Here is a 41,729-nt window from a genome sequence, read left to right as displayed (position 1 = left end):
TTCAGTTCAAACCTGTTACTGTTTTCGGGTTCTCTCGAACCCGGTCGCTCACTCAAAATCACTGACTGATGGTTCGATTTCTCAAACCTTCCTCAATTTCTTTCTGTGTGAGTCTCGATTACTTTTGCCTTCGGCAGCTCCTGAGAACCACCGCGCGCCGTCATCGAGCACCCACATCTGTCGGCTGTTAGTTTTTAAAGAACATCGCACGAGGCGCCTTGCCTTCGTTGCGTTGCTGCATCAGCAGCAGAGAAATGAGATTATGAAGAACCTTCCGGCATCCGTCAACAGGTTTTTTGCATCATCGCCTGAAACTGAAACCCCTGCCGATTCCGCCACCGCGCCGTTTCTGCCGCGGCCCCCGCTGCGTCGCGCCGCAAACGGCGCACCCGAACGAAGGACGCGAATCTTAGGCCATCCACGGCTCAATGACAAGGGTGTGACGGAAGTTTTTTAACAAATCACTTTTGGGGCGCGCCCAGCACCGCCGGCAGCGGGATCGCGGCGGCCATCGCCGCATAACCCGCATCGCTGGGATGGATATGATCGCCGCTGTCGAACGAACGCTGGAGGCGCGTCGGCTCGACTGGATCACGCAGCGCAGCATCGAAATCCACGACCCCGTCGAACGCCCGGCTCGTCCGGATCCATTGATTGACCGCCGAACGGATCGCCTCACGCTGCGGCGGCAAATCCGCCGGCGTCAATGTGGCCCCGAAAATGTGCATACCTCGCGCGTGCGCCGCCGCAATGACCTGCTTGTAGCCCGCAATCAGACTCTCCGATGTAACAGCCGTATGCGGAAAGTCGCAATCGAGTCCAGCGTGCGCCGGCATCGCAGCAAAGTTGATGTCGTTGATGCCGATCAGCAAGATCACGGTCTTCACGCCGGGCTGGGCCAACACGTCGCGTCCGAACCGCGACGCGAGCGCGTCCCCGTAGCAAGGCGAGTCGCTCAGCAGCCGGTTTCCGCTGATCCCAAGATTGACGACCGCCGTCGTCTTGTCGCCGCTCTGAACCACCCGACGCGCAAACGCGTCAGGCCAGCGACGATTCTGATTCAGGCTCGAGCGCATCCCATCCGTGATCGAATCGCCGATTGCCGCGACCGTCGCCGACGAAGGCGCCTCCACCTGGAACCCCGTCACCCATGCGAATTGGGTAAATCGCCGGCGATAAGCATCAGCTGACGCGTCGCCCGCGTGGTTGCCGGGCATCGATACATAGTTGACCTGATTCGAAACCCGATGCCACGAGACTATCCGTTGCTCACGCCCCATATAACTGCTGACGGCATACGGCACGCCGGCCCAGATGCCGATCCGCACGGGATCGCTGTCGATCTCCCCGCCGGCAGGCAAGCTCACCGCCTCTTTTCCGCCGAACGTCACCCGTGCGTCCGTACCGCTTTGAACGGCCGCGCCTGCTCCCACACCCGAGCGCGCGATCCGCAGATCCTCGATGACGAGCGGCGTCTTTCCATATGCGTTGCTGATGTGGATGCGAACAACGTCGCCCGACAGCGTCGGATACACGATCTGCCGAACCGTGCGTCCTGCGACGTCGGGCGTCCGGTACAGCGCGGGCGGATTGGGCATTTGCGGGATCGGCTGGAGCGCCGTGGCCCAAACCGTGACCCATGGCGTCTGCGCGCCGGCGGCGAAGACGGGCGCCGATGCAAACACAAGCGAAGAAACAACGGCGCCGCAGAGAACGGCGAGAGGACGAGTGATCATTTCGACTGATTGCTGGAAAACAGGTTAAGGACGCAAGCCGCCCATTGTGCACGATCACATAGTGCAAACCCCTATCAAACCATCTCAAAAAATTGATTAACCGACCGGACGGTTGGTTTATACTGCCGAACACACACCACTAGGACGAGAGCGTTCGACATGTACACGCAATCCCTCGACATTCCTGGCAACGTCGCGCCGCTCGACGCGGCCAACGGCTCTTCCGAACAGGCCCGCTTCGATGAAGTGATGGCCGCCGACGGCAAGATCGAGCCGCAAGACTGGATGCCCGACGCGTACCGCAAGACGCTGATTCGCCAGATATCGCAGCACGCGCATTCGGAAATCGTCGGCATGCTGCCGGAAGGAAACTGGATCACGCGCGCGCCGAGCCTCAAGCGCAAGGCCATTCTGCTGGCCAAGGTGCAGGACGAGGGCGGCCACGGCCTCTATCTGTATAGCGCGGCCGAGACGCTCGGCGTGTCGCGCGACGAAATGATCGACGCTCTGCATTCGGGCAAGGCGAAATACTCGAGCATCTTCAATTACCCGACGCCGACCTGGGCGGACGTCGGCGTGATCGGCTGGCTGGTCGACGGCGCGGCGATCATGAACCAGATTCCGCTGTGCCGCTGCACGTACGGTCCGTACGCGCGCGCCATGATCCGCATCTGCAAGGAAGAGTCGTTCCATCAGCGCCAGGGCTTCGACGCGCTGCTCGCGATGATGAAGGGCACCGACGCCCAGCGCGAACTCGTTCAGCAGGCCGTCAACCGCTGGTGGTGGCCCGTGCTGATGATGTTCGGCCCGAGCGACAAGGATTCCGTCCACAGCAATCAGTCGGCGCAGTGGGGCATCAAGCGCATCACGAACGACGACCTGCGCCAGAAATTCGTCGACGCGACCGTCGAGCAGGCGAAGGTGCTGGGCGTCACGCTGCCCGATCCGCAACTGAAGTGGAACGAGGAGCGCGGCCACTACGACTACGGCGACATCGACTGGGAAGAATTCTGGCGCGTCGTCAACGGCGACGGCCCATGCAACCGGGAACGCCTCGCCACGCGCGTGAAAGCGCATGACGACGGCGCCTGGGTCCGCGAAGCCGCCCTCGCCCACGCCGAAAAACAGCGCCAGCGCGCGCAGCAACACGCCGCCTGAGCGGCGCCCCCGAATCTCGAAGGACAGGAAGGAGATAGCGATGAACAAGGAATGGCCGATCTGGGAAGTCTTCGTGCGCAGCAAGCAGGGACTCGACCACAAACATTGCGGCAGCCTGCATGCCGCCGACGCCGCGATGGCGCTGCGCATGGCGCGCGACGTCTACACGCGCCGCCAGGAAGGCGTGAGCATCTGGGTGGTGCCGTCGTCGGCGATCACGGCATCGGCGCCTGACGAAAAAGCCGAACTGTTCGAACCGGCTGGCGACAAGATCTATCGCCATCCGACGTTCTATCAGCTGCCCGACGAAGTCAACCACATGTAAGCGCGCGTCATGGATATCACGCCCCAACACCTCGCCTACGTGCTGCGCCTCGCCGATACGGCGCTGATCCTCGGTCAGCGCAATGCGGAATGGTGCGGCCACGGCCCGATTCTCGAAGAAGACATCGCGCTGTCGAACATGAGCCTCGACCTGATCGGCCAGGCGCGTCTGCTGTACACGCACGCCGCCGAGCTGGAAAAGACGCTTACAGGCAAAAGCCGTACGGAAGACGACTTCGCATTTTTCCGCGCCGAGCGCGAGTTCGCGAACTACACGCTCGCCGAGCTGCCGCACGTCGGGCCGCTCGCGGTCACGGCGCACGCGGACAAGGACTACGCGGTCACGACCGTGCGCAACTTCCTGTACTCGACGCTGATGCGGCACGTCTGGTCGGCGCTGACAGGTTCGTCGGACGCGCAGCTCGCCGCGATCGCCGCGAAGTCGATCAAGGAAACGCAGTACCACGTGCATCACGCGCGCGAATGGCTCGTGCGTTTCGGCGACGGCACGGACGAATCGCATCGCCGCGCGCAGGACGCGCTCGACTATCTGATGCCGTACACGCGCGAATTCTTCAGCGCCGACGCGACGGAAGACACGATCGCCGCCGCCGGCATCGGCCCGAAAACGGCCGAACTGGAAGCGCTGTGGCTCGAAGACGTGCGGAGCACGCTCGACGAAGCGACGCTCACGCTGCCGGAGCCCGTCAAGCACATCACGACGGGCAAGCACGGCGAGCATTCAGAGCACATGGGCTTCCTGCTCGCGGAAATGCAAAGCCTCGCGCGCCAGCATCCGGGCGCAAGCTGGTAATCCAAAGGTGAGTGAGACGATGACTTCGACCGCCCAAACAGCAGCCGTTGCAACGGATCGCGCGCTCGACAAGGCGTGGGCCGTGCTCGAAGCGGTGCCCGATCCGGAAATTCCCGTCGTGTCGATCCGCGAACTGGGCATTCTGCGCGACGTGCGCCGCGCCGCCGATGGCGCGCTCGAAGTCGTCATCACGCCGACTTACTCGGGCTGCCCGGCGATGTCGCAGATCGCGGAAGACATCGGCCATGCGCTCGACGCCGCCGGCCTCGCGCCGTACCGCGTGCAAACCGTGCTCGCGCCCGCCTGGACGACCGACTGGATCACCGACGACGCCCGCGAAAAACTGCGCGCCTACGGCATCGCACCGCCGACAGGCAACTGCGGCAGCGCCGAGCCCAACGCCAATACAGGCGCGAACGCGAAACAGAAAGTGATCCGCTTCGTCCCGCGTTCGCTGCCCGCGCCCGCTTGCCCGCGCTGCGGCTCGAAGCACACCGAACGCCTCGCGCAATTCGGCTCGACGGCATGCAAGGCGCTGTATCGCTGTGTCGACTGCCGCGAACCCTTCGACTATTTCAAACCCTACTGATATGGCCACTCCGCAATTTCATCCGCTGCGCATCCGGGAAGTGCGGCCTGAAACCGCCGACGCGGTCTCCGTCGCCTTCGAAGTCCCCGTCGAACTGCGCGAGCAGTATCGCTTCACGCAGGGCCAGTTCGTCACGCTGAAAACGCACATTGACGGCGAAGAGACGCGCCGCTCGTACTCGATCTGCGTCGGCGTCACCGATTACGATCGCGACGGCGAGTTGCGCATCGGCATCAAGCGCGTGCGCGGCGGCCGCTTCTCGAACTTCGCGTTCGATACGCTGCAACCCGGCCACACCATCGACGTGATGACGCCCGACGGCCGCTTCTTCACGCACCTGAACGCCGACCACGGCAAGCAGTACGTCGCGTTCTCGGGCGGCTCGGGCATCACGCCCGTGCTCGCGATCATCAAGACGACACTGGAGATCGAGCCGCGCAGCACGTTCACGCTGATCTACGGCAACCGCAGCATCGACCAGATCATGTTCGCCGAAGAACTCGAAGATCTGAAGAACCGGTTCATGAACCGCTTCGTGCTGTACCACGTGCTGTCCGATGACATCCAGGACGTCGAGCTGTTCAACGGCGTGCTCGATCAGCAGAAGTGCGCGTCGTTTCTCGAAACGCTGGTGCCGCCGGGCACGATCGACGAAGCATTCATCTGCGGTCCCGCGCCAATGATGGACGCCGCCGAAGCCGCGCTGAAGGCGGCGGATGTGCCACAGGAAAAGGTGCACGTCGAGCGTTTCGGGACGCCGCTGCCGCAGGCAGGCGTGCCCGCCACCGAAATCAGCGACGACACACCGACAGCCGACCTCGAAATCGTCCTCGACGGCAAGAAGCGCAAGCTGCGTCTGCCGTATCAGGGCTTGAGCGTGCTCGACGTGGGCTTGCGAGCCGGGCTGGCGCTGCCGTACGCGTGCAAGGGCGGCGTCTGCTGCACCTGCCGCGCGAAAGTGCTGGAAGGCGAAGTGAAGATGGAAAAGAACTACACGCTGGAAGAAGAGGAGATCCGCGACGGCTTCGTGCTCACCTGCCAGTGCCATCCCGTCAGCGACAAGGTCGTGGTCAGCTACGACGAACGCTGACGGTTGCGCGAGCCGCGGCGCGCCTGCCATGCAAGCGCCGCGCATGGTTTGTGCGCGCCAGTCGCTTTCAGCACGTCCGCGATCCGCTTACACTAGGGGCCGCTCGTCATGGGAAAGTCCTTTCCTCGACGAGCGGCCTTTTCCGTTGTCCGGGCGAAGCACGCCTGAACTGCAATCGAGCGGTGAACGAACCGCCCCGTCAATCACGATGAGCACGATCCACATTACCAACGGCGATGTTGCCGCCGACTCCCTGCGTCAAGCGCTCAGCCACGCGGGCCGCGCCGACGCCGTGCTCGCGTTGCGCGACGACCTGGCCGTCGGTCCGTTGCGCGGTATCGATGAAGCGCCGCATCCGCGCGCCGACTTCTGGCGACGCGTCACCGGCGACATCACACGCAATTTCGCGGTCGAATTCGACGCCCAGGCGAGCGAACTGGAAGCGGTGGTCGGCGCGACGACACACGTCGTCGTATGGCATGGCCAAAGCTGCGCCGATCAGCTGACGCTGCGCCGCGTATGTTTCCATCTTCGCGAGATGCCGCAACGGCTGAACGAAGCGCGTGTCTGCGTCGACGATCTGACGGGCGACAGCGCCGCGCACCGCCGCGCCGATCGGGCGACGTCCGTCGGCATGTTCGCTCCGGCTGTGCTGCGACAGCGGCTCGCCACGGCCGCGCCGATTTCGGTGCTGCGCATCGGGCGTCTCGCGCTCGAATGGCAGGAGGTGAAGCAGGCCAACGCGGAACTGCGCCGCTGGCACGACAACACTTTTTCAAGTGGCACATTCGCCGAACTGGACGCGTCGATCCTCGAACACGCCGCCGAAGGGTGGCAATCCGTCGGGCGCGTCGCCGCTGCCGTGATGACGGCAAACAACGGCTTGCTGGTCAGCGATGGCATCGTGCTCTGGCGTCTGCGCGAGCTCGCCGCTGACGGCCAGCTGCAGCTACGCGGCGATCCGAACGCCTGGCGATCACTCGAAATGAATGTCGCGCGCGACACCTTTTCTCCTGCTTGAGACAAACCAGAACAATCATGGCCCGTACACGAGCCCCAGATCACGAGAGCCAGCGGGACCAGATCCTCGAACTGGCCGCTGCGAAATTCGCTCAAACGAGCTATCCGAGCACGTCGATGGCCGACCTCGCCGCGGCGAGCGGTACATCGAAAGCGCGTCTGTACCACTACTACGAGAGCAAGGAAGCGATTCTCTTCGATCTGCTCGATCGCTACACGAAGCGGCTGATGCTGATCATTGCCGAGGTCGAGGGCGCGAGCCAGCGGCGCGGACTCACCGAACGCGATGCGTTCGCCGAACTGATCCGCGCCTTTCTCTCCGAGTACGAGACGTCGCATAGCCGGCACGTCGCGCTGCTGAACGACGTCAAATATCTGGTCGAAGCGCAGCGCGAAATCGTCCTGAACCGCCAGCGAGACGTGGTCGCCGCGTTCGCGCGACAACTGGCGCGCGCCTATCCCGAGCGCGTCAACCGCGAAAACCAGACCGCGCTCACGATGATGGTCTTCGGGATGATCAACTGGACCTTCACCTGGTTGAAGCCAGGCGGCCGGATGGGCTATCGGGAGTTCGCCGAGCAGGTCGTCGAGATGGTGGATCACGGGCTGCTCGCATCGAAGGCCGCCGGCGCGGATCGCAGCTGACGCGCGGCCGTTGCGCTCACGAAGACAGCAGCATCCGTACTTTCGATGCGCGCGCCCGCCCAGACGCACACCCTCCTGTGATGACAAAACGATGTCGCGACGCAGCAATATACGTGCCTTCGTTGCGGCACGGCGACGCAGCGTTATCGCACGTTCATTCTATAAATTTTATTTAAAAATCAATAGATTAAAAAAATAGAGAACGCAATTTTAGACTGCGTACTCGACTTCATTCCGGGTTTTCCCTAGGTCAACCTCGGGTTTTCCATTAGAATGCTTATTGCGGCGCGTCATGCCGCCTAGCTAAAGGAGAACCCACCATGAATAAGCAAACTGTCCGCGCCACCAAGCCGATCGTCGTCAATCGCTTGATGAACGTCGCCGGCCGCGCGCCTGTTCTGGTCCGGGAACTCGGCGAGAAAGACCGCAAGCGCCTGCTCGCTCACTTCCTCGAACTGGGTGAAGACGATCGTCTGCTGCGCTTCGGCCAGATCACGCCGGACCACGTGATCGAGAACTATGTCCGCACGCTGGATTTCAGCCGCGACACCGTATTTGGCGTGTTCGACTGCCATCTGCGACTGGTCGGCGTCGGCCATCTGGCCTATCTGCCCGCCGAGGGCAACACCCGCACCGCTGAATTCGGCGTGTCGGTGTCGGAAAGCGTGCGCGGTCAAGGCATCGGCACGAAGCTCTTCGAGCGCGCCGCCATCCGCAGCCGCAACACGCACGTCACGACGCTGTACATCCACTGCCTGTCGCGCAATATGACGATGATGCACATCGCCAAGAAAGCCGGCATGAAGATCGAATACGCATACGGCGAAGCGGACGCGTATCTGACGCTCGCGCCCGCCGATCAGAACAGCATCATCGCGGAGATGCTGCAGGAACAGGCAGCCGTCTTCGACTACGTGCTCAAGCGCCAGGCGCGCAGCACGTCGAAGCTGATCGAATCGTTCATTCCGACTGCGATTGCCGCGTAAGCATCGCGAACAAGGAAATCCCAAAGGGCGGCTCTTCAACGAGCCGCCCTTTTTGTTTGCGCGTGCTTCTGCGTGCTTTTGCGTGCTTGCGCGCGCCGCCCCTCACAGCGGCAGCGCAGTGGTCTCCTTGAACTTCTCCAGCGAGAAGCTCGACTTCACGTCGATCACCGACGGATGCCGCAGCAACTGCTCCTGCACGAATCGCGAGAAATGCGCCATGTCGCGCACCTGCACGCGCAGCAGATAATCCATGTCGCCTGTCATCGCGTGACAGGCGACCACTTCCGGCCAGCCCTGCACCGCCGCCCGGAACAGTTCCGAATGCGTCGCGCCCGCGCGCCCTGACGTGCCGTCGGCGCGCGCGCTGAGCACGGGACCGCCGCGCTTTTCCAGTCGCACGTTGACATAGGCGAGCAGATCCAGCCCAAGCATCTGCGCATCCAGAAGCGCAACATACCCACGAATCACGCCGATTTCCTCCAGCCGGCGAATACGGCGCAGACACGGACTCGGCGACAGATTCACCCGATCCGCGATCTCCTGATTCGACAGCCGCCCATTCTCCTGAAGGATTGCGAGAATCCGCCGGTCGATTGCATCTATCTCAATTTGAGCCATGTTCTGCCATCCAAAGGCGGCGAAGCGCCAGAAAGTAGCGTCAGCGTAGTGAGCGGCGATTAATTTCGCAAGTATTCTTCCAGCACGGGCAACTACACTGTTCTTCATCGAATCGCGCAACGCGCATCGGAAATCCGCATTTGAGGAGACAGATATGAAGGTTCCTACCTGGGAAAATCCCGTCGGCACCGACGGTTTCGAATTCATCGAGTACACGGCGCCGGACCCCGTCGCGCTCGGCAAGCTGTTCGAACGGATGGGCTTCACGGCGATCGCGAAGCATCGTCACAAGGACGTGACGCTGTATCGCCAGGGCGACATCAACTTCATCGTCAATGCCGAGCCGGATTCGTTCGCGCAGCGCTTTGCGCGCCAGCATGGCCCGTCTATCTGCGCGATCGCGTTCCGCGTGCAGGATGCCGCCAAGGCGTACAAGCGCGCGCTCGAACTGGGCGCATGGGGCTTCGACAACAAGACGGGCCCAATGGAGCTGAACATTCCCGCGATCAAGGGCATCGGCGATTCGCTGATCTATTTCGTCGACCGCTGGCGCGGCAAGAACGGCGCGGCGCCCCACAGCATCGGCGACATCAGCATCTACGACGTCGACTTCGAGCCGATTCCGGGCGCCGATCCGAACGCGACCGGCCACGGACTCACCTATATCGATCACCTGACGCACAACGTCCATCGCGGACGCATGCAGGAGTGGGCCGAGTTCTACGAGCGCCTGTTCAACTTCCGCGAAGTGCGCTACTTCGACATCGAAGGCAAGGTGACGGGCGTGAAGTCGAAGGCGATGACGTCGCCATGCGGCAAGATCCGCGTTCCGATCAACGAGGAAGGCTCGGAAACGGCTGGCCAGATTCAGGAATATCTCGACGCGTACCACGGCGAAGGCATTCAGCACATCGCGCTCGGCACGAACAATATCTACAGGACGGTCGACGGCCTGCGCGCGTCGAACATCTCGCTGCTCGATACCATCGACACGTACTACGAACTCGTCGACCGCCGCGTGCCGAACCACGGCGAGCCGCTGGAAGAACTGCGCAAGCGCAAGATCCTGATCGACGGCGCGCACGACGACCTGCTGCTGCAAATCTTCACCGAGAACCAGATCGGACCGATCTTCTTCGAGATCATCCAGCGCAAGGGCAATCAGGGCTTCGGCGAGGGTAACTTCAAGGCGCTGTTCGAATCGATCGAGCTCGATCAGATTCGTCGCGGGGTCGTGCAGGACAAGGCGTAACGCCCATTCTGGCGGCTAACACCAAGCAAAGAAAAAGGCGAGGAATCATACGATCCTCGCCTTTTCATTTCTGGATTTAAGAATCGGCGCCCCTCGGTCCGCCGACTCTCGCTGTTCGTTCAGACGCGTGCGGCCCAGCCGGCCGCTCGCCATCGCGCGTCAGCCACGCTGCTCCGTGTCGTCGGACGAGCGCTGCCGGTTCACGGCGACCGTTGCCGCAGCCACCGGCGCGGTGCGCGTAACGGCATTCACGAGCGAGCTGGCGCTGCTCGAGTGCACGGGCGCGCTCATCGCGAAGAATGCTGCCGAGACCATCAGGAAGGTCTGGATGTGTTTCGTGTTCATGCGTACTCCTTTTTCGACTCCTGCACAGCGAAGCTCCGCGGCATGCGGAACGTTGCGATTCGTGCAGGTGGGGAGTTTAGACCGGCATTTCAAGTCCCGTTCCTGTCGTTTCAAGCTTTTACACGCTGTTACAGCGGCACACTAAAAAGATTCCGCCACGTCATACGCGCGACATTTTTCTGCGTGAGTCATCCCGCATCGTGGTGTTTTCAACGATTAGCGGCGGGTTTTTACCAGTGCTACCATCGCAAAAAAGCCGTCAATATGGCGACCCCGGCCGGAGCATTCACAAGATGCCGAGGCCCTGAAGGTTTTGGCGATCCCAACCTGGGTGGAGGAGTACACATAATGAATGCCCCGCTAGACGCTGGTCAGCGAGCCTCGCTCGAAGCCGCGTTGACTTCCGTCACGCTCGACGACAAATACACGCTCGAACGCGGCCGCGCGTACATGAGCGGCATCCAGGCGCTGGTGCGTCTGCCGATGCTGCAACAGGAGCGCGACAAGGCCGCCGGACTCAATACCGCCGGTTTCATCTCGGGCTATCGCGGATCGCCGCTGGGCGGTCTCGACCAGGCGCTGTGGAAGGCGAAGAAGCACCTCGCCGGACATCAAGTGGTCTTTCAACCGGGCGTCAACGAAGACCTCGCCGCGACGGCCGTGTGGGGCTCGCAGCAGGTCAACCTCTATCCCAGCGCCAAATACGACGGCGTGTTCTCGATGTGGTACGGCAAGGGCCCCGGCGTCGACCGCTCGGGGGACGTGTTCAAGCACGGCAACTCGGCCGGCTCGTCGCGTCACGGCGGCGTCCTCGTGCTCGCCGGCGACGATCACGCCGCCAAATCGTCGACGCTCGCGCACCAATCGGAACACCTGTTCAAGGCATGCGGCCTGCCCGTGCTGTTTCCGTCGAACGTGCAGGAATATCTCGACTTCGGCCTGCACGGCTGGGCGATGAGCCGCTACTCCGGCCTGTGGGTCGCGATGAAGTGCGTCACCGACGTGGTCGAGTCGTCGGCTTCCGTCGATATCGATCCGCACCGCACGCAAATCATTCTGCCGTCCGACTTCGAGATGCCCGAAGGCGGTCTCAACATTCGCTGGCCCGATCCGCCGCTCGTGCAGGAAGCACGTCTGCTCGACTACAAGTGGTACGCCGGACTCGCCTACGTGCGCGCGAACAAGCTCGACCGGATCGAGATCGATTCGCCGCACGCGCGCTTTGGCATCATCACGGGCGGCAAGGCGTATCTCGACGTGCGTCAGGCGCTGACCGATCTCGGCCTCGACGACGAAACCTGCTCGCGCATCGGCATTCGTCTCTACAAGGTCGGCTGCGTGTGGCCGCTCGAAGCGCAAGGCGCGCAGGCGTTCGCGCGCGGACTGCAAGAGATTCTGGTGGTCGAAGAGAAGCGCCAGATTCTCGAATACGCGATCAAGGAAGAGCTGTACAACTGGCCCGATGCGCAGCGTCCGCGCGTGTTCGGCAAGTTCGACGAGAAGGACGGCGCAGGCGGCGAGTGGTCGGTGCCGATGGGCAACTGGCTGCTGCCCGCGCACTACGAACTGTCGCCTGCGCTGATCGCGAAGGCGATCGCGACGCGTCTCGACAAGTTCGATCTGCCGTCCGATGTGCGCGCGCGTATCGCGGCGCGCATCGCCGTGATCGAAGCGAAGGAAAAAGCGTTGGCGCGTCCGCGCGTCGAAGCCGAACGCAAGCCGTGGTTCTGCTCGGGCTGTCCGCACAACACATCGACGAACGTGCCCGAAGGCTCGCGCGCGATGGCGGGCATCGGTTGCCACTATATGACCGTGTGGATGGACCGCAGCACGAGCACGTTCAGCCAGATGGGCGGCGAAGGCGTCGCGTGGGTCGGCCAGGCGCCGTTCACGAACGACAAGCACGTGTTCGCCAATCTCGGCGACGGTACGTACTTCCACTCGGGCCTGCTCGCGATTCGCGCGGCGATCGCGTCGAAGGCCAACATCACGTACAAGATTCTGTATAACGACGCCGTCGCGATGACGGGCGGCCAGCCCGTCGACGGCACGCTGACCGTGCCGCAGATCACGCATCAGCTCGCAGCGGAAGGCGCGAACAAAATCGTGATCGTCACCGACGAGCCCGAGAAGTACAGCGCGAATGTCGGCCTGGCTCCTGGCATCGCGGTACACCATCGCGACCAGCTCGACGATGTGCAGCGCGAGTTACGCGAGATCGAAGGCACGACGATCCTGATCTACGACCAGACCTGCGCGACCGAGAAGCGCCGCCGCCGCAAACGCGGCGCGTATCCCGATCCGGCGAAGCGCGTCGTGATCAACGAAGCGGTGTGCGAAGGCTGCGGCGATTGCTCGGTGCAATCGAACTGCCTGTCGGTCGAGCCGCTTGAAACGGAGTACGGCACGAAGCGGCAGATCAATCAGTCGACCTGCAACAAGGACTACTCGTGCCTGAAGGGCTTTTGCCCGAGCTTCGTGACCGTCGAAGGCGGACAGCTGCGTAAGCCGAAGGCGTCGAGTACCGGCAGTGACACGATGCCGCCCGTGCCTGATCCTGAGATTCCCGCGATCGGCAAGCCGTACGGCGTGCTGGTGACGGGCGTCGGCGGCACGGGTGTCGTGACGATCGGCGCGCTGCTCGGCATGGCCGCGCACCTTGAAAGCAAGGGCGTCACCGTGCTCGACGTGACGGGCCTCGCGCAGAAAGGCGGCGCCGTGATGAGCCACGTGCAGATCGCGAACCAGCCCGCCGACATCCACGCGACACGCATCGCGATGGGCGAAGCGAATCTGGTGATCGGTTGCGATTCGATCGTGACGGCAGGCGACGAATGCGTATCGCGGATGCAGAACGGCCGCACGCACGTCGTGCTGAACAGCGCGCCGACGCCGACGGCCGAGTTCATCAAGAACCCGAACTGGCGCTTCCCTGGCGCTAGCGCCGACGCAGACGTGCGCGCGGCTGCCGGCGACGAGAACGTCGCGGCTGTCGATGCGAACCATTTCGCCGTCGCGCTGCTCGGCGATGCGATCTACACGAACCCGTTCGTGCTCGGCTACGCGTGGCAGAAAGGCTGGCTGCCGCTCACGCACGAGTCGCTGATTCGCGCGATCGAGCTGAACGCGGTGCAGGTCGAGAAGAACCGCGCGGCATTCGAATGGGGCCGCCGCGCGGCACACGATCTCGACGCCGTGCGCAAGCTCGCGCGACCGCAGAACCGCACCGACGACGACAACACGTCGAATGCCGCGAAGATCATTTCGCTGCATACGCCGAAGGCGCTCGATACATTGATCGACAAGCGCGCGCAGTATCTGGCCGCTTATCAAAACGACGCGTACGCGGCGCGTTATCGCAAGCTGGTCGACGAAGTGCGGGCCGCTGAAACGAAGCTCGAAGCCGCCGACGGCCAGATGCCATTGACGGAAGCCGTCGCGAAGAACCTGCACAAGCTGATGGCGTACAAGGACGAATACGAAGTGGCGCGTCTGTATTCGGACCCGGCGTTCGTCGAGAGGCTGAAGGCGAATTTCGAAGGCGACTGGAAGCTGAAATTCCATCTCGCGCCGCCGTCGACGGCGAAGAAGGACGCGCATGGCCATCTGGTGAAGAAGCAGTACGGTCCGTGGATGCTCAACGCGATGCACGTGCTCGCGAAGCTGAAGTTCCTGCGCGGCTCGGCGCTCGACGTGTTCGGCAAGACGGAAGAGCGCCGCGCCGAACGTGCGCTGATCGTCGAGTATGAAACGCTGGTGCGTGAGCTGATCGGCGGATTGACGGTTGAGAAGCGCGCGCTGGCCGTCGAGCTCGCGAACCTGCCGGACGGCATTCGCGGCTACGGCCACGTGAAGGAAAACAATCTGAAGGGCGTGCGCGCAAAGTGGGCTTCGCTGCTCGCGAAGTGGCGCTCGCCGGCGGGCAGCGTCGAGCAGCAGCACGTCGCGTAACGCTGTAGTTTTCCGGGCGGGCCGGCAGCACAAGACCGGCAGCAACAAAAAAGGGCACCTCGCGGTGCCCTTTTTTCATCAAGCCACTATCGGGCCGGAAAGCGCGCTTAGTTCGCGGCTTGCCGCTCCGCATTGGCGTTCGCCGAAGCGATTGCCGTCATGTTGATGATCCGGCGCACGGTCGCGGCCGGCGTCAGGATGTGCACCGGCTTCGAGGCACCGAGCAGGAACGGACCGACCGTCACGCCTTCGCCGCCGATCATCTTCAGCAGGTTGTACGTGATGTTCGCCGCTTCGACGTTCGGCATGATCAGCAGGTTCGCTTCGCCCGTCAGCGTCGTGCCCGGGAAGGCCGCCTTGCGCACCGCTTCCGACAACGCCGCGTCGCCGTGCATTTCGCCATCCACTTCGAGATGCGGCGCGCGTTCGGCGATCAGCTTGCGCGCCGCCGACATGCGTGCCGACGTCGCCGACGGAATGCTGCCGAAGTTCGAATTCGACAGCAGCGCGACCTTCGGCACGATGCCGAACTTCTCGATTTCGCGCGCAGCGAGAATCGTCATGTCGGCGAGCTGTTCGGCCGTCGGCACTTCGTTCACGTACGTGTCGCTGATGAAGAGGTTGCGGCCCGGCAGCATCAGCAGGTTCATCGCGGCGAAGTTGTCGACGTGCTCGGCCTTGCCCAGCACCTGCTCGACGTATTTCAGATGCTCGTGATACGTGTCGATCAGGCCGCAGATCATGCCGTCCGCGTCGCCGAGATGCACGAGAATCGCGCCGATCAGCGTGTTGAACTTGCGCATCGCGGCCTTCGCGACTTCCGGCGTGACGCCCGAGCGCGCGCCGATCTCGTGATAAGCCTGCCAGCTCGTCTGATAGCGCGGATCGTCTTCCGGATTGACGACCTCGAAATCCTCGCCGCACTTGAGCTTCGAGCCGATCTTCTTCAGACGCATCTCAATGACGCCGGGCCGGCCCACCAGAATCGGCTTCGCGATCTTTTCGAGCAGCACGAATTGCGCGGCGCGCAGCACGCGCTCGTCTTCGCCTTCCGCGAACACGATGCGGGCCGGCTGCGCCTTCGCGGCAGCGAAAACAGGGCGCATCACCATGCCCGAGCGGTAGACGGTCGCGCCCAGTTGCTCGCGATAGGCGTCCATGTCCTGAATCGGACGCGTGGCGACGCCCGAATCCATCGCGGCCTGCGCGACGGCGGGCGCGATCTTGATGATCAGACGCGGATCGAAAGGCTTCGGAATCAGGTAGTCGGGGCCGAATTCCAGCGAATGGCCTTCGTAGGCCTTCGCGACTTCATCGCCCTGATCGGTTTCTTCCGCGAGTTCGGCGATCGCGCGCACGCACGCGAGCTTCATTTCTTCCGTGATCGTCGTCGCGCCGACGTCCAGCGCGCCACGGAAGATGAACGGGAAGCACAGCACGTTGTTGACCTGGTTCGGATAGTCCGAACGGCCCGTCGCGATGATGCAGTCCGGACGCACCCTCTTCGCTTCTTCCGGGCGGATTTCCGGCTCCGGGTTCGCGAGCGCGAGGATCAGCGGCTGCGTGCCCATCTCCTTGACCATTTCCGGCTTCAGCACGCCGGCGCTCGAGCAGCCGAGGAACACGTCGGCGCCCTTGATCGCGTCGGCGAGCGTGCGCGCGTCGGTATGCGCCGCGTAGCGCTCCTTCGACGGGTCCAGATTGCCGCGCCCTTCGTAGATCACGCCCTTCGAATCGACGACGAGCACGTTTTTCTTCGACAGGCCCAGGTTCACGAGCAGATCCAGACACGCGATGGCCGCCGCGCCCGCGCCCGAGCACACGAGCTTGACTTCCTCGAGCTTCTTGCCGACCACCTTGAGGCCGTTGAGAATCGCCGCCGATGCGATGATCGCCGTGCCGTGCTGGTCATCGTGGAAAACGGGAATCTTCATGCGCTCGCGCAGCTTCTTCTCGATGTAGAAGCATTCGGGCGCCTTGATGTCTTCGAGGTTGATGCCGCCGAGCGTCGGCTCCAGCATCGCGATCGCCTCGACGAGCTTGTCGGGATCGGATTCGCTAAGCTCGATATCGAACACGTCGATGCCGGCGAACTTCTTGAACAGACACCCCTTGCCTTCCATCACGGGCTTCGCGGCGAGCGGTCCGATGTTGCCGAGACCCAGCACAGCCGTGCCGTTCGTGACCACGCCGACGAGGTTGCCACGCGACGTGTACTTCTGCGCGTCGAGCGGCTCGTCATGGATGGCCATGCACGCGGCTGCGACGCCCGGCGAATACGCGAGCGACAGATCCAGCTGGTTCGAAAGCGGCTTGGTCGGTGTGACCGAAATCTTGCCGGGCTTCGGATTCTGGTGATACGCGAGAGCGCTTTGCTTCAGTTGTTCGTCCATTTTCTAACCTGCGAGACGTTAATAATTGGGCCCGGCTCGATACATCAGTACGTCACGTGCTGCGCTGGCCACTGGCGGGACGATGCCCGACTGCGGCGTTTCTCGCGTGCGTCCGTTGGGCGCGGCGTCAAACCTCAGCGGAAAGCAGGCGGCGCTGAGCTTTTTCGGGTCGGTTAGTGTACACCCCGGATGAGTCAGTTCGGGCCAGGTTTTGTACCGGACGGATAAGCCGGAGCCGCGCCAGCTCGTGCTGCGGCGCGACATGGAAGCACTCTCGGCTCGCGCGCGGACGCTCGCGAGGCGCCGTCATTCGAGCGCTGCGCCGCAGCGTTCGGGAATCAGAAACACCGTCGCGAAGGTGTCGAGCACATAGATCGACGCGAGCGCGACGAGCGCCGCGCCGAACGAAAAGCGCGCAGCCAGCGCGCCGACCGCGACGGGACCGAAACCGCCCACCGCCCGGCCGATGTTGAACAGCACGTTTTGCGCGGTGGCACGGGCGTCCGTCGGGTACAGCTCGGAAATCAGCGCGCCATAGCCGCCGATCATCCCGTTCACGAACACGCCCATCAACGCGCCGCCGATCAACAGCGCGACGGGCGTGCTCAGGTGCGCGTAGACGAACACCATCACGACCGCACCCGCCTGGTAGAACAGAAACGCCGGCTTGCGGCCAAAGCGGTCGGCAGCGACGCCGAACAGCCAGATGCCGACGGCCATGCCGAGCACCGTGACGGCCGTCCATAGACCGGAGCGCGTCAGCGAGTAGCCGAACGTTTTCGACAGATAGGTCGGCAGCCAGATCATCAGGCCGTAGTAGCCGAAGTTCTGCACCGAGCAGAGAATCGCGACACCTGCGCTCGCGCGCGTCGCGCGGCCATCGGCGACGAGCAGTTTCATGGGCGCCTTGCTCATGCCGCGCGCGACCCGCTCGGTGAAGAGCGCCGGTTCCTCGACGCGCCGCCGCACGAAAAACGACACGACGGCGGGCAGCAGCCCGAGCGCGAACATGCCGCGCCATCCGATCAGCGGCAGCAGCAGCGGTGTCAGCAACGCGGCGGCGAGCACGCCGATCTGCCAGCCAAGCCCGACATACGACGACACGCGCGCCCGCTGCGCCGCCGGCCAAGCCTCGGCGACGAGCGTCATGCCGATGCCGAACTCTCCACCCAAACCGACGCCCGCGATCGTCCGGTACGCGAGCAGGTCGCCGTAGCCCCGCGCGAGCGCGCACAGCCCCGTAAAGATCGCGAAGATCAGGATCGTCCACGTGAGCATGCGCACGCGGCCGAAATAGTCGCTCAAGACGCCGAAAATCAGACCGCCTGCGACTGCGCCGATCAGCGTCCACGTGACAAGCGAGCCGGCTTGCGTCGACGTAAGGTGCAGATCGGCGGCGATCACGGGCAGCATGAAGCCGAGAATCAGCAGATCGAAGCCGTCCATCGCATAGCCGAGCACCGACGCGATCAGTGCCCGCGCGGCATAGCCGGGGCGTGTATCTTGCGAGACGGCGTTCGGCGAAGAGGCGATGTTCATGTGCGGCTGTCCTTGCGGGCGTAGCTGGGTGCAAACGGCCGATGGCCGCGCGCGGCCATCGCTGAAACTTGTGTTGGAAATGTCGCGTGAGTGTAAAGGCCTCGATCTGCCGTCACAACCTGGCCAAAAGGCATAGGCGAAGCGCCCGGACAGCCAGTGCGACGGCGGGCTCGCGTGTCCGGGCGCCCTGGGACAAGTCCGAATCGGGTAAAATAGCCGGCTACGCGCGCAGCAATCCCGTCAGTTTTTCAACTTTCCGGCGTGTTTCGCCCAAACGGGCGCCGGATGTCACATCTGGTCACGCCACGCTTGCTGCGCCATCGGGCCGCGCGCCCGTCTCCCAGATCACCACCCAAGGATTCGCCCATGACAGGCTTCGATCGCCAGACGATCTCCGACACGACCGCCAAGATGCTGCTGGAAGTCCAGGCAGTGCATTTCAACGCGGAAAAACCGTACATCTTCACCTCCGGCTGGGCGAGCCCGGTGTACATCGATTGCCGCAAGCTGATCTCGTATCCGCGCGTGCGCCGCGGCCTGATGGAGATGGCGGAAACGACGATCTTGCGCGACGTCGGTTACGAGCAGATCGACGCCGTCGCCGGCGGCGAAACGGCGGGCATTCCGTTCGCCGCATGGCTGTCGGACCGCCTGATGGTGCCGATGCAATACGTGCGCAAGAAGCCGAAGGGTTTCGGTCGTAATGCGCAGATCGAAGGTCTGCTGACGGAAGGCCAGCGCGTGCTGCTGGTGGAAGACCTGACCACCGACAGCCGCAGCAAGATCAACTTCATCAACGCGCTGCGCACGGCGGGCGCGCAGGTGAACCACTGCTTCGTGCTGTTCCACTACAACATCTTCAAGGAAAGCGTGTCCGTGTTGAAGGACATCGACGTCGATCTGCACGCGCTCGCCACATGGTGGGACGTGCTGCGCGTCGCCAAGGAAAAGGGCTACTTCGATACGAAGACGCTCGACGAAGTCGAGAAATTCCTGCACGCGCCCGCCGAGTGGTCAGCGGCGCACGGCGGTGCGACGGCTGCTCCGCAGTAATTGTCCACATCATGCGCCGGGCCGAGATCGTCAGGGCCCGCGCGCAGCCGGTGACGCCAACAAGAAGGCCGCCTGTCCGCAAGACAGGCGGCCTTCTCCTTTGGCACGCCAAGATTCGCGTCGATCTGATTCAGAAGCGCCACTCCGCCTCTGACGACACGCTTAAGACTGTTGCGCCGCAGCGCCTCCGTCGTCCGCCTCGCCCGGCGCATACGACGACAGATTCATCAAGCCGTTACTCTGCGCATACTGAAATAGTTCGGAATCCCGTTCGAGTCCGAGCTTACGCATCGCCGTGTTCTTTTGAGTACTGATCGTCTTAATGCTGCGATTCAGTTGCTCAGAAATTTCCTTGATGGTCATGCCCGAAACGAAGAGCCGAACCACTTCGAGTTCGCGCTTCGACAGAATCACCTCGTCGCTCTTGCCACCCGCGTTCATGCGCAGCGTGTCGAGCGACGCCTTCACTGACGGACTCATGTATTCGAGATGGCGGCTGACGTGCTGCACGGCAAGACCGATATGGCTCAGATCGTCCGATTTGTTCACCACGGAAGTCACGCCAAGCTCACTCAGCCGCTTCAGCAACGCGGCATTTTCGAGCATCGTCAGGACAACGATAGGCAGGTCGGGAAAATTCCGACGCAAATAGCCGATCAACGGCAGACCGTCGCCATAATGTCCGCCGGGCATGGCGAGATCGGTGACGAGCACGTCGCAGGGCGTCGTTTGTAACAACTTCACTAGCTCGGTGGATTGCTTTGCGCGCGCGACCACGCGAATACCCTGGAACTTGAGCAACGCCTGCTCGGCGCCAAAGAGAATGACCGGATGGTCGTCGGCAACCACGACCCTGATGGGATCTTGCATGGCCCTCCCTTGATCTGACAATCCACGCTCCGAAACTTCAGTCATGAAACTGTTTCTTAGTTCTAAATTTCTAGGACTTGTCTGCTTGCTTACGGCTGCAGACGATTGCAGCGACTATAGCCGATTTCAGGCCATCCTGGCCGCTTACCAGGCACGAATGCTTTTATAAGATGTAATGTTAGACTCGATTTGTCGCTTGGGTATAAAAAAGGACAATAATCCTTCGTAAGGACAATTCTTTACGAGCCTGACAGGAGATTCGGCACATGCGCTTGCGTTGCCCGGTCGTTACGCCCGCTTCGTCCCGTTCGTTCCTGCCGTTTCTGTCTTTCGCGCCATCGCGCGTCGCGTCCGTCATAGCGTTTGCGTGCGCGGTTCACGTGTCCGCGGCCTTCGCCGACAACGCGTTCACCGTCACGAGCACCAGTTTTCGCGCGGGCGGCACGGTCAACAACGCGCAGGTATTCGATCGCGACGACTGCAAGGGCAACAACCATTCGCCGCAACTCAGCTGGCATAATCCGCCAGACGGCACGCACAGCTTCGCGATCACGATCTTCGATCCCGATGCGCCTGGACGCGGCTGGTGGCATTGGGCCGTCGTCGGCATTCCCGCCAACGTCGACCGGCTGCCGGAAAACGCCAGCGCGTCCGGCTTTCTTAAGAAACTCGGCGCCGTCGAAGCGCGCAACGACTTCGACATCGACGGCTACGGCGGCCCATGCCCGCCGCCCGGCAAGCCGCATCGCTACGTGATCACCGTCTATGCACTGAGCTCGCCCAATCTCAGGCTCGCGCAGGGACGCCCTTCGGTGATGTTCGACCACGAGATCAGCACCGCGACGCTCGGCTACGCCCGCATGACCGTCATGTACGGCCGCTAGCCTTATTCGAAGCGGTTAAGAAAGCAACCAGGGCGACGCCGCGCTTGCTCACGGCGTCTGAAAGAACTTGCTCACGATGACAGAATGAACCTGCAACGTTCTGCCCCTGCCAATCATTTCTTGCAACGATGGAGTTGTCCATGTCGAAGATCATCATCGTGTATCACAGCGGCTATGGCCACACGAAGAAGCTCGCGGAAGCGGTGCTCGCCGGCACGCTCGACGGAGGCGCCGACGCGAAGCTGGTCGCCGTCGGCGAACTCGACGACGCGGGCTGGGCCGAGCTGGACACAGCCGATGCGATCATCTTCGGCGCGCCCACGTACATGGGCGGCCCGTCCGCCGACTTCAAGAAATTTGCCGACGCCAGTTCCAAGCCGTGGTTCGGCCAGAAGTGGAAGGACAAGGTAGCCGCGGGCTTCACGAATTCGGCGACGATGAACGGCGACAAGTTCATGACGATCCAGTATTTCGTCACGCTCTCGATGCAGCACGGCATGATCTGGGCGGGCACGGGGATCATGCCGTCCAACACGAAGGCGGCGACGCGCAATGACCTGAACTATGTCGGCGGCTTCACCGGGTTGCTGTCGCAGTCGCCTGCCGACGCCACGCCCGAAGAAGCGCCGCTGCCCGGCGACATCGAAACGGCGAAGGTATTCGGCGCGCGCATCGCGGCCGTGACGGCGCGCTGGAAGGCGGGATATCCGACGTAGGCGGGCCCGGCGCGCGCTGGCGGCGTGCTGGTCGTGTCCTTGCAGCACGGTCTGTCATGCCGCTGTCACCGTTGCGGCGCAACGTGTTTTTCGCCGAATCTGCACACGCGCTGCACGCACGCCGCCAAGCAGCCTTAAAATGGCGTTCCGGCGCAGTGAGCGCCCCGTTTTCCGTAAGCCAGCGAGATCCAGATGAGCACGAAAGTTTTTGTCGACGGACAGGAAGGCACGACCGGCCTGAAAATCTTCGAATACCTGTCGCAGCGCGCAGACGTTGAAATCCTCCGCATCGAAGAAGCGAAGCGCAAGGACATCGACGAGCGCCGTCGTCTCATCAACGCGTCCGACGTGACGTTTCTGTGCCTGCCGGATGTTGCGTCGCGCGAATCGGCCTCGCTCGTCGAGAACGACCGCACCGTGCTGATCGACGCGAGCACGGCATTCCGCACTCATGCCGACTGGGCGTACGGCCTGCCCGAGCTGGCCCGCGCGCAACGCGAGCGTCTGCGCACGGCCAAGCGCATCGCCGTGCCCGGCTGCCACGCATCGGCGTTCGTGCTGGCAATGCGTCCGCTCGTCGAGGCGGGCGTGGTGTCGGCGGGTTTCGCGGCGCACAGCTATTCGATCACCGGCTACAGCGGCGGCGGCAAGAAAATGATTGCGGACTACGAAGCGGGCGGCAACGCGAAGCTCGACAGCCCACGCCCATATGCGCTCGGCCTCACGCACAAGCACCTGCCGGAAATGGCCGCGCACACGGGCCTGAAGCACCCGCCAATCTTCACGCCGATCGTCGGCAGCTTCTTCAAAGGCCTCGCCGTGACGACGTACTTCACGCCGAGCCAGCTCGCGAAGCCGGCGACGCCGCAAGAAGTGCAGGCGCTCTTCGCCGAGTACTACAGCGGTGAGCAGTTCGTGCGCGTCGCGCCCTTCAACGCGGACGACAACCTCGACAGCGGCTTCTTCGACGTCCAGGCGAACAACGACACGAATCGCGTCGACCTGTTCGTGTTCGGCAGCGAAGAGCGCTACGTCACCGTTGCGCGGCTCGACAATCTGGGCAAAGGCGCGTCGGGCGCGGCGATCCAGTGCATGAATCTCGCGATCGGCGCAGACGAAGCGACGGGATTGAAACGCTAACCAATCGCTCGCGGACGGCACCACCCGTCCTTACGCGTAACAAAGCCGGCCATTCAAACGCCGGCTTTTTCTTTTGCACTTGCCGATTCGCGATTTAAAACAGCTAATTAAACGCGGTGTAATTCCTTTCGTTTTTCCCACTATCTCCAGCACTCCTGAAATCAGGCATTTACTGCTTCCCTCCTTTCTGTATTGCGCATCTATTACCGCATAGGGAAACTCCGGATTTTTTTGCGAACGAGCGTTCGAAGATGATAGAGGCATTTTGCCGTACCTCCCCGCCAGTCAAGGCGAAGCGGCAGCAGGCAGAAATCCGCCCACGGTCGAAAGAATCCGTTTTTGTTTAAAAACGCGCGCCTCGAAGCGCCATGCGACTCTCGACGAAAAATGAACTGTTTGAATCGGACTTTTTAGACGATTCGTTCAATTGACAGTCTTAAATCGCGCAGCGAAATTAGCTCGCAAATTAGATCAGTCGGCAAACATGGATCGGAGTAAGGCGCTAAAGCCGCAACTCTGGCCAACAGGGAGACAACAGCATGTACGCCATTTCGAAAGGGCTGGCATGTGCCATTGCCAGCGCGCCTTTTTTGCTCGCCTGCGGCGGAGGGAATGCGGATAACCCCGGTTCGATCCAGACGAGCCAGTGCTCGGGATCGAGTTGCGGCGTGCAGGGGCCGCCCACGTCGACGGCCAGCGCGAGCATGCTCTGCCCGGCCGATGCCGACATCGGCAAGAGCACCTACCTGGGCGGAGCCGGCAGCGGCGAAGTCGTGTCGCTGAACATCGACGCCGTGAAGATGACGTACACGCTGACGTTTCTGGAATCGCCGATTCCTGTGTCAACAGGACAGGTCGACGAAACGCGCGCCGGCACGACCGTCACGGGCGCCGTCATGCATCCGCCCGCAGGCATGCTGCCCAACGCCGAGCAGACGCGCTGCGCGTTCATGCTGACGCCTGCCTCGGGCACCGCGCCGTCGACGGGCTCGACGTACACCACATCGTTTTCATCGGCGAACCCGCCGATTGTGTTCGTCGGCAAAGGCGTCGCGGGCGGCGGCATTCCCGGCGCGGACATCTCGTACGCCGGCAAGAACATCCTGATCTACCAGAACGTCGGCGCCGTGCCGAGCCGGCACTTCGACTTCTATCCGTTCCTCGGCTTCGCGAGCACGACGACCGATCTCTCGAAGCTCGCCGGCACCTACAACGGCCTGCTGTATCACATCGAGCCATCGGCGAACTACGCGGTGGCCGCAACCAGCACGTCCGAAACGTTCGACGCAACCGGCGCCTGCTCGTCCACATCGAATCCGACGCCCACAGCCGGCAACGCGAGCTCGACGGGATGCCTGTCGACGGGCGACCCGCTGACGCTCAACGCCAATGGCTATTTCGACAGCAACAACGCGCCGCGCATCGAAAACCAGTTCAGCTTGCCGCTGCTCGGCCAAAAGGGCACGTCGAAAGCCCATATGATCCTCGGCCAGTTGAACGGCATCACCGTCCCGGTCGTCGTGAGAACGGGCTATGTGTTCACCGGCACGGGCGCCATTCCGTTCGATGCGCAGGTCGACGACGAATCCGGCATCGCGATGCTCGCGAGCGCGACGCCGCTCGCGTCGGGTGGCTTCGACGGCGGCTATGTCGGTGCGGACTCGAACTTCAGGTACACCGCGTCGCTGATCCAGGGCGGCCTCGGCACCTTCATCAATCCGACCACGCAAGCAGCCGAAAGCGGCTTCGCGCTGAAGTACGGCCTCGGCAATCCCGGCGTCGTGAACGTCGGCGACACGCAGGGCAAGTCGGGCCTCGCCATCGCCGCGGGCGGACTCTACGCAATCTTCATCGAGGGCACGGAAAACGGCGGCATCGCGCCGACTTCGGCCAACGCCGACACGGCCAGTTCGCCGTACTTCAGCGTCGGCGCGCAGATCAGCAAGTGAACCAAGTGGGCAACCCACCGGAACGAGCACAAAAGGCAACCCGACAACAACGCGTGCAGCAAGACGCAACCAATGCAGTACGGCAGCACCGCTAGATCACAAGACCGAAAAGCGGCTGGACTGGGAGCCGGCCGCCCACAACAAGACAGGGAGGCACAATGAACTGGAAGATTCTTTCGGCGCTGGCTTTTGCTGCGCCGTTGCTCGCGGCTTGCGGCGGTTCGGGCAGCGAAGGCCCGTCGCCGACGGAAGCGCGCCTCTGCCCTTCGTCGCTCGACTACGGCACGACGTTCACGGGCGGCGGCGGCGACGGCGAACTCGTCAAGCTGCAACTCGACACGACGAAGATGACGTGGCAAGTCACCTACGTCGAATCGCCGATACCTGCGACGAAGGGAACGGTCGCGCCCACCCGCAAGGGGCAAACGGCATCCGGCACGCTCACACAGGAAACGCAGCTGCCCACCAACAAGCTCAACCAGTGCGCGTTCCGTCTGAACGGCGCAAGCCTCGATCCGAACCGTCCGGCGCGCATCTTCGTCGGCGAAGGGGTGGCGGGCGGAACGATTCCGGGCGCCGAAATTCAGTTCGGTGGGGTTCTCGGCCAAGGCACGGTGCCTGATACGACATTCCCGTATTACCCGTTCATCGGCTTCTCGTCGATCGAGACGAATCTCGCGAACGTCGCGGGCACGTACAACCAGCTCGGCTATCACCAGATTCCGTCGCAAAACTTCGCGCCGACCGTCGTCGATACCAAGATCACGATCAACGCCGACGGCACCTGGACCGAATGCGACAACGCAGGCGTCAACGCCGGCAAGTGCCAGCAGCCGGGCACGAACTGGGCGCAGTCGTCCGATGGCAGCGGCGCATTCGAAACCGACAACTTCCAGGGCCAGGGCAAACCGACGCTCGCGACATCGCCCGTCGCCAAGGGCTTCATGATCGTCGGCAAGCTGCGCAACCAGAACGTGCCGATCCTGATCCGCACGGGCGTCGCGAATTCCTCGCTGACGCCGAATCCGCAGAACGGCCTGAGCGGCCCCGTCGCCGATGACGAATCGGGTATCTCGATCCTCGCGCCTCAGACGAACATCGCCGTCAACTCGCAGAACGGGGAGTACATCGGCGTCGACAGCGAGTTCGACTACCGGACGAACGCGCTCGTCGGCACGCAGGCGACGCTGCTCGATCCGTTCAACCCGTCGCAGGCCTCGCTGACCAAGGCGCTGAACCTCGATTTCACGCAGACGGTGCCCGGTGTCGTCACGTCGACCTACGCGAGCGCGGCCGCAGGCAGCGCGCCGACCGGCAAGTTCATTTTCACGGGAGGCGTGTTCGGCTTCCTGGACTTGTCGAACGCGTCGTCGCCGTACTTCACGATCGGCGCCTTCGTCCAGTGATGGGCGCGCGCGCCGCACCATAAAACGCAACGAGGCGACCGCCCCTTGGCCCGTCTCTGCCCGCGCGGCAGAGCGGACGGCCGGGGCGCGGAGCAGACGGCATCAATAACGCCGTCGCCCGCGCGGCAGGCCGCCCGCTCAGGAGGAACAAAATGAAAAAGCTCTTGGTCGCGGCGTCGGCTGCTGCATTGGGCGCGCTCGCCACTCAGAACGCGCATGCGCAAAAGGCCGGTGACAACCTCGTCACGCTCGGCTGGTTCCACGTGATGCCGCAGGATTCGAGCACGCCGCTCACGACACACGTCGCGCCCGTGCCGATCAACACGCCATTGCGGCTGCCGAGCTCGTTCACGTCGCCGGGCACGAGCCTGTCGACGACGAATGCCGACACGGCCGGTCTCGTCTTTTCGCACTTCGTCACAGACCATGTCGCGGTGACGTCGGTGGCGGGCATTCCGCCGAAGTTCCAGATCTACGGGCACGGCACGATCCAGCCGCCCGGCCCGGCGGGCGCGCTCGGCAAGCAGGACATCGGCGATCCCGCCGTCAATCCGATCGTGAAAAGCGTGCGGCAATGGAGTCCGGCGCTGATCTTCCAGTATTACTTCGCGTCGGCGACGGCGAAGTTCCGGCCGTTTCTCGGCATCGGCGTGTCGTACAACTGGTTCAGCGACATCCAGCTGAACAACAACTTCGTCACGTCGACGCAGGACAACCTCGGCGCGATTCTCGCGGCGGGCGCGGGCAAGCCGGGCAAGACATCGGTGGAAGCGAAGGCGTCGTCGTCATGGGCGCCCGTCTTCAACGCCGGCGCGATGTACAACATCACCGATCATTGGGGCGTGACGGCATCAGTCACCTATATCCCGCTGAAGACAACTTCGTCGGTGATCATCAAGGCGGCCGACGGCACGGAACTGGGCGTATCGAAGGCTGAGCTGAAAGCCGATCCGATCATCACGTACCTCGCTGTGTCGTACAAATTCTGACGACGCTGGCGCGATAGGCCTTGATGGGGCGGCCGCGCTCAACAGCAAAGGCAGACAGAAAACAGGCAAAAAAAAGCCCGCCAGGTTGGCGGGCTGAATCCATATCAGAGGAGACATGGAGGAGACAAAAACAACTATAGCAAACCCTGTGATGCGACGCAACATTTCAATTTAGAGACCACACTCTACGCAGCATATGGGCGACATATCGCCATGCTGCACCTTTCAGGTGCGCTTATTGTGCTTCGCATCATGCCGTCGAGCCAGCCAACGGCCAGCAGGCGGCATCCTTTTCCAGCTTTTCGATCAGCGCGTCGCGCATCAACGCGATGGGCCGCATCAGGCGCCCAGGCAGCGCGCCATGCACCAGCCACACGTTCAGGCCGCTGCGAAAATCCGGCACGTCGAGAATTTGCAGCGACTCGCGTTGCGGGCTGCGTGCGAGCACTTCCGGCGCCGCAAGCCCCACGCCCAGGCCGCGCGCGACGAGCGACAACTGCAATTCCGAGCCGAACGCCTCGACGGCGACATTGAACGGCAACCCCGCAGCCGACATCGCGCGGCTCAGCGCCGAGCGCATCCCGCAGCCATCCTGATTCAGCACCCACGGATGACACGATAGTTCGGCGAGCGTCGTCGGCTGCTCGGTGAAGCCGAACGAGCGCGGCGCGACGACCACCGTCGGCTTGTACGCGAGCAGCGTCGCGGTGAGCGCTTCCGGCAACGGGACACCCTCCGGCAGCAGCACGACGGCGGCATCCGCCGACGCGCGCTCGACACCCTGCAGCAACCCCGGCGACCAGCCCGCCGTCACGCGCAGCGTGAGCTTCGGAAACGCGCTGCGCAGCCGGTCGATGGGCTGCTCCAGCGCGAGTTCGGACAGAAAGGGCGGCACGCCGATTTTCAGCTCGCCCGTCGGCTCGCTGTCGGGCGACGCGACGGCCATCAGGTCGTCGACGGCGCGCAGCACCGTACGCGCAAGCCCGTACACCTCGTTGCCCGCTGCCGTCGGCTTGAGCGGCTTGCTCTGCCGGTCGAGCAACTCGATGCCGAGCATCGTCTCCAGGTTCTGCACGCGGCGCGTGAGTCCGGGCTGCGTGAGAAAGAGCTTCTCCGATGCCCGCACCATCGACCCGCTTTCGACGACCGCGACGAACGCCTGCAAGTCTCGCGTGTTCAAAACAACCTCGCATAAACATTATCGAGATAATTCAATTGTCGCATAACGACGGCATCCCTACGATAGACCGGACAGAAAACTTCCGGAGCCAATCGATGAACCGACCCGCCGACACGTGTCCGCGCGCCGTCACCACACCGCCCTCGCCGTCACTGGCGCGACCGCCCGCCACGCCGGGGACTTTGACCACGCCGTTGACGCTCTTTTTCGCCGCCGCCGTCGGCGTGATCGTCGTGAATCTGTCGGCGGCGCAGCCGTTGACGGGGCCCGTCAGCCGCGCGCTGAACCTGCCGCCGGAGCTGGCCGGACTGATCGCGATGCTGCCTCAGCTCGGCTACGCGGCCGGTTTGCTGCTGCTCGTGCCGCTTTGCGATCTGCTCGAAAACCGCCAGCTCATCGTCAGGACGCTGGCGTGCTGCGCTGTTTTCCTCGCGTTGTCGGCGCTCGCGCGGTCAGGCTGGCTGTTTCTGGCGTCGGTATTTCTCGCGGGCGCCACGTCAAGCGTGATCCAGATGCTTGTGCCGATGGCGGCGTCGATGGCGCCGGAAAGCCGGCGCGGGCGCGCCGTCGGCAACGTGATGAGCGGCTTGATGCTCGGCATTCTGCTGTCGCGTCCGCTTGCGAGCATGATCGCCGGGTCGTTCGGGTGGCGTTCGTTCTACGGCATCGAAGCGGCAGCCGATGCGTTGCTTGCACTCGTCTTGTACGTCCAGTTGCCGAATCACAGGCCTCTCGCTCACGCGCGCTACACGGAATTGCTGCGCTCACTGTGGACGCTGCTGCGCACCGAGCCCGTGCTGCAACGGCGCGCGACGCTCGCCGCGCTTGCCCTCGGCGCGTTCAGCGCATTCTGGACGGCTATCGCATTGCGGCTCGCGCAACCGCCGTTTTCGCTCGGCATGCAAGGCATCGCGGCGTTCGCACTGGCGGGCGCCACGGGCGCGATCGTCACGCCGCTCGCAGGCTATCTCGGCGATCGCGGCGCGGAACGCGCGACGCAGATCGCCTCGCATCTGGTGATGATCGCCGCCGTTCTCGTGCTGGGCGTCGCGGGTGCGGGCTGGGGCGGGTTCTCACCGGCCGCGCATCCCGTTGCGGCGCTCGCGCTGCTGGTCGCCGGCGCCGCGGCGCTCGATGCTGGGGTGATCACCGATCAGACGCTCGGACGACGCGCGATCAATCTCATCAACCCGACCGCACGCGGTCGGTTGAATGCGCTCTTCGTGGGGATTTTCTTCGTCGGCGGGGCGATGGGCGCCGCGCTCGCGGGCGCGGCATGGGCGTGTGCCGGATGGAGCGGCGTGTGCGCGATCGCCTTGGGGTTCGCGGTTGCCGTTTTGCTGTTCGGATTCGTCGACCGCGTTGCCCGCCAGACCCGGCATTGAGATTGAGTTGCTCGCCGCAAGACCGGGCGAGCGCACCGAACGATCGATGGCCGGCTCGCCACGCTGAACGGCGTGGCGAGCGTGAAGCGTCAGTGCCGCACCAGCGCCATCATCGCGCCGAAGCCGACGAACACGCCGCCCGTCAGCCGGTTGAACGCCTTCGCAACGCTGCTGCTCTTCAGCTTCGCGCCGATCTGCGTGCCGCAGCCCGCGTACACGATGTACCAGCTGATTTCGAGCACGGCCGTCGTCGCGACGAGAACCGCGAACTGAGGCAGCGTCGGGCGCGAGGCGTCGATGAATTGCGGCAGCAGCGCAGCCGAAAACAGAATCGCCTTCGGATTGCTGCTGCCGACGAGAAAGCCGTTGCGAAACAGCGAGCCGCGTGAACGGGTGAGCTTGCCGCCGGCGTCGTCGGGCGAAGCCTCGATTTTCGCCGCAGCGATTTCGCTCGCGGGCGAGCGCCATGCCTTCACGCCGAGATAGATCAGATACGCCGCGCCGAGCAGGCGCAGTGCGTTGAACATCGTCGGCCAGGCTTTCAGGAATACGCCAAGACCGGCGACGGACACGGCCAGCATCAGCATCAGCGACATCAGACAGCCGGCCATCGTGGCCGTCGTTGGACGCATGCCGTAGCGTGCGCCGTGCGTCATCATCAACAGCATGTTCGGACCGGGGATCGCGCAGACGACAAAAACCGTGGCCACGTACAGCCACCAGGCGTGCAGACTCATGATGCTTCGTGCTCGATGAAATGAAAAACGGACGGGACGGACATTATGCCCGTCCCGTCCGTCGCGCGCCGAAAGCCCGCCGCTTGCCGCCGCGAATGACAGCAAGGATCGACAAGCGACGGCGCCGTTCCAGTCGAAATCAAAAAGTCAGCTGGCCACTATCGAGCGTCAGCGGCCCGCTCGCCGCGACGCGACCTGCCCCAGCACGGCGAAATCCTTCTCGCCGTCTCCATGCGCGACGGCTTCGATCAGGCTGTCGCGCACGACGCTCGCCACCGGCAGCGGCGTCGAGACGGAGTCGGCTGCCGCCAGCGCGAGCCGCACGTCTTTCAGGCCAAGCCGAGCCTTGAAGAGAGCCGGCTCGTAGCGCCTTTCCGCGATCATCTTGCCGTAGCCCTGATACACCGGCCCGGGGAACACGCTATTCGTGATGACATCGAGAAAATCCTGCATCGCGACGCCATGACCGCCCAGCAGCGCCGATGCTTCGCCGAGCGTCTCCACGGCGGACGCCAGCATGAAGTTCGCCGCGAGCTTCACGACGTTCGCCTGCTGCGGCAGTGAGCCGATGCGCCAGGTCTTCTGACCGATCGAATCGAATACCGGCTGCACGCGGTCGATCGCCTCGGCGGGTCCGGCGGCGACGATCGTCAGCTTCGCGGCGGCCGCCACGTCGGGCCGTCCCATCACGGGCGCCGCCACGTAGTGCACGCCGCGGCTCGCGTGCGCCGTCGCCAGCTCTTCGGCGAGCGAGACGGAAATCGTCGCCATGTTCACGTGGATCAACCCGCGCGGCGCATGTTCGAGCAACGACGCGCTGATGACATCGCGCAGCGCGGCATCGTCGGCGAGCATCGAGAACACGGCGTCCCCGGCGAAAGCCTCAGCGGGCGAACCGACCACCTGCGCGCCGAGTCCAGCGAGCGGCTGCGCCTTGTCCGGCGAGCGGTTCCACACGCGCACGCTATGCCCGGCTTTCAAGATGTTTGCGACCATCGCGGCGCCCATCTCGCCGAGACCGATAAAACCGATGTCCATCAATAGCTCCTGTTCAACAGAACCCGCAGTAGAGCACAGTCGCACGAGCCGTGCTCGTAATTGCCCATCGGCACTGCAACGGACGCAGTGCGATACTCGCACCATGGTCACCGCGACTTTCCGCTTCTACGAAGAATTGAACGACTTCCTGGCGCGGCCGCTGCGTCGGCAGTCATTCAGTTGCGAGTGCGCGCGCGCCGCCACGGCCAAGCATATGATCGAAGCGCTCGGCGTGCCGCACACGGAAGTCGAGTTGATCCTTGTGAACGGCGAATCGGTCGGCTTCGAGCATCAGTTGCAGGAAGGCGATCGCGTTGCCGTCTATCCGAAGTTCGAGGCGCTCGATATCCAGCCGCTGCTGCGCGTACGCGAGCACCCGTTGCGCGTGGTGCGCTTCGTCGCCGACGCGCATCTCGGCGGGCTCGCGCAATTGCTGCGCCTGGCCGGCTTCGACACACTCTACGACAACCACTACGCCGATTCGCATATCGAGTCGATCGCCTCCGACGAAGACCGCATCGTCCTCACGCGCGACCGCGAACTTCTCAAGCGCCGCACGATCACGCATGGCTGCTATGTGCGCGCGTTGAAGCCCGAAGCACAATTACGCGAGATTTTCGGCCGGCTCGATCTGGCGCACAGCGCGCGGCCGTTTCGCCTGTGCCTGACGTGCAACGCGCCGCTGCGGCGCATTGCAAAGGACGAAGCGATCGGACGCGCACCCGCCGGCGTGCTCGAGCGGCATTCGCAGTTCGTGACTTGCGACGTCTGCCGGCGCGTCTTCTGGGAAGGTTCGCATTGGCGGCGAATGCGCGCGCTGATGGATAGCGTGACGGGCGCGCAGACCGCCGCGCAATGACCGCCACCCTGCCGCTGCCACCCTGCTGTCCTGCCACCCTGCTGCCCTGCTGCCCACGCACGGCGTCGTTTAACCAGCATCCAAGCGGCTCGCGGTGCGTACAATGGCGGATTGCTTATTCGTTAGAGGCCGTCAGCATGGCAATGAAGAAATTCGACCTTGAGAAGAACAAGGCGCTGAAACTGGGCAACCAGATGAAACAGTCCCTCGCCGCCGACCGTTTCGGCAAGGCGTCGTCGCAACAGCCGCAACTCGACCGGCGCGAGCAGCGCAAGCTCGATCAGGCGATGGGCCTCGTGCCGTTTGCGTGCAAGCTGCCGCAAGCGCTCGTCGATCAGTTGAAGGAGCGCGCCGCGACGCATCCGGAAGGCATGAACGCGCTGATCGCCGAATTGCTCGTCAACGGACTCGCAGCGAGCGCCTGAACGGACGCAACGCAACGGCGTCGACGCAATTCATTCAGGCACGTGACTCGGGCACGACTGCCCGCGCTGAAAATGCAAAAGGCCGAAGCATTCGCTTCGGCCTTTCTTGTTGCGACGCCAGCAACGCTGCAAAGACGCCGGGGCCATCGAAGATGGCGCGCCGGCAAACCGCTCGCGGCTGGCGCGACGATCGGGCTGCTTAGTTCGTCGTGCCCTTGTCGTTCGTACCTGCGGCCGACGCGGCGCTCGACACGCCAGCGCGCTTGCCGTGCGTCTTCAGTTGCTTGTGGGCGTGCTTCGGCTTGGCGGCGCTAGCGGCTGCCGGTGCTGCGTCGGATGCCTGTGCGAAAGCCTGAACGGACACGAGTGCGAGCGAGGCGGTGATGAGCGAGGCGATGATCTTCTTCATGTGTGTTTATCCCCAAAACCTGACGACTTTTAAGTCAAATGTTGAATTGGAACGGCATGACGGTGAAGCCGGCCGGGCCACACAGCGCCTCCCGGCTCCCCGCGGGGAGTATCACGCAGCGTAGGCAGTTTGTCATCCCATAAAGTTGGATTGTATTTTCGGGGACACATTTAGCTTACCCGATGCTTTCACTCCGTCGACGCTTCGCCGACGGCGCGCCCGGGTATCATGTCGGCTACCGCCAATGCCGTCATGAATCATCGTTTCGTCTGAAGAGACACGCATCCTATGCGCCGTGGATCGCGCGAAACGAGTTGCTTGCAGGAAATCTCCGCTTGAAAACCGCCACTCGCCAACATCTGCGCGCGAATCTTCTGATGCTCGTCGCCGCCATGATCTGGGGCAGCGCGTTCGTCGCGCAGCGTCTGAGCCTCGATGCAATCGGACCGTTTCTCTTTACCGGGCTGCGCTTTCTGCTGGGCGCGTTTGTCGTGCTGATCGTCTGGTCGGTCGCGCGACGCCGCAAGCCCGGCATCCCGGCCGCTACAACGCCCACGGTCTCGACTTCAAGCACGCGGACGCTATGGCGCGACGGCGCGCTGCTCGGCTTGCTTGTCGCCGTGTCGATTTCGTGCCAGCAGATCGGCCTCCAGTACACGAAAGTCGCCAACGCGGGCTTCATCAGCTCGCTGTACGTCGTCATCGTGCCGTTGATGGGCGTCGTGCTGCGCCATCAGACCGGCCTCGGCGTGTGGCTCGGCGCAACGCTGGCCGCGCTCGGCATGTACTTCCTGAGTGTCGACGAGCATTTTTCGATTCTGTACGGCGACTGGCTCCAGCTGGCGGGCGCCATCGTGATTTCCGCCCAGGTGGTGCTGGTCAGCCGTTTCGCGCGCCGTCACGATCCGCTTGCGCTCGCGCTGGTGCAGTTCGTCGTGTGCGGCGTCGTGAGCCTCGCGATCGGACTCGCCGTCGATCCGCTGCGCCTCACCGACATCGTCCGCGCCGCGCCGACGATTCTCTATGGCGGCGCGCTGTCGGTGGGCGTCGCGTACACGATTCAGGTTGTCGCGCAAAAAGATGCCGCGCCCGCGCACGCCGCCGTTATTTTCAGCATGGAAGGCGTGTTCGCCGCGCTGGCCGGCTGGCTCGTGCTCGGCGAAACGCTCGCGGCGCGCGCAATGCTCGGCTGCGCGCTGATGCTCGCGGGACTGATCGTCTGCCAGGTGATGCCGATGTGGAGCGGCCGGCGCCAGCTGTCGTCGGACTCAGCGGAAGCGGCCTGACAAACGGCCCGCTGGGATCACGCTGCGCGAGCGATCGCGAGCGATCACGAGCGATCACAAGGGATCACGAGCCGCTTCAGGCGACCGCCTGACCGGCAAACGCGCTCTGCCAGCTTTCGTCGTCGGAACGACGTTTCTTCGGCGTCGGCGGAAAGACGCACCAGCAGCCGTCGTCGTGACGAAAGAAGAAGAGCGAACGCCGACTGTCCGGCAACGATGTCTCGACGCGCACGTAGCGCGTGTTGTCCCATTTCGTGCGGCCGACCTGCGTGACGCGCACAGGTGTGGAAACAGGCCCCAGCCACTTGTCGACCAGAAAATGCAGCGACTGCTCGGTGGCGGGTTTCATGACGTTCTCCACGTCGTCTTGTCGCGGGAGCCTTCGCGCGCTGTATCCGGCTTGTCCTGCTCTTCCTCGGCTGCTTCTGCTGCTGCAAGCTCGATCGCCCGTTGCGTCGCAGCTGCGCGAAGCGCCCTGCAATCCGCCGCGTGTCGCATGTCCGACAGTAGCCGAACCAGTTGTCGCGCGTTTCTACGTTTCATAGCACCCCCGCACTGCACAAAAGACTTGAGAAAGCACTTTAACTTTAGGCCTTGATCTCTCGTCTCTCTAGTTGTTTTGACGAAATAGCAACAGTCAGATTCGAATGGGAGCACTGAGTGTTTCGTCGGTTTTCATCGTGTCCCCGCCGATGCACGCAGTCTGTGCGCTGGCGACCGCAATCCGTGCGGCGTGCGGCCCGCGCAACACTTGGCGTGGCATTGAATATGCGGTTGCGCCGTACACGCGCGTCGACGAAAACGATCAGTTGACCGAATCGGCCATTTGCGTCCATGTCCTCTGACATCCCGCAAGCGCTGCGCCCGCGGCAAACAGGCATGCCGAATAGATGAGGCCGCGCTCGAGACCGGCGCCGTCCGAGACCCAACCGATCACCGTCGGCCCGACGATCTGCCCGAACGCGAACACGATCGTGAAAGCGCTGATGCCGCGAGCCCAATACGCGGCGGACAGGTTGTGACGCACGAACGCTGTCGTCGATGCGACGGCGGAAAGGAACGTCGCGCCGAACAGCAGCCACGACGCAAACGCGGCGACGGGATGCGCGATGAGCGCCGGCAACAGCGTCGCGAATGCAAGCAGCGCATTGAGCACGGCCAGCGCCTGACCGCCGCGCATGCGGTCAAGCAGCCGCGACAAGGTGCGCGCGCAGGCGCGCCTCGCCGAGCTCGCTGCCACTGATCCGCTCACCAAGCTGGGCAACCGCCGCGCGCTAGACCTGCATCTCGACGAGGAATGGCGCCGCGCGCGGCGCAACGGCGCGCCGTTGTCGGTGCTCTTCATCGACATCGATTATTTCTAGCGCCTCAACGACACCTATGGCCACGCAGCCGGCGACGAAGTGCTGGCGGCCGTCGCGGATTGCATCGCGTCGGCGGCGCGGCGCTCGATCGATATGGTCGCGCGATATGTCGGCGAAGAGTTTGCCGTCGTGCTGCCGGACACGGCGTCGAATGCGGCGGTCCATATCGCCGAGAAAATCCGCCGCGTTGTCGAGACGTTGCACGTGAAGCGACTGCCACCCGATCACGGCGGCGTGACGGGGAGCACAGGTGTCGCGACATGTCGCCCCGCCGACGGCGGCACGCCGCCGGAACTCGTCGCCGCCGCCGACGCGCAGCTCTATGCGGCGAAGGCGGCTGGGCGCAATCAGGTGAAATCGGCGGAATGGATGCAGGCACAAGCGCCAACGGACAAGGCCAACGATCATGCGAATCATGCGAATCGTGCTGATCCGGCGAAACGGCGTACCTGAACCGCAATGCGCGAGACGCACTTGAATTGCGGGGAAAAACGCTCACTGTTCGCGCGATGACCGCGTGTCGCGTCGACGTAGACTTGTTCCTGTCTCCAGGTTCTCCATGATTCTCCACGCAGTCGGAATCATCGGGACGATTTGCGCGCCACGGCTTTTGTCCGTGGCGTTTTTCTTTTTCTGGTTGAAGCCGAGAGCACCTGGTGAGGCAGGCCGCGCCCCTCAAAGGAACCATGGCCGCCAGCTCTCGCGCCGGTCGCGCTCATCGCGCCCGGCAAATCGCTGCACCACTTCGTGCGGAAGATTCTCCGGCGTCACCACCACCACCGACGACGACGCGCTCACCGCCGACCTCGGCAGCAGCTTGTGAAAGCACATCACGTGCTGACACGCCGAGCGCATGTCCTGTCGCAAATCGTGATGCAGCACCGCCGTGATCGCGCGATCGCGCAGCAACTGCACGTTCTCGCGATCCAGGTCGTGTCCGATGAAGCACTTCGGATGCTGGTTCAACGACCCGAGCGCGCGCAGAATCGCCGCGTTGCCGCCGCCCATCGAGTAGACGGCGACGATCTTCTGCCCCGCTTCGACCGCCTCGCGCACGCGGCCTTCCGTCTGCGCATCGAGTCCCTGTCCGCCGCTCGCGTCGATCAGCGTCAGATGCGCGTAGCGTTCGCGCAGCGTCGCGCGAAAGCTCGCCTCGCGCTCTTCTTCGCCGCGAAAGCGCTCGTTGCTCATCGTCACGAGCACGTTGCCCGCGCGCCTGCCGAGCCAGTGGCCGATCAGATACGCAGCCGTCGCGCCGCCGACGCGATTGTCGAGTCCCGCATACGCAATGCGCTCCGACGCCGGAATGTCGGTGAACATCGTCACCACGGGAATCTCGCGCTGCTTCAGCTCGGCGATCGCCCGCGCGATCTCGGGCACGTCCTGCGCTTTCAGAAGCACGCCATGACTGCCGCGCCGCGCGATCGCGTGCAACGCATCGACGACTTGCGCCTTCGTCATCGTCTCCTGCATCAGAAAGCGCGGCCGGAAAATCGCCGGATGCAGGCTCGGGATCGTGTCTTCGAGCGCGTCGCGGATCTCGTCGGCGAAACGGCGCGGCGCCTCCACGACGACATCGACGACGAGCTTGCGCCCGCTCGTCGCCATCGTCATCTGCTGCTTCTCCAGTTCCTTGATCGCCTGCATCACGCGACGACGCGTGTGCTCGCGAACGTGCGCGCGGCCGTTCAGCACGCGGTCGACGGTGGCCGTGCCGAGCCCCGCCTGCAACGCGATTTCCTTGATCAGAAAGGGATGACTCATGGATCACCGGGCGAAAACGGGCGCCCGTTTTTGATGTGTTTTTGATGTTTCGATAGTAACGCAGCGCCAAAGTTTGGCGATAAGCTGGTTCGAAACATCCGGCAATCGGGCTGCATGGAACGGGAGACGACATGAGCCAGAACCCTCGACGTTTTGCATCAGCAGCGCACGCCTGGTTTCGCGAAGCGGACTGTTCCGTCGACGACTTCGCGACGCTGATCGACACTTCGCGCGAAGCGCATGCACGGCCACGCTTTGCCGCTGCCGTCGAACAAGCGATTCCTGTGTACGACTGCGACGCGCTGCGGCCCGTCGTGGCCGATGCGTCGCGCCGTCCCGAGTTGCTCGCCGAATGGGCCGACGTGTTGCTCGACGGCGCCGGCGTGTTCGTGCTCAAGCGCGCCTACGAAGACACATTCGCGATCGACGATGCAACCGCGATCTTCGAATCGATCATCCGAAGCGAGCGCAAGGCAGGCAGCGGCGCCGATCACTTTGCGAAGGCAGGCGCGAACGACCGCATCTGGAACGCGCAGGAAAAGCTCTGCCTCGCCGCGCCGGAAGTGTTCGTGCGCTACTTCGCGAATCCGATCCTGATGGCGGCCGCCGAAGCGTGGCTCGGCCCCGGCTATCAGATGACGTCGCAAGTCAACGTCGTGCGGCCGGGCGGCGAAGCACAACAGGCGCACCGCGATTTCCATCTCGGCTTTCTCACCGTCGACGAAGCGCAGCGCTTTCCTGCTCATGTGCATTTGATGTCGGCGCTGCTGACGCTGCAAGGCGCCGTCGCGCACAGCGACATGCCCGTCGATAGCGGGCCGACCAAGCTGCTGCCGTTCTCGCAGCGTTATCCGCGGGGCTATGTCGCGTGGCGCCGCGCGGATTTCCGCGAGTATTTCGAATCGAACCACGCGCAGTTGCCGCTGCAAAAGGGCGATGCGATTTTCTTCAGTCCCGCGCTCTTTCACGCGGCCGGTTCGAACCGTACGCGCAACGTGCAGCGGATGGCGAATCTGCTGCAGGTGTCGTCGGCTTATGGGCGCGCGATGGAATCGCTCGATCGCACGCGCATGTGCAACGCCGTGTTTCCCGCGTTGCGTGCGATGCGCGCGCAACGGCAGATCGGCGCGACGGAAGCGGCGGCCGTGATCGCATCGTGCGCGGAAGGCTACGCGTTTCCGACCAATCTCGATCGCAATCCGCCCGTCGGCGGACTCGCGCCCGCGAGCCAGCAACAGATCTTCGCGACTGCGCTCGACGAAAACTGGTCCGACGAGAAATTCGCGGAAGCGCTGCGCGATCTCGAAGTCCGTAACGCGACGCACTAACTATGCACTCACTCGAATGACGGAGACGACATGACGATAAGCACCATCGGCAGACGCATTCGGCTTGGATTGATCGGCGGCGGCCCGGGCTCGATCATCGGCGAGACGCATCGCATTGCGGCGCGACTGGACGGCCATTACGACATCGTCGCGGGCACGTTGTCCTCCGATCCCGAACGCGCCCGGCAGGCGGCGTTGAATCTGGGCATCGACCATGAGCGAGCGTATCCGTCCTGGCAGCAGATGATCGAAGCGGAAGCCGCGCGGCCCGATCGCGTCGACGCGATCGCGGTGATGACGCCCAACGACTCGCATCACGCGATCTGCATGATGGCGCTCGACAATGGCTTTCACGTGATCTGCGACAAGCCGCTGGCCAACGATCTGGCGCAGGCACGCGAGATCGCGGCGCGCGTCGAGGCGACTAACGCGGAGTTCTGTGTGACGTACTGCTACTCCGGCTTCCCGATGGTGCGCCAGGCGCGCGATATGGTCCGTGGGGGCGAACTCGGCGAGATTCGCCAGGTGCATCTGCAATACGTGCAGAGCTATCTGGCTGCGCACGATCTGCCCGCAGGCTGGCGCACGGAAGCGGGACGCGCGGGCCACTCGCTCGTGCTGATGGATATCGGCACGCACGCGTTTCATCTGGGCGCGTATGTCACCGGGCTCGACGTCACGCGCGTGTGCGCGGACGTCGGTTCGGCGATTCCCGGCCGCACCATCGACGATTATGTTTCCGCGCTGCTGCGTTATGAGAACGGCGCGCGCGGCTCGCTCTGGGTGACGAATGCGGCGGCGGGCTCCGAGCATGGGCTGAGCTTTCGCATTCACGGCGACAAAGGAGGCCTCGAATGGCATCAGGAAGAACCGAACCGCCTGATTCATCGCCGGCATGACGGCTTCGAGCAGATCGTCACGCGCAGACTGGGCCCGACGGTGAGCGAAGGCGCGCAACGCTCGACGCGCATCGCCATCGGCCATCCCGAAGGTTATCTGGAAGCGTTCGCGAATCTTTATACGGAGTTCGCGGAGCGCGTCGCCGGGCGGATCAGCGAAGGCGAACGGGATGACAGGCCCACGCTCTTTCCCGGCGTGCGCGATGGTGTGAAGGGACTTGCGTTCGTCGATGCTTCGGTGAAGAGCATGGCGGCGGGCGCGTGGCAGGACGTCGAGCGCGCTTGATCGGCGGATCGTGCGCGCCGAAAAAAGAGCCCTGTTCCGCGGGGGAACAGGGCTCGGTGGATGAGTCATATCGTACAGGCGCGTGGATGCTTGCCGACTGCTGCTCATCACATGAAGCTGTTATTGGTCACGCTTCTTTTTGCTTCGATTTGGCCCCGCGCCTACTCCTTGCTGCTAACCCCAACTGCATTCTGTTGAATCGGTGAATCGACTGCTCGTTTGCCGCTGCTACGACTGCTGTTGCCGACTGCATTACTTCGCTAGAGCTGTACTTCGCTAAAGCTGTACTGCCCTACTGCTGTACTGACCTACTGCTACTGCTACTGCAACGAGGACTTCAAACTGCTGATCGAACTGCAGGCAACCTACGGTCATGCACGACGCGGAGGGGAACCGCATCGATGGGGCTCGTTGAATCGTCGCTCCATGGAAAGAAGTATAGGAGCGGGCGCGCGCAATCAATTGGCTGAAGCGAGGGCGATTCGTGGCGCTGTTCGCCCGTTTGCGCCGTTCGTTCGCGAGCGGCCAGCGTCGCGCGATACCTTCACGTTGCGAAGCGCGTGCTCGCCGCGTGCGAACGGTAGACGCTGCCGAACAGCACATCGGGATCGGCGCGGTCTTCGTCGGCCGTTTCACTGAGTTCGCGGAACGTCGCGACGAGGCTGTCCCACGAAGCGGACCAGCGTGTTTCTCTCAGACGGCTGCCCGTGCTGTCCGTGATGCGCAGGACGCCCGTGTCAGGAAAAAAAGTCAGCGTAACCGCGATTCCATCGATGACACACGTCGCAGTACAGGGTTTTGCTGCAAGCACGATCGCCTCCGGTTGATATGTGGTGAGGCCCGCTTCATTGGCGGGCGCGCAGTAAAAAGCAATGGGCATGCCTATGAAGCCTTTGCGGGCCGCAAGGCTTGCTGGACAGGGCATGCCGGCGCTCGCGCGCGACTCATGAGCGAACCTCACGACGATGTGTGTTGGCGTGCTCCGCACACAATGCGTTCGCACTGAGAGGTGGCTCCGGAAATTCGGACAGTTCATTGAGTGGAAAAGCTGGGGCGTGAGTCGGTCATAATGGCCGGCGACAAGGAACCAGAAGATGACGAAACGAAACCGACGGACACACTCACCGGCATTCAAGGCAAAGGTGGCACTAGCGGCGCTTAAGGGCGACAAGACGCTGGCAGAGTTGGCCCAGCAATTTGATGTCCATCCGAACCAGATCACGGACTGGAAGAAGCAGTTGCAGGAGCGGGTTGCCGATGTGTTCGACGCGGGCAACGCGCCCCCAGCTGCACCGCCAATCG

The 41,729-nt window shown here is 63.3% G+C and carries 38 protein-coding genes and 2 pseudogenes; 26 read left to right on the top strand and 14 right to left on the bottom strand.

Going from position 1 to position 41,729, the window contains the following annotated elements; genetic code table 11:
• A partial coding sequence (locus GCT13_RS49870; RefSeq protein ID WP_227747209.1) for a hypothetical protein occupies window positions 1-457 on the top strand: 457 nt, incomplete at its 5' end.
• Between the two features lie 4 nt (window positions 458-461).
• Here the strand turns inward: GCT13_RS49870 and GCT13_RS37155 are convergent.
• Window positions 462-1,736: an SGNH/GDSL hydrolase family protein gene (locus tag GCT13_RS37155; RefSeq protein WP_152766928.1), complete on the bottom strand. Its 1,275-nt coding sequence runs from the start codon at window positions 1,734-1,736 to the stop codon at window positions 462-464.
• 159 nt (window positions 1,737-1,895) lie between these two features.
• On the opposite strand from GCT13_RS37155, the gene paaA reads away from it, so the two are divergent.
• From paaA to GCT13_RS37115, 8 genes are all read left to right on the top strand, one after another.
• Window positions 1,896-2,894 carry a 1,2-phenylacetyl-CoA epoxidase subunit PaaA gene (gene paaA, locus GCT13_RS37150; protein ID WP_152766926.1) on the top strand — a complete coding sequence of 333 codons (999 nt, stop codon included), beginning with the start codon at window positions 1,896-1,898 and terminating at the stop codon, window positions 2,892-2,894.
• Between the two features lie 40 nt (window positions 2,895-2,934).
• Window positions 2,935-3,219: a 1,2-phenylacetyl-CoA epoxidase subunit PaaB gene (gene paaB / locus GCT13_RS37145; protein WP_090871245.1), complete on the top strand. Its 285-nt coding sequence runs from the start codon at window positions 2,935-2,937 to the stop codon at window positions 3,217-3,219.
• Window positions 3,220-3,228: 9 nt separating this feature from the next.
• Window positions 3,229-4,032, top strand: coding sequence for a 1,2-phenylacetyl-CoA epoxidase subunit PaaC (gene paaC, locus GCT13_RS37140; protein ID WP_152766924.1), 804 nt, complete (start codon window positions 3,229-3,231; stop codon window positions 4,030-4,032).
• A gap of 19 nt (window positions 4,033-4,051) precedes the next feature.
• Window positions 4,052-4,621, top strand: coding sequence for a 1,2-phenylacetyl-CoA epoxidase subunit PaaD (gene paaD / locus GCT13_RS37135; RefSeq protein WP_152766922.1), 570 nt, complete (start codon window positions 4,052-4,054; stop codon window positions 4,619-4,621).
• Between the two features lies 1 nt (window position 4,622).
• Complete coding sequence (gene paaE, locus GCT13_RS37130) at window positions 4,623-5,711, top strand: 1,2-phenylacetyl-CoA epoxidase subunit PaaE (RefSeq protein WP_152766920.1); 1,089 nt, start codon at window positions 4,623-4,625, stop codon at window positions 5,709-5,711.
• Between the two features lie 208 nt (window positions 5,712-5,919).
• A complete protein-coding gene (locus GCT13_RS37125) occupies window positions 5,920-6,732 on the top strand; it encodes a DUF1835 domain-containing protein (RefSeq protein WP_152766918.1) in 813 nt (270 codons plus the stop codon).
• A 17-nt stretch (window positions 6,733-6,749) separates the two neighbouring features.
• A complete protein-coding gene (locus GCT13_RS37120; RefSeq protein WP_152766916.1) occupies window positions 6,750-7,376 on the top strand; it encodes a TetR/AcrR family transcriptional regulator in 627 nt (208 codons plus the stop codon).
• A 320-nt stretch (window positions 7,377-7,696) separates the two neighbouring features.
• Window positions 7,697-8,362: a GNAT family N-acetyltransferase gene (locus tag GCT13_RS37115; RefSeq protein ID WP_152766914.1), complete on the top strand. Its 666-nt coding sequence runs from the start codon at window positions 7,697-7,699 to the stop codon at window positions 8,360-8,362.
• A 102-nt stretch (window positions 8,363-8,464) separates the two neighbouring features.
• Here GCT13_RS37115 and GCT13_RS37110 read toward each other — a convergent pair whose 3' ends face one another.
• The gene (locus GCT13_RS37110) at window positions 8,465-8,980 is read right to left on the bottom strand and encodes an Lrp/AsnC family transcriptional regulator (RefSeq protein ID WP_152766912.1); all 516 of its coding nucleotides are present in this window, start codon (window positions 8,978-8,980) and stop codon (window positions 8,465-8,467) included.
• 154 nt (window positions 8,981-9,134) lie between these two features.
• Between GCT13_RS37110 and hppD the strand changes: the two genes are divergently transcribed.
• Entirely contained in the window at window positions 9,135-10,232 is a 1,098-nt protein-coding gene (gene hppD / locus GCT13_RS37105; protein ID WP_152766910.1) for a 4-hydroxyphenylpyruvate dioxygenase, read from the top strand.
• A gap of 159 nt (window positions 10,233-10,391) precedes the next feature.
• Here hppD and GCT13_RS37100 read toward each other — a convergent pair whose 3' ends face one another.
• On the bottom strand, window positions 10,392-10,577 hold the full coding sequence (locus GCT13_RS37100; RefSeq protein ID WP_152766908.1) for a hypothetical protein: 186 nt from the start codon (window positions 10,575-10,577) through the stop codon (window positions 10,392-10,394).
• A gap of 348 nt (window positions 10,578-10,925) precedes the next feature.
• Here GCT13_RS37100 and GCT13_RS37095 point away from each other — a divergent pair, with 348 nt between their 5' ends.
• On the top strand, window positions 10,926-14,528 hold the full coding sequence (locus GCT13_RS37095; RefSeq protein WP_152766906.1) for an indolepyruvate ferredoxin oxidoreductase family protein: 3,603 nt from the start codon (window positions 10,926-10,928) through the stop codon (window positions 14,526-14,528).
• A 107-nt stretch (window positions 14,529-14,635) separates the two neighbouring features.
• On the opposite strand, the gene GCT13_RS37090 is transcribed toward GCT13_RS37095, so the two are convergent.
• Window positions 14,636-16,921, bottom strand: coding sequence for an NADP-dependent malic enzyme (locus tag GCT13_RS37090; RefSeq protein WP_152766904.1), 2,286 nt, complete (start codon window positions 16,919-16,921; stop codon window positions 14,636-14,638).
• A 306-nt stretch (window positions 16,922-17,227) separates the two neighbouring features.
• Window positions 17,228-18,460 (bottom strand): MFS transporter, encoded by a 1,233-nt coding sequence (locus GCT13_RS37085; protein WP_152766902.1) that lies wholly within the window; start codon window positions 18,458-18,460, stop codon window positions 17,228-17,230.
• Between the two features lie 366 nt (window positions 18,461-18,826).
• On the opposite strand from GCT13_RS37085, the gene GCT13_RS37080 reads away from it, so the two are divergent.
• Entirely contained in the window at window positions 18,827-19,513 is a 687-nt protein-coding gene (locus GCT13_RS37080; RefSeq protein WP_152766900.1) for an orotate phosphoribosyltransferase, read from the top strand.
• A 162-nt stretch (window positions 19,514-19,675) separates the two neighbouring features.
• Here the strand turns inward: GCT13_RS37080 and GCT13_RS37075 are convergent, their stop codons facing one another.
• Window positions 19,676-20,383: a response regulator gene (locus tag GCT13_RS37075; RefSeq protein ID WP_152766898.1), complete on the bottom strand. Its 708-nt coding sequence runs from the start codon at window positions 20,381-20,383 to the stop codon at window positions 19,676-19,678.
• Between the two features lie 266 nt (window positions 20,384-20,649).
• Between GCT13_RS37075 and GCT13_RS37070 the strand changes: the two genes are divergently transcribed.
• The 6 genes from GCT13_RS37070 to GCT13_RS37045 all read left to right on the top strand — a co-directional run bounded on the left by GCT13_RS37070 (window position 20,650) and on the right by GCT13_RS37045 (window position 27,467).
• Window positions 20,650-21,267 carry a YbhB/YbcL family Raf kinase inhibitor-like protein gene (locus GCT13_RS37070; RefSeq protein ID WP_152766896.1) on the top strand — a complete coding sequence of 206 codons (618 nt, stop codon included), beginning with the start codon at window positions 20,650-20,652 and terminating at the stop codon, window positions 21,265-21,267.
• A 140-nt stretch (window positions 21,268-21,407) separates the two neighbouring features.
• Window positions 21,408-21,983, top strand: coding sequence for a flavodoxin family protein (locus tag GCT13_RS37065; protein WP_152766894.1), 576 nt, complete (start codon window positions 21,408-21,410; stop codon window positions 21,981-21,983).
• Between the two features lie 192 nt (window positions 21,984-22,175).
• Window positions 22,176-23,123 carry an N-acetyl-gamma-glutamyl-phosphate reductase gene (argC, locus tag GCT13_RS37060; RefSeq protein ID WP_152766892.1) on the top strand — a complete coding sequence of 316 codons (948 nt, stop codon included), beginning with the start codon at window positions 22,176-22,178 and terminating at the stop codon, window positions 23,121-23,123.
• Window positions 23,124-23,662: 539 nt separating this feature from the next.
• The gene (locus GCT13_RS37055) at window positions 23,663-25,072 is read left to right on the top strand and encodes a DUF2957 domain-containing protein (RefSeq protein ID WP_152766890.1); all 1,410 of its coding nucleotides are present in this window, start codon (window positions 23,663-23,665) and stop codon (window positions 25,070-25,072) included.
• A 158-nt stretch (window positions 25,073-25,230) separates the two neighbouring features.
• Window positions 25,231-26,478, top strand: a complete 1,248-nt coding sequence (locus GCT13_RS37050; RefSeq protein WP_152766888.1) for a DUF2957 domain-containing protein — start codon at window positions 25,231-25,233, stop codon at window positions 26,476-26,478.
• A 152-nt stretch (window positions 26,479-26,630) separates the two neighbouring features.
• Entirely contained in the window at window positions 26,631-27,467 is an 837-nt protein-coding gene (locus GCT13_RS37045) for an OmpW/AlkL family protein (RefSeq protein ID WP_152766886.1), read from the top strand.
• A gap of 250 nt (window positions 27,468-27,717) precedes the next feature.
• Here GCT13_RS37045 and GCT13_RS37040 read toward each other — a convergent pair whose 3' ends face one another.
• Window positions 27,718-28,647: a LysR family transcriptional regulator gene (locus GCT13_RS37040; RefSeq protein ID WP_152766884.1), complete on the bottom strand. Its 930-nt coding sequence runs from the start codon at window positions 28,645-28,647 to the stop codon at window positions 27,718-27,720.
• A gap of 95 nt (window positions 28,648-28,742) precedes the next feature.
• Between GCT13_RS37040 and GCT13_RS37035 the strand changes: the two genes are divergently transcribed.
• Window positions 28,743-30,032: an MFS transporter gene (locus tag GCT13_RS37035; protein WP_152766882.1), complete on the top strand. Its 1,290-nt coding sequence runs from the start codon at window positions 28,743-28,745 to the stop codon at window positions 30,030-30,032.
• 89 nt (window positions 30,033-30,121) lie between these two features.
• Here the strand turns inward: GCT13_RS37035 and GCT13_RS37030 are convergent, their stop codons facing one another.
• Entirely contained in the window at window positions 30,122-30,769 is a 648-nt protein-coding gene (locus GCT13_RS37030) for a LysE family translocator (RefSeq protein WP_152766880.1), read from the bottom strand.
• Between the two features lie 168 nt (window positions 30,770-30,937).
• Window positions 30,938-31,807: an NAD(P)-dependent oxidoreductase gene (locus GCT13_RS37025; RefSeq protein WP_152766878.1), complete on the bottom strand. Its 870-nt coding sequence runs from the start codon at window positions 31,805-31,807 to the stop codon at window positions 30,938-30,940.
• A 103-nt stretch (window positions 31,808-31,910) separates the two neighbouring features.
• On the opposite strand from GCT13_RS37025, the gene GCT13_RS37020 reads away from it, so the two are divergent.
• Window positions 31,911-32,666 (top strand): Mut7-C RNAse domain-containing protein, encoded by a 756-nt coding sequence (locus GCT13_RS37020; protein WP_152766876.1) that lies wholly within the window; start codon window positions 31,911-31,913, stop codon window positions 32,664-32,666.
• Between the two features lie 137 nt (window positions 32,667-32,803).
• Window positions 32,804-33,091 (top strand): hypothetical protein, encoded by a 288-nt coding sequence (locus tag GCT13_RS37015; protein ID WP_152766874.1) that lies wholly within the window; start codon window positions 32,804-32,806, stop codon window positions 33,089-33,091.
• 199 nt (window positions 33,092-33,290) lie between these two features.
• Here the strand turns inward: GCT13_RS37015 and GCT13_RS37010 are convergent, their stop codons facing one another.
• Window positions 33,291-33,500 carry a hypothetical protein gene (locus tag GCT13_RS37010; RefSeq protein ID WP_087736240.1) on the bottom strand — a complete coding sequence of 70 codons (210 nt, stop codon included), beginning with the start codon at window positions 33,498-33,500 and terminating at the stop codon, window positions 33,291-33,293.
• A gap of 335 nt (window positions 33,501-33,835) precedes the next feature.
• Here GCT13_RS37010 and GCT13_RS37005 point away from each other — a divergent pair, with 335 nt between their 5' ends.
• Window positions 33,836-34,786, top strand: a complete 951-nt coding sequence (locus tag GCT13_RS37005) for a DMT family transporter (RefSeq protein WP_152766872.1) — start codon at window positions 33,836-33,838, stop codon at window positions 34,784-34,786.
• A gap of 76 nt (window positions 34,787-34,862) precedes the next feature.
• On the opposite strand, the gene GCT13_RS37000 is transcribed toward GCT13_RS37005, so the two are convergent.
• Window positions 34,863-35,135, bottom strand: a complete 273-nt coding sequence (locus tag GCT13_RS37000; RefSeq protein WP_152766870.1) for a hypothetical protein — start codon at window positions 35,133-35,135, stop codon at window positions 34,863-34,865.
• Window positions 35,136-35,591: 456 nt separating this feature from the next.
• A pseudogene (locus GCT13_RS36995) lies at window positions 35,592-35,996 on the bottom strand (YbfB/YjiJ family MFS transporter); the annotation flags it as partial.
• On the opposite strand from GCT13_RS36995, the pseudogene GCT13_RS36990 reads away from it, so the two are divergent.
• Window positions 35,980-36,603 (top strand): annotated as a pseudogene (locus tag GCT13_RS36990) (GGDEF domain-containing protein); the annotation flags it as partial. The pseudogenes GCT13_RS36995 and GCT13_RS36990 sit on opposite strands and share 17 nt — an antisense overlap.
• A 222-nt stretch (window positions 36,604-36,825) precedes the next feature.
• Here the strand turns inward: GCT13_RS36990 and GCT13_RS36985 are convergent.
• Entirely contained in the window at window positions 36,826-37,914 is a 1,089-nt protein-coding gene (locus tag GCT13_RS36985) for a LacI family DNA-binding transcriptional regulator (protein ID WP_152766868.1), read from the bottom strand.
• A gap of 131 nt (window positions 37,915-38,045) precedes the next feature.
• On the opposite strand from GCT13_RS36985, the gene GCT13_RS36980 reads away from it, so the two are divergent.
• Together GCT13_RS36980 and GCT13_RS36975 are read left to right on the top strand one after the other, a co-directional pair.
• Window positions 38,046-39,242, top strand: coding sequence for a phytanoyl-CoA dioxygenase family protein (locus tag GCT13_RS36980; protein WP_152766866.1), 1,197 nt, complete (start codon window positions 38,046-38,048; stop codon window positions 39,240-39,242).
• Window positions 39,243-39,272: 30 nt separating this feature from the next.
• Window positions 39,273-40,427: a Gfo/Idh/MocA family protein gene (locus GCT13_RS36975; RefSeq protein WP_152766864.1), complete on the top strand. Its 1,155-nt coding sequence runs from the start codon at window positions 39,273-39,275 to the stop codon at window positions 40,425-40,427.
• 544 nt (window positions 40,428-40,971) lie between these two features.
• On the opposite strand, the gene GCT13_RS36970 is transcribed toward GCT13_RS36975, so the two are convergent.
• Window positions 40,972-41,307, bottom strand: a complete 336-nt coding sequence (locus GCT13_RS36970) for a hypothetical protein (protein WP_407670916.1) — start codon at window positions 41,305-41,307, stop codon at window positions 40,972-40,974.
• Between the two features lie 214 nt (window positions 41,308-41,521).
• Here GCT13_RS36970 and GCT13_RS36965 point away from each other — a divergent pair.
• Window positions 41,522-41,729, top strand: a 208-nt coding sequence (locus tag GCT13_RS36965; RefSeq protein ID WP_152766862.1) for a transposase, incomplete at its 3' end; no start/stop codon positions are given.

Source organism: Paraburkholderia franconis, from assembly GCF_009362735.1.
Lineage (GTDB): Bacteria > Pseudomonadota > Gammaproteobacteria > Burkholderiales > Burkholderiaceae > Paraburkholderia > Paraburkholderia franconis.
The sequence above is the reverse complement of the archived record's forward strand: the minus strand, read 5'-3'. Positions and strand labels throughout refer to the sequence as shown.

Coding starts and splice junctions, on each gene's coding strand:
- GCT13_RS36980 (WP_152766866.1), top strand. CDS start 38,046: ATGAGCCAGAACCCTCGACGTTTTGCATCAGCAGCGCACGCCTGGTTT.
- argC (WP_152766892.1), top strand. CDS start 22,176: ATGAGCACGAAAGTTTTTGTCGACGGACAGGAAGGCACGACCGGCCTG.
- GCT13_RS37050 (WP_152766888.1), top strand. CDS start 25,231: ATGAACTGGAAGATTCTTTCGGCGCTGGCTTTTGCTGCGCCGTTGCTC.
- GCT13_RS37020 (WP_152766876.1), top strand. CDS start 31,911: ATGGTCACCGCGACTTTCCGCTTCTACGAAGAATTGAACGACTTCCTG.
- paaC (WP_152766924.1), top strand. CDS start 3,229: ATGGATATCACGCCCCAACACCTCGCCTACGTGCTGCGCCTCGCCGAT.
- GCT13_RS36970 (WP_407670916.1), bottom strand. CDS start 41,307: ATGCCCATTGCTTTTTACTGCGCGCCCGCCAATGAAGCGGGCCTCACC.
- GCT13_RS37115 (WP_152766914.1), top strand. CDS start 7,697: ATGAATAAGCAAACTGTCCGCGCCACCAAGCCGATCGTCGTCAATCGC.
- GCT13_RS37000 (WP_152766870.1), bottom strand. CDS start 35,135: ATGAAACCCGCCACCGAGCAGTCGCTGCATTTTCTGGTCGACAAGTGG.
- GCT13_RS37065 (WP_152766894.1), top strand. CDS start 21,408: ATGTCGAAGATCATCATCGTGTATCACAGCGGCTATGGCCACACGAAG.
- GCT13_RS37055 (WP_152766890.1), top strand. CDS start 23,663: ATGTACGCCATTTCGAAAGGGCTGGCATGTGCCATTGCCAGCGCGCCT.
- GCT13_RS36975 (WP_152766864.1), top strand. CDS start 39,273: ATGACGATAAGCACCATCGGCAGACGCATTCGGCTTGGATTGATCGGC.
- GCT13_RS37070 (WP_152766896.1), top strand. CDS start 20,650: ATGCGCTTGCGTTGCCCGGTCGTTACGCCCGCTTCGTCCCGTTCGTTC.
- GCT13_RS37125 (WP_152766918.1), top strand. CDS start 5,920: ATGAGCACGATCCACATTACCAACGGCGATGTTGCCGCCGACTCCCTG.
- paaA (WP_152766926.1), top strand. CDS start 1,896: ATGTACACGCAATCCCTCGACATTCCTGGCAACGTCGCGCCGCTCGAC.
- paaD (WP_152766922.1), top strand. CDS start 4,052: ATGACTTCGACCGCCCAAACAGCAGCCGTTGCAACGGATCGCGCGCTC.
- GCT13_RS37080 (WP_152766900.1), top strand. CDS start 18,827: ATGACAGGCTTCGATCGCCAGACGATCTCCGACACGACCGCCAAGATG.
- GCT13_RS37025 (WP_152766878.1), bottom strand. CDS start 31,807: ATGGACATCGGTTTTATCGGTCTCGGCGAGATGGGCGCCGCGATGGTC.
- GCT13_RS36985 (WP_152766868.1), bottom strand. CDS start 37,914: ATGAGTCATCCCTTTCTGATCAAGGAAATCGCGTTGCAGGCGGGGCTC.
- paaE (WP_152766920.1), top strand. CDS start 4,623: ATGGCCACTCCGCAATTTCATCCGCTGCGCATCCGGGAAGTGCGGCCT.
- GCT13_RS37095 (WP_152766906.1), top strand. CDS start 10,926: ATGAATGCCCCGCTAGACGCTGGTCAGCGAGCCTCGCTCGAAGCCGCG.
- GCT13_RS37045 (WP_152766886.1), top strand. CDS start 26,631: ATGAAAAAGCTCTTGGTCGCGGCGTCGGCTGCTGCATTGGGCGCGCTC.
- hppD (WP_152766910.1), top strand. CDS start 9,135: ATGAAGGTTCCTACCTGGGAAAATCCCGTCGGCACCGACGGTTTCGAA.
- GCT13_RS37100 (WP_152766908.1), bottom strand. CDS start 10,577: ATGAACACGAAACACATCCAGACCTTCCTGATGGTCTCGGCAGCATTC.
- paaB (WP_090871245.1), top strand. CDS start 2,935: ATGAACAAGGAATGGCCGATCTGGGAAGTCTTCGTGCGCAGCAAGCAG.
- GCT13_RS37110 (WP_152766912.1), bottom strand. CDS start 8,980: ATGGCTCAAATTGAGATAGATGCAATCGACCGGCGGATTCTCGCAATC.
- GCT13_RS37090 (WP_152766904.1), bottom strand. CDS start 16,921: ATGGACGAACAACTGAAGCAAAGCGCTCTCGCGTATCACCAGAATCCG.
- GCT13_RS37015 (WP_152766874.1), top strand. CDS start 32,804: ATGGCAATGAAGAAATTCGACCTTGAGAAGAACAAGGCGCTGAAACTG.
- GCT13_RS37155 (WP_152766928.1), bottom strand. CDS start 1,736: ATGATCACTCGTCCTCTCGCCGTTCTCTGCGGCGCCGTTGTTTCTTCG.
- GCT13_RS37120 (WP_152766916.1), top strand. CDS start 6,750: ATGGCCCGTACACGAGCCCCAGATCACGAGAGCCAGCGGGACCAGATC.
- GCT13_RS37010 (WP_087736240.1), bottom strand. CDS start 33,500: ATGAAGAAGATCATCGCCTCGCTCATCACCGCCTCGCTCGCACTCGTG.
- GCT13_RS37035 (WP_152766882.1), top strand. CDS start 28,743: ATGAACCGACCCGCCGACACGTGTCCGCGCGCCGTCACCACACCGCCC.
- GCT13_RS37075 (WP_152766898.1), bottom strand. CDS start 20,383: ATGCAAGATCCCATCAGGGTCGTGGTTGCCGACGACCATCCGGTCATT.
- GCT13_RS37085 (WP_152766902.1), bottom strand. CDS start 18,460: ATGAACATCGCCTCTTCGCCGAACGCCGTCTCGCAAGATACACGCCCC.
- GCT13_RS37030 (WP_152766880.1), bottom strand. CDS start 30,769: ATGAGTCTGCACGCCTGGTGGCTGTACGTGGCCACGGTTTTTGTCGTC.